The organism is Mucilaginibacter pedocola, assembly GCF_002013915.1.
GTDB classification, from domain to species: Bacteria; Bacteroidota; Bacteroidia; order Sphingobacteriales; family Sphingobacteriaceae; genus Mucilaginibacter; species Mucilaginibacter pedocola.
Map to the genome: position 1 here is coordinate 171,603 of NZ_MBTF01000003.1, position 57,671 is coordinate 229,273.

The 57,671-nt window shown below is 46.6% G+C and carries 55 protein-coding genes (2 of these 55 cut by a window edge); 36 read left to right on the forward strand and 19 right to left on the reverse strand.

The window, feature by feature from the left end:
- The 3 genes in view from BC343_RS06475 to BC343_RS06485 are tightly spaced (at most 54 nt apart) and all read right to left on the reverse strand, a layout consistent with a single transcriptional unit that may run on beyond the window.
- Nucleotides 1-289, reverse strand: the 5' portion of a protein-coding gene (locus BC343_RS06475; protein ID WP_078346936.1) for a toxin-antitoxin system YwqK family antitoxin. The gene continues 416 nt to the left of window position 1, outside the view; only the first 289 of its 705 coding nucleotides appear in the window; its start codon is at nucleotides 287-289; its stop codon lies beyond the left edge, outside the window.
- A gap of 54 nt (nucleotides 290-343) precedes the next feature.
- Nucleotides 344-745 carry a PH domain-containing protein gene (locus BC343_RS06480; protein ID WP_078346937.1) on the reverse strand — a complete coding sequence of 134 codons (402 nt, stop codon included), beginning with the start codon at nucleotides 743-745 and terminating at the stop codon, nucleotides 344-346.
- A gap of 41 nt (nucleotides 746-786) precedes the next feature.
- On the reverse strand, nucleotides 787-3,588 hold the full coding sequence (locus tag BC343_RS06485) for a TonB-dependent receptor (RefSeq protein WP_078346938.1): 2,802 nt from the start codon (nucleotides 3,586-3,588) through the stop codon (nucleotides 787-789).
- 223 nt (nucleotides 3,589-3,811) lie between these two features.
- Between BC343_RS06485 and BC343_RS06490 the strand changes: the two genes are divergently transcribed.
- From BC343_RS06490 to BC343_RS06570, 17 genes are all read left to right on the forward strand, one after another.
- Nucleotides 3,812-4,891, forward strand: a complete 1,080-nt coding sequence (locus BC343_RS06490) for a fatty acid desaturase (protein ID WP_078346939.1) — start codon at nucleotides 3,812-3,814, stop codon at nucleotides 4,889-4,891.
- Between the two features lie 410 nt (nucleotides 4,892-5,301).
- Nucleotides 5,302-6,843 (forward strand): TolB family protein, encoded by a 1,542-nt coding sequence (locus BC343_RS06495; protein WP_078346940.1) that lies wholly within the window; start codon nucleotides 5,302-5,304, stop codon nucleotides 6,841-6,843.
- 13 nt (nucleotides 6,844-6,856) lie between these two features.
- On the forward strand, nucleotides 6,857-7,771 hold the full coding sequence (locus tag BC343_RS06500; protein ID WP_078346941.1) for a TIM barrel protein: 915 nt from the start codon (nucleotides 6,857-6,859) through the stop codon (nucleotides 7,769-7,771).
- Between the two features lie 110 nt (nucleotides 7,772-7,881).
- On the forward strand, nucleotides 7,882-8,442 hold the full coding sequence (locus BC343_RS06505; protein WP_078346942.1) for a gluconate 2-dehydrogenase subunit 3 family protein: 561 nt from the start codon (nucleotides 7,882-7,884) through the stop codon (nucleotides 8,440-8,442).
- 4 nt (nucleotides 8,443-8,446) lie between these two features.
- Nucleotides 8,447-10,156, forward strand: coding sequence for a GMC oxidoreductase (locus BC343_RS06510; RefSeq protein WP_078346943.1), 1,710 nt, complete (start codon nucleotides 8,447-8,449; stop codon nucleotides 10,154-10,156).
- Nucleotides 10,157-10,381: 225 nt separating this feature from the next.
- Entirely contained in the window at nucleotides 10,382-12,061 is a 1,680-nt protein-coding gene (locus BC343_RS06515) for a GMC oxidoreductase (RefSeq protein WP_078346944.1), read from the forward strand.
- 20 nt (nucleotides 12,062-12,081) lie between these two features.
- Nucleotides 12,082-13,515 (forward strand): Gfo/Idh/MocA family protein, encoded by a 1,434-nt coding sequence (locus BC343_RS06520; RefSeq protein ID WP_078346945.1) that lies wholly within the window; start codon nucleotides 12,082-12,084, stop codon nucleotides 13,513-13,515.
- 43 nt (nucleotides 13,516-13,558) lie between these two features.
- A complete protein-coding gene (locus BC343_RS06525) occupies nucleotides 13,559-14,191 on the forward strand; it encodes a gluconate 2-dehydrogenase subunit 3 family protein (RefSeq protein ID WP_078346946.1) in 633 nt (210 codons plus the stop codon).
- Between the two features lie 177 nt (nucleotides 14,192-14,368).
- Nucleotides 14,369-15,538 carry a Gfo/Idh/MocA family protein gene (locus tag BC343_RS06530; RefSeq protein WP_202909739.1) on the forward strand — a complete coding sequence of 390 codons (1,170 nt, stop codon included), beginning with the start codon at nucleotides 14,369-14,371 and terminating at the stop codon, nucleotides 15,536-15,538.
- 9 nt (nucleotides 15,539-15,547) lie between these two features.
- The gene (locus BC343_RS06535; RefSeq protein WP_078346947.1) at nucleotides 15,548-16,603 is read left to right on the forward strand and encodes a sugar phosphate isomerase/epimerase family protein; all 1,056 of its coding nucleotides are present in this window, start codon (nucleotides 15,548-15,550) and stop codon (nucleotides 16,601-16,603) included.
- Between the two features lie 38 nt (nucleotides 16,604-16,641).
- Complete coding sequence (locus BC343_RS06540; protein ID WP_078346948.1) at nucleotides 16,642-17,862, forward strand: MFS transporter; 1,221 nt, start codon at nucleotides 16,642-16,644, stop codon at nucleotides 17,860-17,862.
- A gap of 53 nt (nucleotides 17,863-17,915) precedes the next feature.
- The gene (locus tag BC343_RS06545) at nucleotides 17,916-18,350 is read left to right on the forward strand and encodes a c-type cytochrome (protein WP_078346949.1); all 435 of its coding nucleotides are present in this window, start codon (nucleotides 17,916-17,918) and stop codon (nucleotides 18,348-18,350) included.
- A gap of 43 nt (nucleotides 18,351-18,393) precedes the next feature.
- A complete protein-coding gene (locus BC343_RS06550) occupies nucleotides 18,394-19,647 on the forward strand; it encodes a nucleoside permease (RefSeq protein ID WP_078346950.1) in 1,254 nt (417 codons plus the stop codon).
- 3 nt (nucleotides 19,648-19,650) lie between these two features.
- Nucleotides 19,651-20,538, forward strand: coding sequence for a hydroxypyruvate isomerase family protein (locus BC343_RS06555; RefSeq protein WP_078346951.1), 888 nt, complete (start codon nucleotides 19,651-19,653; stop codon nucleotides 20,536-20,538).
- A 47-nt stretch (nucleotides 20,539-20,585) separates the two neighbouring features.
- Nucleotides 20,586-21,464 (forward strand): sugar phosphate isomerase/epimerase family protein, encoded by an 879-nt coding sequence (locus BC343_RS06560; RefSeq protein ID WP_078346952.1) that lies wholly within the window; start codon nucleotides 20,586-20,588, stop codon nucleotides 21,462-21,464.
- Between the two features lie 32 nt (nucleotides 21,465-21,496).
- Nucleotides 21,497-22,264: a 3-keto-disaccharide hydrolase gene (locus BC343_RS06565; RefSeq protein ID WP_078346953.1), complete on the forward strand. Its 768-nt coding sequence runs from the start codon at nucleotides 21,497-21,499 to the stop codon at nucleotides 22,262-22,264.
- Between the two features lie 172 nt (nucleotides 22,265-22,436).
- The gene (locus BC343_RS06570; protein WP_143822082.1) at nucleotides 22,437-23,192 is read left to right on the forward strand and encodes a RipA family octameric membrane protein; all 756 of its coding nucleotides are present in this window, start codon (nucleotides 22,437-22,439) and stop codon (nucleotides 23,190-23,192) included.
- A gap of 2 nt (nucleotides 23,193-23,194) precedes the next feature.
- On the opposite strand, the gene BC343_RS06575 is transcribed toward BC343_RS06570, so the two are convergent.
- Nucleotides 23,195-24,355: an SIR2 family protein gene (locus tag BC343_RS06575; RefSeq protein WP_078346955.1), complete on the reverse strand. Its 1,161-nt coding sequence runs from the start codon at nucleotides 24,353-24,355 to the stop codon at nucleotides 23,195-23,197.
- A 157-nt stretch (nucleotides 24,356-24,512) separates the two neighbouring features.
- On the opposite strand from BC343_RS06575, the gene BC343_RS06580 reads away from it, so the two are divergent.
- Entirely contained in the window at nucleotides 24,513-24,857 is a 345-nt protein-coding gene (locus BC343_RS06580) for a superinfection immunity protein (RefSeq protein WP_078346956.1), read from the forward strand.
- 4 nt (nucleotides 24,858-24,861) lie between these two features.
- Here BC343_RS06580 and BC343_RS06585 read toward each other — a convergent pair whose 3' ends face one another.
- Nucleotides 24,862-25,095, reverse strand: a complete 234-nt coding sequence (locus BC343_RS06585; protein WP_078346957.1) for a hypothetical protein — start codon at nucleotides 25,093-25,095, stop codon at nucleotides 24,862-24,864.
- Nucleotides 25,096-26,015: 920 nt separating this feature from the next.
- On the opposite strand from BC343_RS06585, the gene BC343_RS06590 reads away from it, so the two are divergent.
- From BC343_RS06590 to BC343_RS06600, 3 genes are all read left to right on the forward strand, one after another.
- Complete coding sequence (locus BC343_RS06590; protein ID WP_078346958.1) at nucleotides 26,016-30,179, forward strand: hybrid sensor histidine kinase/response regulator; 4,164 nt, start codon at nucleotides 26,016-26,018, stop codon at nucleotides 30,177-30,179.
- A gap of 248 nt (nucleotides 30,180-30,427) precedes the next feature.
- Nucleotides 30,428-31,216, forward strand: a complete 789-nt coding sequence (locus BC343_RS06595) for an NIPSNAP family protein (RefSeq protein ID WP_078346959.1) — start codon at nucleotides 30,428-30,430, stop codon at nucleotides 31,214-31,216.
- A 24-nt stretch (nucleotides 31,217-31,240) separates the two neighbouring features.
- Nucleotides 31,241-32,452 carry a glycoside hydrolase family 88 protein gene (locus BC343_RS06600; RefSeq protein WP_078346960.1) on the forward strand — a complete coding sequence of 404 codons (1,212 nt, stop codon included), beginning with the start codon at nucleotides 31,241-31,243 and terminating at the stop codon, nucleotides 32,450-32,452.
- A 196-nt stretch (nucleotides 32,453-32,648) separates the two neighbouring features.
- Here the strand turns inward: BC343_RS06600 and BC343_RS06605 are convergent, their stop codons facing one another.
- The gene (locus BC343_RS06605; protein WP_078346961.1) at nucleotides 32,649-33,332 is read right to left on the reverse strand and encodes a hypothetical protein; all 684 of its coding nucleotides are present in this window, start codon (nucleotides 33,330-33,332) and stop codon (nucleotides 32,649-32,651) included.
- Between the two features lie 98 nt (nucleotides 33,333-33,430).
- Nucleotides 33,431-34,042 (reverse strand): YhcH/YjgK/YiaL family protein, encoded by a 612-nt coding sequence (locus BC343_RS06610; RefSeq protein WP_078346962.1) that lies wholly within the window; start codon nucleotides 34,040-34,042, stop codon nucleotides 33,431-33,433.
- An 87-nt stretch (nucleotides 34,043-34,129) separates the two neighbouring features.
- Between BC343_RS06610 and kduI the strand changes: the two genes are divergently transcribed.
- From kduI to BC343_RS06625, 3 genes are read left to right on the forward strand one after another with little or no spacing between them, the layout of a single operon-like run.
- Entirely contained in the window at nucleotides 34,130-34,960 is an 831-nt protein-coding gene (kduI, locus tag BC343_RS06615) for a 5-dehydro-4-deoxy-D-glucuronate isomerase (protein WP_078346963.1), read from the forward strand.
- Nucleotides 34,961-34,983: 23 nt separating this feature from the next.
- Nucleotides 34,984-35,799: an SDR family oxidoreductase gene (locus BC343_RS06620; protein WP_078346964.1), complete on the forward strand. Its 816-nt coding sequence runs from the start codon at nucleotides 34,984-34,986 to the stop codon at nucleotides 35,797-35,799.
- A 39-nt stretch (nucleotides 35,800-35,838) separates the two neighbouring features.
- Nucleotides 35,839-36,393 (forward strand): pyridoxamine 5'-phosphate oxidase family protein, encoded by a 555-nt coding sequence (locus tag BC343_RS06625; RefSeq protein WP_078346965.1) that lies wholly within the window; start codon nucleotides 35,839-35,841, stop codon nucleotides 36,391-36,393.
- Between the two features lie 165 nt (nucleotides 36,394-36,558).
- On the opposite strand, the gene BC343_RS06630 is transcribed toward BC343_RS06625, so the two are convergent.
- Nucleotides 36,559-37,206: a YceH family protein gene (locus BC343_RS06630; RefSeq protein ID WP_078346966.1), complete on the reverse strand. Its 648-nt coding sequence runs from the start codon at nucleotides 37,204-37,206 to the stop codon at nucleotides 36,559-36,561.
- Between the two features lie 131 nt (nucleotides 37,207-37,337).
- Between BC343_RS06630 and BC343_RS06635 the strand changes: the two genes are divergently transcribed.
- Together BC343_RS06635 and BC343_RS06640 are read left to right on the forward strand one after the other, a co-directional pair.
- The gene (locus tag BC343_RS06635) at nucleotides 37,338-38,138 is read left to right on the forward strand and encodes an SDR family oxidoreductase (protein ID WP_078346967.1); all 801 of its coding nucleotides are present in this window, start codon (nucleotides 37,338-37,340) and stop codon (nucleotides 38,136-38,138) included.
- 46 nt (nucleotides 38,139-38,184) lie between these two features.
- Complete coding sequence (locus BC343_RS06640) at nucleotides 38,185-38,574, forward strand: hypothetical protein (protein WP_202909740.1); 390 nt, start codon at nucleotides 38,185-38,187, stop codon at nucleotides 38,572-38,574.
- 82 nt (nucleotides 38,575-38,656) lie between these two features.
- On the opposite strand, the gene BC343_RS06645 is transcribed toward BC343_RS06640, so the two are convergent.
- The 8 genes from BC343_RS06645 to BC343_RS06680 all read right to left on the reverse strand — a co-directional run bounded on the left by BC343_RS06645 (nucleotide 38,657) and on the right by BC343_RS06680 (nucleotide 48,392).
- Nucleotides 38,657-39,049, reverse strand: a complete 393-nt coding sequence (locus BC343_RS06645; protein WP_078346968.1) for a group III truncated hemoglobin — start codon at nucleotides 39,047-39,049, stop codon at nucleotides 38,657-38,659.
- A gap of 3 nt (nucleotides 39,050-39,052) precedes the next feature.
- A complete protein-coding gene (locus tag BC343_RS06650) occupies nucleotides 39,053-41,707 on the reverse strand; it encodes an alpha-L-rhamnosidase (protein ID WP_078346969.1) in 2,655 nt (884 codons plus the stop codon).
- 338 nt (nucleotides 41,708-42,045) lie between these two features.
- Entirely contained in the window at nucleotides 42,046-42,780 is a 735-nt protein-coding gene (locus BC343_RS06655) for a 3-keto-disaccharide hydrolase (RefSeq protein ID WP_078346970.1), read from the reverse strand.
- A 30-nt stretch (nucleotides 42,781-42,810) separates the two neighbouring features.
- Nucleotides 42,811-44,526 (reverse strand): GMC oxidoreductase, encoded by a 1,716-nt coding sequence (locus BC343_RS06660; protein WP_078346971.1) that lies wholly within the window; start codon nucleotides 44,524-44,526, stop codon nucleotides 42,811-42,813.
- A 19-nt stretch (nucleotides 44,527-44,545) separates the two neighbouring features.
- Nucleotides 44,546-45,658, reverse strand: a complete 1,113-nt coding sequence (locus BC343_RS06665) for a carbohydrate kinase family protein (RefSeq protein WP_078346972.1) — start codon at nucleotides 45,656-45,658, stop codon at nucleotides 44,546-44,548.
- A 3-nt stretch (nucleotides 45,659-45,661) separates the two neighbouring features.
- The gene (locus BC343_RS06670) at nucleotides 45,662-46,396 is read right to left on the reverse strand and encodes a glucosamine-6-phosphate deaminase (protein WP_078346973.1); all 735 of its coding nucleotides are present in this window, start codon (nucleotides 46,394-46,396) and stop codon (nucleotides 45,662-45,664) included.
- 211 nt (nucleotides 46,397-46,607) lie between these two features.
- Nucleotides 46,608-47,699 carry a Gfo/Idh/MocA family protein gene (locus BC343_RS06675; RefSeq protein WP_078346974.1) on the reverse strand — a complete coding sequence of 364 codons (1,092 nt, stop codon included), beginning with the start codon at nucleotides 47,697-47,699 and terminating at the stop codon, nucleotides 46,608-46,610.
- A gap of 9 nt (nucleotides 47,700-47,708) precedes the next feature.
- Nucleotides 47,709-48,392, reverse strand: coding sequence for a GDSL-type esterase/lipase family protein (locus tag BC343_RS06680; protein ID WP_078346975.1), 684 nt, complete (start codon nucleotides 48,390-48,392; stop codon nucleotides 47,709-47,711).
- A 171-nt stretch (nucleotides 48,393-48,563) separates the two neighbouring features.
- On the opposite strand from BC343_RS06680, the gene BC343_RS06685 reads away from it, so the two are divergent.
- Both BC343_RS06685 and BC343_RS06690 read left to right on the forward strand, forming a co-directional pair.
- Nucleotides 48,564-49,127 (forward strand): Crp/Fnr family transcriptional regulator, encoded by a 564-nt coding sequence (locus BC343_RS06685; RefSeq protein WP_078346976.1) that lies wholly within the window; start codon nucleotides 48,564-48,566, stop codon nucleotides 49,125-49,127.
- 108 nt (nucleotides 49,128-49,235) lie between these two features.
- On the forward strand, nucleotides 49,236-49,625 hold the full coding sequence (locus BC343_RS06690; protein ID WP_078347048.1) for a RidA family protein: 390 nt from the start codon (nucleotides 49,236-49,238) through the stop codon (nucleotides 49,623-49,625).
- Between the two features lie 216 nt (nucleotides 49,626-49,841).
- Here the strand turns inward: BC343_RS06690 and BC343_RS06695 are convergent, their stop codons facing one another.
- Nucleotides 49,842-50,195, reverse strand: a complete 354-nt coding sequence (locus BC343_RS06695; protein WP_078346977.1) for a YtxH domain-containing protein — start codon at nucleotides 50,193-50,195, stop codon at nucleotides 49,842-49,844.
- Nucleotides 50,196-50,379: 184 nt separating this feature from the next.
- On the opposite strand from BC343_RS06695, the gene BC343_RS06700 reads away from it, so the two are divergent.
- Entirely contained in the window at nucleotides 50,380-50,607 is a 228-nt protein-coding gene (locus tag BC343_RS06700; RefSeq protein WP_143822083.1) for a hypothetical protein, read from the forward strand.
- Between the two features lie 51 nt (nucleotides 50,608-50,658).
- On the opposite strand, the gene BC343_RS06705 is transcribed toward BC343_RS06700, so the two are convergent.
- Both BC343_RS06705 and BC343_RS06710 read right to left on the reverse strand, forming a co-directional pair.
- The gene (locus BC343_RS06705) at nucleotides 50,659-51,399 is read right to left on the reverse strand and encodes a 3-keto-disaccharide hydrolase (RefSeq protein ID WP_078346979.1); all 741 of its coding nucleotides are present in this window, start codon (nucleotides 51,397-51,399) and stop codon (nucleotides 50,659-50,661) included.
- A gap of 12 nt (nucleotides 51,400-51,411) precedes the next feature.
- Nucleotides 51,412-52,782 (reverse strand): Gfo/Idh/MocA family protein, encoded by a 1,371-nt coding sequence (locus BC343_RS06710; protein WP_078346980.1) that lies wholly within the window; start codon nucleotides 52,780-52,782, stop codon nucleotides 51,412-51,414.
- 262 nt (nucleotides 52,783-53,044) lie between these two features.
- On the opposite strand from BC343_RS06710, the gene BC343_RS30950 reads away from it, so the two are divergent.
- The 7 genes from BC343_RS30950 to BC343_RS06740 all read left to right on the forward strand — a co-directional run.
- The gene (locus BC343_RS30950; protein WP_156088738.1) at nucleotides 53,045-53,185 is read left to right on the forward strand and encodes a hypothetical protein; all 141 of its coding nucleotides are present in this window, start codon (nucleotides 53,045-53,047) and stop codon (nucleotides 53,183-53,185) included.
- Between the two features lie 4 nt (nucleotides 53,186-53,189).
- Nucleotides 53,190-53,711, forward strand: a complete 522-nt coding sequence (locus BC343_RS06715) for a DUF6169 family protein (protein ID WP_078346981.1) — start codon at nucleotides 53,190-53,192, stop codon at nucleotides 53,709-53,711.
- Between the two features lie 123 nt (nucleotides 53,712-53,834).
- Nucleotides 53,835-54,566 carry a bifunctional demethylmenaquinone methyltransferase/2-methoxy-6-polyprenyl-1,4-benzoquinol methylase UbiE gene (gene ubiE / locus BC343_RS06720; protein WP_078346982.1) on the forward strand — a complete coding sequence of 244 codons (732 nt, stop codon included), beginning with the start codon at nucleotides 53,835-53,837 and terminating at the stop codon, nucleotides 54,564-54,566.
- Nucleotides 54,563-55,300 carry a type IX secretion/gliding motility protein PorT/SprT gene (porT, locus tag BC343_RS06725; protein ID WP_078346983.1) on the forward strand — a complete coding sequence of 246 codons (738 nt, stop codon included), beginning with the start codon at nucleotides 54,563-54,565 and terminating at the stop codon, nucleotides 55,298-55,300. The genes ubiE and porT overlap by 4 nt, the downstream gene beginning before the upstream one ends.
- A gap of 304 nt (nucleotides 55,301-55,604) precedes the next feature.
- Entirely contained in the window at nucleotides 55,605-56,363 is a 759-nt protein-coding gene (locus BC343_RS06730; protein ID WP_078346984.1) for an SDR family oxidoreductase, read from the forward strand.
- Nucleotides 56,364-56,490: 127 nt separating this feature from the next.
- The gene (locus BC343_RS06735; RefSeq protein ID WP_078346985.1) at nucleotides 56,491-56,940 is read left to right on the forward strand and encodes a GatB/YqeY domain-containing protein; all 450 of its coding nucleotides are present in this window, start codon (nucleotides 56,491-56,493) and stop codon (nucleotides 56,938-56,940) included.
- A gap of 124 nt (nucleotides 56,941-57,064) precedes the next feature.
- On the forward strand, nucleotides 57,065-57,671 hold the 5' portion of the coding sequence (locus BC343_RS06740; protein ID WP_078346986.1) for an alpha/beta fold hydrolase. The gene runs 155 nt beyond the window's last position; 607 of the gene's 762 nt are visible here — the first part of the coding sequence; its start codon is at nucleotides 57,065-57,067; its stop codon lies off the right edge, out of view.

A 57,671-nucleotide genomic window follows, 5' to 3' on the forward strand; every position in this document is an offset into this window, starting at 1 on the left:
TATTGCTGAAGTCGTAGGTTTGCATTAAAACGCCTCTTGAATCATAAAAACGCCATGGGCCTACTCGTTTGTCGTGATCGTAGGTGCCGGTTGCTATTGGTGTTTTTTTTCTAAACATGGCCGTATAGCTACCCTGCTTAACGTGTTTATTGGTTTTTAATACGGTGTACGTTTCTTTTATAGAGTCGGTAAGCCAATTGGTTTTGGTTGTGGTTTCTTCCTGGGCTTGGGCGCTTGTGATAATTATAAATAAAAACGATGCGAGAAGCTGTAATTTAGTTTTGAGCATGAGCGCTGTAGATATTAACGTAACACTTTTACAATGGCACAGCAGGTATTGTTTTTAATACTTAATGCCGGGGTTTATTTTTTGCAGTTCGGTTACAAATATGGCTTTATCCGCGGGCGATATTACTACCGAATCGAATTTGTTATAAAATATTTCCATCCTATCCATTGATAGCGCGGGGGCACTTAATATCGAATTGGTGTTTTCTACCCGGGTAATGCTACCAATTGGTATTTTCAAGTTAAACAGTAACCCGCATTTCACTTTTAAAATACCAGTCTCACTAATTTCATAGTAGGTATTAAAAAACATAGGCAAAACTAAAGCCGACATTATTATCAGTATCACAACAGCGCCTTCGTAAAGCCCGCCTGCTAAAAAACCAAGCTCAACGGTGATCAAAATGATCAGCGGGATGTATATAACAAAACCCTTTTTCGACGGGAATCTTTGCATACGGTTTAATGTTGGCTAAAAATAAGCAAAAAGAGCTTTATTTAATCCGGCCTGCCACCACCACCGCCGCCAAATCCACCGCCGCCTTCGCCGCCCCTGCGGCCACCGCCGCCTTGCCTGCCGCCACGTGCACCGGCAAATTTTTGCAACCTTATGGCAAAGGTGAGCATAAAGTAACGCCCCAAACGGTTGGTGCGGGTATCGATGATCTGGTTGCCGCTTACGCTTCGTGTTACGCCCGTGTTTTGGTTAAACAAATCGAACGCCTGGAAGCGTAGTGCGCCTACATTGCCTTTCAAAAATTGGTATTCTACATACGTGCTCAGCAGGGTGGGGTTGGCCTTTACCGTTGCGCTAAAGCCATGGTTTATGGTTTGAGTAAGGTTGTAACCCAATACCCAGTTCTTAAAAAAGTAGCTGCGCCCATCTAAACCGAAGGTCCAGGTTTTGGCATCGGTGTTTATGCTTTCCTCGCTGCTGTACCGGGTGGTATTGATACTGTAGTTGCCGCTCACTTCGGTATCCATTAAGCTATCTATATCGATCCGAACTTTCAATCCCTGGTTAAATACCCAGTTTTTGCCCACGTTGCGTTCGTCGCGCGCGTAAAACACGTTGTTATTAAAAGTTGCGCCCCCATTTAACGTTACGGTGTACTTGCGGTTGGCAAATGGTTTTGAGTAGGCGTAATTACCATTTGCGGAGTAAAAGCCGTTAGTATTTATATAGCGGGTTTCCTGCACGGTATTGTTGGTATCGCGCCCGGCGGTAATTACGGTAATGGGTTTCGAATTGGTTACTATCTTATCCTGCGTAGTAGTGAACGAAAGATTGGTGAATAAAGAGTTGCCGCTGGTGAGGTCGAACTGGTTATAACGCAGGCTGATGTTGTTGCTAAACTCGGGTTTCAGGTCGGGGTTACCGTAAATACGGTTTTGCGGGTTGCTAAAATCGGGCTGTAATTGCAACTGTGTAAAGCTTGGCTGGTTGTTGCTGCCGGTATAATTGATAGACAGCGAATGGTTGCGTTGGAAATTATAAATGAACCTTGCAGTTGGGATGTAGTTGAACGTATGCGTACTGGTGCTGAAGTTATGCGACTGCCCGTTGAGTGATGTAGGCTGCACTGCCAAACCCAATGTATAATTATACTTAGCCTTTACGCCGCGCAGGTTAAGGCCAAACCTATCGGTAATAAACTGATAGTTGTAAAGCGTACTTAACGAATCTACATAGGTTTCCGTTTTGGTATCAGGGTCTACGCGGTAATTGAGGCGGTTATTATCGGTATTGGTATAGTTGTGGCTATAGTTGGCCTCCAAAAAGTTGCCGTTGCCCAGTGGCTCGGTGTATGATAGGGCTATATTGTATTTGTTGCTGCTATTATCGGTGTTTATTTGCTGGAACAGGGGCGTGGTGATGTTGTTTCTTTCGGTTGTGTATTCGTCATAAAGCCCCTGTGTGGTTTTAGAGTAACTAAGCCCTGTGTTGATGCTGAAGTTACGCCCTTTTTTGCGGAATTTATGGTTATACAAAACCGATACACCGCCGCTTGGTGCCGAGCCGGTTGTAAGCGCCAGTTCGTTACCGTTTATGAGGGTGTTCTGCCTGGTGTTGCTGAATACATCAGTAGTATTATCGAACGACGAATTGTAGCTGAAGTTGGGGTTCACCTTCAGGTAGTTCAGCGTATCTATCCGGTATTCGACATTAAAATCGAAACGGTGGTTGATGTTATGGGTTTTACTGATGCTGTTATCGTTGCTTAAAAGCGTATCACCGTTAAAGTTGTTTTGTGTTTGCGAGGTACTGTTGCCCACTTTATCGCGGTCGGCAAAGCTGTAGCTGCCATAGGCAGTAATTTTCTTGCCCCATTCGTTGCGGTAGTTAAAGCCTACCGAGCGGTTAGTAGTAATGCCGTTGGCCGTACTCACTCCGCCACTTGCGCCACCGCCGCCGCCACCACGGCCACCGCGCCCGCCACCACCACCGCCTGCACCCAGGTTAAAAGAGTTGGTATTGGTGTTATTGATGGTACCGATGAGCGATATCTGCTCATCCTCTTTAAAAGCATTTGCCGATACACGGGCCAAATACCGGTCGTCATTCCCGGCACCCACCGTAGCCTGCCCGAATTTGCCCGTGCGCTTGCCTTTTTGTATAGTGATGTTCAGGATTTTCTCCGGGTCGCCGGTTTTTATGCCGGTTAGGTTGGCCTGGTCGCCGTAGTCGTCTATCACCTGTACGTTCTCTACAATCTCGGCGGGGAGGTTTTGGGTTGCGGTTTGCACATCGCCGCTGAAGTAGTTTTTGCCGTTTACACGCACTTTGGTAACCTGCTTGCCATGAGCAGTAACATTGCCATCCTTATCAACGGATACGCCCGGCAGTTTCTTCAACAAGTCCTCCACCGGCGAACCGGCACGAACGGGGTAGGCCGATGCTTTGTATTCAACCGTATCTTCCTTAATAACTATAGGCACGACTGCCGCTGTTATGGTCACCTGCGATAATGCGTTGGTTGCAACGGTGAGTTTTATAGGGTCGAGTTTGATGGCGGTTTTGCCATCGTCCATCGTATATTTCCGGCTTATGCCCTGGTAGCCTAAACCGGTAACGGTTATTTTAAAGTTTTTAGCGAACACAGCGCCGAAGCTGAACACACCCTTGGCATCGCTGGCCACAACCATGCTATCCTTATCAGATGTTAGCTTCACCGTCATGCCCGGCACGGTGCCAAGGCTGTCTATCAATGTACCGCTAACCGAGCGGGGAGGTTGTTGTGCAAATGCTTTTGTAGCAAGCATAAACAGCACTAAAAACAAGGGGGCAAATTTTGTCATAGCAATACGGTAAACTGTGCTAATGACGGGTAAAGTATCAAGAAGTTTAATTGTAATGCCAATGTCATACAAATGTTGCAATGAAAGTGTTAATTCACTGTTAATTTAATTATATATTAAATTTTTTAACTGTTTTTATAGGATATACGAATCATGATCCATATCTTTAAGGCAGCCCCAATTACTAAACATAAATTGATAAACTAATCTCCCCAAAACACTGATGGCATTCATCCATGATGTGCTCGAACAACCTTCCTATGGCTGGAAGGATGCTGATGGCAACCTTTCCAAACCCTCAAACAGCCAGGTATTAAAAGAATTTCTTTCGAGGTTAAACATTGTTAAAAGCAAAAAGAACTGGCTCTCGTTTATGAGCTGGGCCATGGTGGCAACACTGGGTGTCTTTTTTTACCTGTTTTTGTTCGAGTATTTTTCGCTGCAAGGCCTCATTATTGCATTTGTATACAGCATGATTGTGATGGGGACGCACGGAACCATTTGGTACCACAGGTATTGCACCCATGGTGCTTATAAATTCAGCAATAACTTCTGGCGATTTTTTACGCAGAACCTGACGCTGAAAATTATCCCCGAAGAAATTTACGCTATATCGCACCACGTGCACCACGCCCTATCCGACCAGCCCGGCGACCCGTATAATGCGCAAGGCGGCTTCTTGTACTGCTTCCTGGCCGATGCCAACCATCAGCCCGTTAACCGTAATATGAGCGAAAAGGATTATTGCCGCTGCCTTACACTGATGAAACATACCGGCGTAACTACAAACACTTATGCGCAATACCAAAAATGGGGTTCCATTGCAAACCCCTTTCATACCATTTTAGGCGTAATAGCTAACTGGGCTTTTTGGTTCGCGGTATTTTACTTGCTTGGCGGCATGGCACTGGCTTGCGCTATATTTGGCGCAGCAGGCTTTTGGGCAGTAGGCGTGCGTACCTTCAACTACGAAGGGCATGGCAAAGGCGAAGACAAACGCCGCGAAGGGATAGACCATAATTACAAGGATATGTCGGTAAACCAATTGTGGCCGGGCTATGTGGCAGGCGAGTGGCACAACAACCACCACCTGTTCCCAAAAAGCGCACGCTCGGGTTTTAAACCGCACCAGGTAGATATGGCTTTTGTTTATATCAAGTTTATGCACATGATTGGTGCCGTAAGCAGTTATAAAGATTCGAAGGCACAATTTATTAAAGAATATGTTACGCCTTTTGTAGCGGTAGAACCTGTACCCGTTTTTTGCCCGGTAACCGGAAAACAAATATTTGCAACGAAGTAAACCTAACCGTATAATAATGTGAGTAGAAGGAGGGCCATGGCTCTCCTTTTTTATTTGGTGCGAACGTATGTTTCTTTTGAGTGAACACGAATTGCACGAATTATGCAAATTTTCACAGATCGAATTGGTAGAATTTTAGCACGCAAAGGCGCAAAGCCGCAAAGAAAAAATAGAAGAGAATGCCGCTCAATCCCGATGGATGTAAAGTTTAATCTGAATTAAAACTCTCTAACCCGTTTGCCAAGCTCTCTGCGAATCTCTGTGTAACCTCCGCGAACTCTGTGGTTAAATAGCCACTTATCCCCCTCCAAAACAACATTTTTTATATTAAAAGCAACTTTTATAGTGTAGTTTTTACAAAATGAAATACATAACTTAGTAAACCAATTTTGCCAACCTAATAAACTGTGATGCATAAAATATTTACCACTCGCTTTTTCGCCGTGGCGTTTGCCCTATGCCTGTTCGCAACTAAAAGTTTTGCGCAACAAACGCCCATCGGAATTTTCGACCAACATAGTGATGTAGGCTCCGTAAAGAAGAAAGGCGATGTAAAATACGATGCCAAACTGCAGCAATACACCATAAGCGGAGCAGGTACCAATATATGGGCTAATACCGATGAATTTCAGTTTGTGTGGAAGAAGGTGAAAGGCGATTTTATCCTGCGCACTAATGCTGCTTTTATTGGCAAGGGTATCGAACTGCACCGTAAATTCGGCTGGATGGTGCGCCAATCATTAGATGGCAATTCGGCACATGTAAATGCCGTAGTACATGGCGACGGGCTTACCTCGCTGCAATACCGCAAAACCAGCGGCGCGGTTACCGAGGAACAAAAATCTGCCCAAACCTTTGCCGATGTTGTTCAACTGGAACGCAGGGGCAAAACCTTCACTATGTCGGTAGCTAAAAACGGCGAAATGTTTGGCCCGGAAGAAAAGCTGGAGCTTGATTTAGGCGACGAAGTTTATGTAGGCCTTTTTGTTTGTTCGCACAATGCCGATGTAATGGAGCAGGCAGTATTTAACAATGTGCGCATTGTTAGCCCCGCCCCGGCAGACCTTGTTCCGTATAAAAGATACCTGGGCAGCGCTATCGAATTGTTGGATATGACGAGCCATAACAGCCGTGTGGTTTATCAATCCCCAAAATCGTTGCAAGCTCCAAATTGGACGGTAGACGGCAAATCGCTTATCTATAACAGCGATGGCACGCTTTACAAATTCAATATCGCAACATCAACACCAAAAGCGTTAAATACAGGTGCTGCCAAGAATAATAATAATGACCACGTGATATCCTTCGATGGTAAAATGTTAGTGATCAGCAGTGGCGATGGTGGCCCGTCAATCGGCTATACTGTGCCTCTTGATGGTGGCGAGGCTAAAGCCGTTACCAAAAAAGGGGTGGGGGCAAGCTATATGCATGGCTGGTCGCCGGATGGTAAGTATTTGGTGTTTTGCGGCGAACGCGGCGGCGAGTACGATGTTTACCGTATCCCGGCAGAAGGCGGCCCCGAAGAACGCTTTACCGATACCAAAGGTTTAGATGACGGCCCCGAGTACACGCCCGATGGCAAGTACATTTACTTCAACTCGGTGCGCAGCGGGCTGATGCAGGTTTGGCGCATGGATGCCGACGGCAAAAACCAAACGCAGATAACTAACGACGATGCCAACAACTGGTTTCCGCATATATCGCCCGATGGCAAATGGATAGTATATATCACCTTCCTGAAGAGCGAGGTTGCCCCCGGCGATCATCCTTTTTATAAACATGTTTACATCCGGGTAATGCCCGTTGGCGGTGGTCCCTCAAAAGTGGTTGCTTATCTGTACGGCGGGCAGGGTACTATCAATACGCCATCGTGGTCGCCTGATAGTAAGCATATTGCCTTTGTCAGCAATTCCGACTGGTTGTTCCCCGTTTTCCCAATCGCAAAAAACTAAATCTAAATACACCATGAATTCATCCCGCAGAAGTTTCCTCAAAACCGGCGCCGTAGCTGTAACCGCAGCAACGTTAATGCCTAAAAGCATTTTCGCTGCCGGCAAAATACAACACGTAGGCCTGCAGCTTTATTCCGTTCGCGACCAAATGCGCACCGATCCATCGGGCACGTTGAAAAAGCTGGCCGATATGGGCTATGTTACTGTAGAGCACGCCAACTACGTAAACCGCAAGTTTTACGGCTACACCGCTAAAGAATTCAGGAAACTGCTGGACGACCTGGGTTTGGTAATGCCAAGCGGGCACACCGTAATGCTGCCATCGCACTGGGATACCGCTACTAATGATTTCACCGATGCCTGGAAATGGACCGTAGAAGACGCTGCCGTTTTAGGCCAGAAATATGTTTTCAGCCCGTGGATGGATGAGAAAGTGCGTACCGATAAGGCGGCGCTCGACCGTACAATGGAGCAGTTTAACAAAAGCGGCGAGCTGTGCCAAAAATCGGGGATGAAGTTTGGTTACCACAACCACGATTTTGAATTTACCACCATGGTAGGCGATATGCGCCTGTTCGATTACATTATGCAGCACACCGATCCTAAATTGGTATCGCAGCAGCTGGATATTGGTAACATGTATGGCCGCGAGAACGACGCGATAGGCATCCTTAAAAAATACCCGGGCCGTTTCGAATCGATGCACGTGAAGGATGAGATAAAAAGCGCCGAGCACCCTAACGAAGGTACCGGTTATGAAAGTTGCATATTGGGCAAAGGCGTATTGCCGGTGAAAGAAGTGCTTAAAGTTGCCAAGAAAATTGGTGGAACAGGCTATTTGATCATCGAACAGGAGTCGTACCAGGGCATGGACCCGATGGATTCTGTAAAAATTGATTTACAAACCATGAAAAAATGGGGTTATTAGGCTTTAAAACCTACCTTAACCCGCGCATTTATACTTGGCGGGATATTGTTTGAGCGCAATATCCCGTTATAAAAGCATAAACTTAATTATCTAAAACTTTGGACTATCAAATGAACAGGCGGATAGCTATCCGCAACATGGCTTTGATCCTGGGCAGCGTGGCCGTACTGCCATCTTGCCTTAACGATAACAAAGGCAAACCCGTAGTAAAGCTTAACCACTTAAACGTGGATGCTGAGCAGGAAAGCCTGGTTAACGAACTTACCGAAACCATCCTCCCCAAAACAAAAACACCCGGCGCTAAAGACTTAGGCATAAACCTGTTTGTTTTTAAAATGATTGACGACTGCTACGATAAAAAAGGGCAGGACGAATTTATGGCCGGGTTGAAAGAATTTGCCGATGCCGTTGATAAAAAGCATGGCAAACCATTCCACGAACTTACCGCAGCAGAGCGCACCGCTTTTGTAAACGATATAGAAAAACAAAGCAAAGACCCTAATAACAAGGATAAAGACAGCAAGGCCAATGGCTTTTACTGGACCGTGAAAGGGCAAACCGTATTTGGCTACACCACCTCCAAATACTTCATGACAGAGAAAATAGTATACGAATTGGTACCGGGCAGGTATAATGCCATGTTCCCGGTTAAAAAGAAAGCTTCGGCATAATAAAATGGCTAATTTAAATATAGATAGTGTTAAAGACCGCACCTACCAGGCCATTGTAATTGGCTCGGGCATGAGCGGCGGCTGGGCAGCCAAAGAACTTGGCGACAAAGGCGTAAAAACCCTGATACTGGAGCGCGGCCGCGATGTAAAGCATAATAAGGATTACCCTACCACCAATATGTTCCCTTGGGAGTTCCCTCACCATGGGCAAATAACCGATGAACTGCGCGAGGCCAACCCCATAGTAAGCAAGTGCTATGCTTTTGGCGAAGATGCCCAGCATTTTTTTGTGAAGGATGCCGAACACCCTTACGTACAGGAAAAACCATTCGACTGGATACGCGGCTACCAAACCGGTGGTAAATCGTTACTATGGGCACGCCAAACCCAGCGCTGGAGTGATTTCGATTTCCAGGGCCCGGCGCGTGACGGCTTTGCTGTAGATTGGCCTATCCGCTATGCGGATATAGCGCCATGGTACAGCCATGTAGAGAAATTTGCGGGTATTTCCGGTAACCTCGATGGGCTTGCCGAACTTCCGGATGGCGAGTTCTTACCAGCTTTCCCTTTGAACGCCGTAGAGCGCCGTTTCAGCGCACACGTAAAGCAGCATTATAAAAACAGGCACGTAATAAGCGCGCGTTGCGCACACTTATCAATCCCTAAACAAATACATTTTGACCAGGGCAGGGCACAATGCCAGCGCCGTACGCTTTGCCAGCGCGGTTGCCCTTTTGGTGGCTACTTTAGTGCCAACGCAAGTACTATACCTTGGGCATTAAGGTCGGGCCATGTTACTTTGCGTCCGTTCTCGGTGGTAGAATCTATTATTTACGATGAGAAATTGGGTAAAGCAACGGGCGTTCGTGTTATTAATGCTAACACCAAAGAGGCTATAGAATACTATGCCGATGTAATATTCCTGAACGCAGCTGCATTAAACAGTAACCTGGTGTTGCTAAATTCTACATCAAGCCGTTTCCCTAACGGTTTGGGTAACGATAGCGGTACACTGGGTAAATACGTAGCATTCCACAACTACTCAGCACATATTAATGCCGAGTGGGAGGGCGATAAAGAATGGACAACCGATGGCCGTAACCCGGCAGGTGGTGGTTATATTCCGCGTTTCCGTAACGTGTACAAACAAGAAACGGATTTCTTGCGTGGTTATGCAGCCGGCTTCTACGCATCGCGCTACCGCCAAACCAATAGCGATGGCATTGGGGATGACCTGAAGGCCAACCTGGTGAAAGATGACCTGGGCCTGTGGCAGGTAGGCTCGCACATGATGGGCGAAACTATACCGAAAGAAAGCAATTACGTAACACTGGATAAAACGCTGAAGGATCCATTCGGTATACCGCAACTGAAAATATCGGTAGAGTACGACGATAACGATGCCAAAATGAAGAAGGACTATGTTGAGCAAATGACAGAGATGTTCACTTCCGCAGGGTTCACCAACATTAAAGCATCAGTAGATAGCCGTGCACCGGGTTTGGATATCCACGAAATGGGCGGCGTACGTATGGGTAACGATCCAAAAACATCGATGCTTGATAAATGGCACCGCCTGCACGCCTGCCAAAACGTGTACGTAACCGATGGCGCCAGCATGACCTCAACCTCATGCCAAAACCCATCCCTTACATACATGGCATTTGCAGCAAGAGCGGTAGACCATGCGGTGAGCACGAAGGGGAAAAGTTAGCAGTTCCCAGTTAGCAGTTATCAGTTGCCAGATAGCAGTTTGCAGTTTGCAAACCAGTTTTCAAAACTGCAAACCGCCAACCGAAAACTGCAAACTGAAAAGGAACTGCAAACCGGCAATTGTGTATAAAAAACACATTGAAAAAAGATTTGAAAAATAATTATTATGCCTACATTAGGCGAGACAACCAATACTAAACAAATTTTATTTTAATTCAATACTACTATGTCTGCAAACACTTATGACGCCATCGTCATTGGTTCAGGGATATCGGGCGGCTGGGCTGCGAAAGAACTGACCGAGAAGGGCTTAAAAACCATAATGTTAGAGCGCGGTAAAAACATCGAGCACATTAAGGATTACGTGAACGCGAATAAAGGCCCATGGGAATTTGAACACCGTGGTGGCCGTACTCAAAAAATGATCGAAGATTACCCCGTTTTAAAGCGCGACTACCCGCTTAACGAGACAAACTTAGACTATTGGGTTGATGAAAAAGAAAGCCCTTACACCGAAATTAAGCGCTTCGACTGGTTCCGTGGGTACCATGTGGGTGGCCGCTCGCTGATGTGGGGCCGTCAATCGTACCGCTGGCACGATACCGATTTCGAGGCCAACTTAAAAGATGGTATAGCCGTTGACTGGCCTATCCGTTATAAAGACCTGGAAAAATGGTATAGCTATGCAGAAAAATTTGCCGGTATATCGGGCAACCGCGATGGCGTTCCAATTCTGCCGGATGGCGATTTTATGCCGCCAATGGAAATGAACGTAGTAGAAAAAGATGTTCAAAAACGTTTTAAAGAATTTTATAAAGATACCCGCCACTTTGTTATTGGCCGTACCGCCAATATCACTGTGCCGCATAATAACCGTACCAACTGCCAGTACCGCAACAAATGCTGGTTAGGCTGTCCGTTCGGTGCATACTTCAGCACACAGTCGGCTACTTTGCCTGCTGCTATGGCAACCGGTAATTTAACCGTTCGCCCATGGTCAATTGTTAAAGAGATCATTTACGACAAAGACACCAAGAAAGCAAAAGGCGTACGCATAGTAGATGCCGAAACCAACAAAACTTACGAGTTCTTCGCTAAGATCGTTTTCGTTAACGCATCTGCACTAAACAGCGCCTGGGTGTTAATGAACTCGGCTACCGACGTTTGGGAAGGCGGCTTAGGCAGCAGCAGCGGCGAGCTTGGCCACAACGTAATGGACCACCACTTAGGTGTTGGCGCAGGCGGCCGTATAGAAGGCTTTGAAGATAAGTATACATTCGGCCGCAGGGCTAACGGTATTTACATACCGCGTTACCGCAACCTTAATGGCGAAAAACGCGATTACATCCGCGGTTTTGGTTACCAGGGTGGGGGCAGCCGCGCCAACTGGAGCCGCGATATTGCCGAGTTGAGCATAGGCGGTGCCTTTAAAGATGCCTTATCAGAACCAGGCTCATGGAGCTTTGGTATGGGCGGCTTCGGCGAAACATTGCCATACCACGAAAACAAGATCACTCTTGATAAAGAGAAAAAAGATAAATGGGGCCTGCCTACATTAGCTATCGATGTTGAGGTAAAAGACAACGAGCGTAAAATGCGTGTAGACATGATGAACGACGCAGTAGAAATGCTGACTAACGCCGGCGTTAAAGATGTAAAAGGCTACACCAGCGAAGGTATCTTAGGCCGTGGTATACACGAGATGGGTACTGCACGTATGGGCCGCGACCCCAAAACATCGGTACTGAACGAGTGGAACCAGGTTTGGGATGCCAAAAACGTATTTGTTACGGATGGTGCCGCCATGACTTCGGCCGCTTGCCAAAACCCATCGCTTACTTACATGGCGCTTACTGCCCGCGCAGCCAACCACGCGGTAGAAGAACTGAAAAAAGGTAATATTTAATCGATTAGCATCTATAAAAAATGACTGAGAAGAAAGAAGAAACCCCGGTAACGGGTACCTCCAGAAGGGACTTTTTAAAGAACACCTCGCTGGCCGCTGCCGGTTTCATGATCGTTCCGCGTTTTGTGCTGGGCGGTAAAGGTTACACTGCGCCAAGCGATATGCTGAATGTAGCAGGTATTGGTGCCGGTGGTAAAGGCGAAAGCGATATTGCTGCCTTTGCAAAAAGCGGCAAAGCCAACATTGCATTCCTTTGCGATGTGGATGACCGCCGCGCTGCTAAATCACGCGCATCGTTCCCTAAAGCAAAATATTATAAAGACTGGCGCGAACTGTTGGATAAAGAAGGGAAGAATTTTGATGCCGTATCGGTTTCAACCCCGGATCATAACCACGCTATTATTGCTTACGGTGCTATGCAACTGGGCAAGCACGTGTACGTACAAAAGCCATTAACGCACGACTTGTGGGAAGCTCGTTTGCTAACCGAGGCAGCCAAGAAATATAAAGTGGTTACCCAAATGGGTAACCAGGGTGCATCTAACGATGGTACCCGCTTAATGTCGGAGTGGTACGATGAAGGCCTGATAGGCGATGTACATACCGTTTACTGCTGGACAAACCGCCCTGTGTGGCCGCAAGGCATTAAATGGCCCGATCCAAGCCAGAATATCCCTAAAGAATTAGATTGGGACCTGTGGTTGGGTACTGCCCCTAAAAAAGACTACGTAGAGAAACTGGTACCTTTTAACTGGCGCGGCTGGTGGGATTACGGCACCGGCGCCCTGGGCGATATGGGTTGCCACTTAGTTGAGGCTCCTTTCCGCGTATTGGGTATCCGCTATGCAAAAGATGTGCAAGCCAGCGTTGGTAGTGTATATGTAGATGAGTTTAAACAAGGCCGCTTCCCTGAAAGCTGCCCTCCATCGAGCCACATTACTTTAACCTTCCCTAAAACCAACAAAACCAAAGGCGATGTAACCCTGCACTGGATGGACGGCGGCATACAGCCGGAACGCCCTATAGAGCTTGGCGCTGATGAGAAATGGGGCGGCGAAGAAGGCAACGGTACCTTATTCATCGGTACAAAAGGTAAAATGTACGCCAGCACCTACTCAGATGCTGCTACCTTATTACCAAAAAGCCGTATGGAGAACGTTAAAGCAAAGCAAAAATATGCCCGCGTACCGGGTGGCGCAAGTGGCCACTACGCACAATGGGTTGAGGCTTGTATAGCTGGCTACGGTAAACAGGAAGTAAGCTCTCCATTCGAGATTGCTGGTCCGTTGACCGAAGCTTTGCTGATGGCTAACCTTGCAGTACGCGGCCACGACCTGAAAGGCGGCACCATTAAAATGCTGTGGGATAACGACGCTATGAAGGTGACCAACTTTGCCGAGGCTAACCAATTTGTAAAACGCGAATACCGCGAAGGTTTTGTTTTAAAAGCCTAAGGTATAACTAACAAGAAATCATTAATTCAAAATAATTGATAAAATGAACAGAAGAGACGCAATTGGCCGGGTGGGTTTGATCCTTGGGGGAACCATCATCGGCGCAGAGTTCTTTATGTCGGGCTGTAAACCTTCAGGCAGCTCTGCAAGCAACATCGAGGATTTGGCTAAACCCGAGATAACTGCTTTTTTAGATGAAGTGGCCGAAACCATTTTGCCTGAAACCAGCACTCCGGGCGCTAAAGCAGCCAAAGTTGGTGCCTTTATGAACGTAATGGTGCGCGATTGCTACACCGAGGCCGACCAGAAAGTTTTCCTGGAAGGTATTGGCAAGCTTGACGAGGCCAGCAACAAAAAGTTCAGCAAAAAATTCATGGAAGTTACGCCTGCACAGCGTACCGAACTGTTAACCGAGCTGGATAAAGAAGCTAAAGACTACGCCAAAAAGAAAGGCGAAGATGCTGAAGCTGATAAAGCTAAACATAAAGACGAAAAAGATTACAAAGCACCGGATGTGCCAAACCACTACTTCACCATGATGAAGCAATTGACCCTGTTGGGTTACTTCACATCAGAAGTAGGTGCTACCAAAGCATTGCGCTACTTACCGGTACCCGGTAAATACGATGGTAACTACCCTTACAAAAAAGGCGACCGCGCCTGGGCATTATCGTAGGCCAAAAATCAAAACCCTCTCCGTTTTATAGCGGAGGGGGCTTTTTTATTTAGTAAGCAATCGATTGAAATTGCTTAAGAATACTTAAAATTACATCACACTTTAATATCAAAACTAAACCCGATGCTCTCTGCTAACCGGCAGAAAGAATTAAACGGGAGTTTACTGTTATCACTTATGAGCAAAAGAAAATTACGCATGGGCATGATAGGCGGCGGTAAGGATGCCTTCATTGGCGCTATACACCGCATTGCCGCTAACATGGATGGCCAGATAGAACTGGTTGCCGGCGCGCTTAGCGTTAACCCCGAAGTAGCACAGGAAAGCGGCCGCATCCTTTTCCTGGATGAAGACCGTACCTACAACAGCTTTGCCGAGCTTTTTGAAGCAGAAGCAAAAATGCCCGAAGATAAACGCATGGATTTCGTGACCATCGTTACGCCAAACTTCGCACACTTTGCACCGGCAATGGCAGCTTTAGAGAACGGCTTTAACGTGGTGATAGAAAAACCCGTAACCTTTACCTTAGAAGAAGCTTTACAACTGAAAGCCAAAGTAGAAGAAACCGGCCTGATGCTGTTGCTTACCCATACCTATGCCGGTTACCCGATGGTAAAACAGGCAAGGCAAATGGTTAAAGATGGTGCTTTGGGTAAAGTGCGTAAAATATATGTTGAGTACATACAAGGCTGGTTGAGCCGCCTATCGGAGCGTGAAGGTAATGCACAGGCCTCATGGCGTACCGACCCGTCAAAATCGGGCAAGAGCGGTTGCATGGGCGATATTGGTACCCACGCTGCACACTTGGCCGAATATATTTCGGGCAAAAAAATTACCCAGCTGAATGCTTCATTAAACATTGTGGTAGATGGCCGTATGCTGGATGATGACGGCGCGGTGTTGCTGCGTTTTGAAGACGGCGTTACCGGTACCTTAACCGCATCGCAAATTGCTGCGGGCGAAGAGAATGCCCTGAAAATACGCGTATATGGCGAGAACGGCAGCCTGGAATGGCGCCAGGAAGAGCCAAACACCCTGAACGTAAAATGGCTGGATAAACCTGCCGAAGTATTACGCGCAGGTGCCGGTTATACCGACAGGCTTTCGAGCTATGCTACCAGCAACTGCCGCACACCGGGAGGCCACCCCGAAGGTTACCTGGAAGCATTTGGTAACCTGTACCGCAACTTCGCTTTGGCACTGAGTGCTAAAATAGAAGGCGCAGAGCCACAGTCCGAATGGCTGGATTTTCCGTCTATCGATGATGGTATCCGCGGTATGGCATTCATCAACAACGTGGTGGCATCAAACACCAGCGAGCAAAAATGGACCGATTACGTTATCTAAACTAAAAACATGAATACTATAAAAGGGCCGGCAATATTTTTAGCGCAGTTTATAGGCAACGAAGCGCCTTTTAACGATTTAAGCTCCATCTGTAAATGGGCGGCGGGGCTTGGTTATAAAGGTGTGCAGTTACCAACTAACGATGCGCGCTTCATCGACCTGCAAAAAGCAGCCGAAAGCAAAACTTACGCCGACGAAATAAAAGGCATTGTAAACGCAGCCGGTTTAGAAATTACCGAACTATCAACCCACTTACAGGGCCAGTTAGTAGCCGTTAACCCGGCTTATGATTCGCTATTCGACGCTTTTGCGCCGGATGCCGTGAAGAATAACCCTGCCGAGCGCCAAAAGTGGGCCGTACAGCAACTGAAGTATGCTGCTAAAGCATCACAAAATTTAGGCCTGAACGCGCACGTTACTTTCAGCGGCGCGCTCATCTGGCAAACCGTTTACCCATGGCCACAGCGCCCTGCAGGTTTGGTAGATACTGCCTTTACCGAACTGGCGAAACGCTGGGAGCCTATCCTGAACGTTTTCGACGAGAACGGTATCGACCTTTGCTACGAGATACACCCCGGCGAGGACCTGCACGATGGTATCACTTACGAGATGTTCTTGGAAAAAGTGAACAATCACAAACGTGCTAACCTGCTGTACGATCCATCGCACTTTGTGTTGCAAGCGCTTGATTACCTCGAGTACATCGACATTTACCACGAGCGCATCAAGATGTTCCACGTTAAGGATGCCGAGTTTAACCCTACCGGCAGGCAGGGCGTTTACGGCGGCTACCAGGACTGGATAAACCGTGCGGGCCGTTTCCGCTCATTGGGCGACGGGCAGGTGGACTTTAAATCGATCTTCAGTAAATTAACGCAATACGATTACACCGGGTGGGCTGTGCTGGAATGGGAATGTGCGTTAAAACATCCTGAAGACGGTGCGAGAGAAGGCGCACAGTTTATTAAGGACCATATCATCCGCGTTACCGACCGTACTTTCGACGATTTTGCGGCCTCGGGTTCCGACGAAGCCTTTAACCGTAAGCTTATCGGCCTCGATTAACAATACTAAAAACCAAACCAACTAAACCAAACCTAATTATGACAACGAAGACTACTATTAACCGTACGCAATTGTTCAGGGCGAGTTGCCTGGCATTGCTTGTAACCTCCTTATCGTTCGGTATCCGCGCGGGTATCCTGAACAAACTGGGGGTAGATTTTAACCTTGATAAAGCGCAACTGGGCACTATCACCGCAACAGCCTTTTGGGGTTTCCCGCTGGCCGTGGTAATAGGCGGGGTTATAGTAGATATTATTGGCATGAAAAGGCTGCTGGTGCTGGCATTTATATTCCACCTGGCGGGCATATTGTTAACCATATTCGCAACCGGCTTTTGGCCGCTGTTTTTATCGACGTTATTGGTGGGCCTTGCAAACGGTACTGTAGAGGCCGCCTGCAACCCACTGGTAACATCGCTTTATACCGAAGAAAAAACTACCAAACTTAACCACTTTCACCTGTGGTTTCCAGGCGGTATCGTTATCGGTACGGTGATTGTAATGCTGCTCACTAAGCTTAATTTAGGCTGGCAGATACAGGTTGCCACCATGCTTATCCCGACGCTTATCTACGGTTACCTGTTCTCTAAACTGGATTTCCCGGTTACCGAGCGTGTAGCATCAGGCGTAAGCACTGCCGATATGTACAAAGCGGTGGCAAGCCCGCTATTCATCTTTATGTTCATTTGCATGCTGGGCACCGGTATCACCGAGTTGTTTACCGGCCAGTGGATAGATGTATTGCTGAAGAACGTAAGCGATAACGCCCTGCTGCTGTTAACCCTCGAGACCGGTATCATGGTAGTGGGCCGTGCCTTCGCTAAACCTATCCTGAAAATGGTAGAGCCACAGGTAGTATTGCTGATATCAACCATATTGGCCGCTACCGGTTTATACCTGCTGAGCACAGCATCGGGCAATACCATCTTCTTTGCCGCAGTTATCTTTGGTATGGGCGTTTGCTTCTTCTGGCCAATGATGCTGGGTTTTGTAAATACCAACATCCCACGGTCGGGTGCATTGGGCTTGAACCTGATGGGCGGCGCGGGTATGTTCGCGGTATCTATCTACACCATGTTTATGGGGTCGTATTACGATCAGATAGTAAAAGAGGCCAATGGCGATAACACCCTTGCCGGCGTAAAAGTGTTGCAGGCGACGCTCATCATTCCTATTGTGTTAGTGGTAGCTTTTGCCGGGCTGGTGCTGTATATGCGCGGCCGAAAAAAAGCAGTAATTATACCCGAAGTAGCTGTTTAAATTAGCAAAAAATCGTACTTTTCGGGATTGAAAAAATCAAACAATTAAACTCCATGAAAAAATTATTTCTCGTTTTAGGCATCAGTGTAGTAATTGCAGCGTGCGGTGGCCCAAAACCAGGCGAAGCCGAAGGCGGCGAAGACACTACAGCTGCAGCTAACCAAACTGCAACGGCAGCAACAACCAATGCTGATACGTCTGCCACCAAAACCGGTACCGAACCAACTGCTGCTGCTCCTGCAGGTAAAGGTGCAACTTTAATTGCCGGTAGCGATTGCGGTACCTGCCACAAAGACCACCAAAAAATTGTAGGCCCTGCCTTTGAAGATATTGCTAAGAAATACACCGATGCTGACGTTGATAAACTGGCCAAGAAAGTTATTGCCGGTGGTAGCGGTAGCTGGGGCGATATTGCCATGAGCCCGCACCCCGCACTAAGCGAGGATGATGCAAAAGAAATGGTGAAATATATTTTAACCGTAAAATAAGCATCGCGCAACCCCGAACAACCAATTATAAACTATAAATTATATGAACTTAACTACACGCGTTAAGTTATCAACCATGATGTTCCTCCAGTTTTTTATCTGGGGCGCATGGTTTGTAACAATGGGAACCTACCTTGGTAAAACTTTAGGCGCAAGCGGCACGCAAAATGCCACCGCTTATTCAAGCCAGTCATGGGGGGCCATTATAGCGCCATTCATCATCGGCCTCATTGCCGACCGTTATTTTTCTGCCCAAAAAGTATTAGGCGTGCTGCACTTAACCGGTGCTGCTTTGCTTTACTACATCACTACCATCCCAAATTTCGATGGCTTTTTGCCGGTGATATTTGCTTACATGATCGTTTACATGCCAACACTGGCTTTGGTGAACTCGGTATCGTTCAAGCAGATGGCCAACCCGAGCAAGGAGTTTCCGCCGATCCGTATTCTTGGTACGTTCGGTTGGATAGTGGCCGGTACCGTGATAGGCTGGCTGGGCTGGGAAGCAAATAATACCCTGGTATTAACCTTCCAAATGGCGGCCGTAGCGTCGTTGATATTAGGCTTGTTAAGTTTCACTTTGCCATCTACACCTCCGGCAAAAAAAGGCCAGAAGAGCAGCATGAGCGATATTTTAGGCCTCGATTCTATCGGTTTGCTTAAAAACTCGTCGTACCTGGTGTTCTTCCTTGCTTCCATCGCTATCTGCGTTCCGTTGGCGTTTTACTACAACTTTACCAACCCTTTCCTTAACGAGGTGGGTATGCAAAAAGCGGCTTTCATACAGTCGTTCGGCCAATGGTCGGAGTTGGCGTTTATGGCGCTGATGCCTTTGTTCTTCGTTCGTTTAGGTGTTAAAAAGATGTTGGCCGTAGGTATGCTGGCATGGGTATTACGTTATGTATTCTTTGCTTACGGTAACGTAGGTTCTAACTATTGGATGCTGATAGCGGGTATCGTACTGCATGGCGTTTGCTACGACTTCTTCTTCGTAACCGGGCAAATTTATACCGATAACCTGGCAGGCGAACGCTTCAAAAGCGCTGCACAGGGCTTTATTACCCTGGCTACTTATGGCGTGGGTATGCTTATCGGCTCGTACATTTCGGGCCCGATAGTAGATAAATGGAAAGTGTCTGACACTGTACACAACTGGCAAACCATTTGGTTGATACCGGGAGGTATTGCCGCAGTAGTTTTAATAGTGTTCCTGCTGTTCTTTAAAGATAAAAACCAGATACAAACCAAATCGGGGTTGGAAATTGAGGATGAACCTAAAGGCCGTTTAGAAGTATAACACATGGCAACAAACCAAAACCGCAGATCGGCCATTAAAGGCCTTATTGCCGGCAGCGCCGCCATTGGCGCGTCGGGCGTGCTTTCATCATTTACCACAGCCGAACAACAGCCTATGGACGATAAACTGAAAGGCAATATTAACCACGCCGTGTGCCAGTGGTGCTACAGCGACATCAGTGTAGAGGACCTGTGCAAGGCCGCCAAAGAGATCGGCATAAAAGGTATCGACCTGGTGGGCCCTAAAGATTGGCCAACGCTTAAAAAGTATGGCCTGTACAGCAGCATGTGCAACGGTGCCGAAATAAACCTTACGGATGGTTTCGGCGATAAAGTTTACCATGCCGAACTGCACAAACGCTATACCGACATGATACCTAAAGTAGCCGAAGCCGGTTACAAAAACCTCATCTGCTTCAGTGGCAGCCGCCGCGGTAAAACCGACGAGGAGGGATGGAACAACTGCGTGGAAGGCCTTAAATCAATGGTTGCCCTTGCCGAAAAGCATGGTGTTACCCTGGTGATGGAACTGCTGAACAGCAAAATAGACCACAAAGATTACCAGTGCGATAGGGTAGAGTGGGGCGCCGAACTTTGCAAACGCCTTGGCTCGGAGAACTTTAAACTGCTTTACGATATCTACCACATGCAGATAGACGAGGGCGACGTTATCCGTAACATTGGCGCTTACCACCAGTACATTAACCATTACCATACGGGCGGTGTACCGGGGCGTAACGAGATCGACGACACCCAAGAGCTGTATTACCCGGCCATTATGAAAGCCATTTTGGCAACCGGCCATAAAGGCTTTGTAGCACAGGAATTTATACCGAAATATAAAGATAAACTGGCCTCGCTGAAAAAGGCCGTCCACATTTGCGACGTTTAAACCTTAGGCGGATATAACTGTCTGACGTTCTACTTACAAACAAACACATGACTACAACCAGGAGACAATTTTTGGCCCAGGCGGGCATCGCTTCGGCAGCAGCAATGCTGGCACCGCAATTATTATCGGCAAAAGGCAAAACAGGCGTGGGCATACAGCTCTACAGCCTGCGCGATTACCTGCCGAAGGACGTTAAAGGCGTTATTGCCAACATTGCCAAAGCAGGCTACAGCGAGGTAGAAACTTTCGGCTACTCTAAAGAGGGCGGCTTTTGGGGCCTTAGCGCAAAAGAGTTCAGCGCCTTGCTGAAAGCTAATGGATTGACCACCCCGAGCGGCCACTATGGTTTAGATGAGTTCTTCGGTACCGGTAAAATGGACCAGCTGAACAGCTATATCGACTGTGCACTGGCTACCGGACAGACTTATATCATTATCCCGGGTATTAACCACGAGTTCATTAAAACCAAGGCCGATTTCCAGACCGTTGCCGGTAAAATGAACAAGATAGCCGAGATACTGAAACCAAAAGGTTTGAAACTGGGCTACCACAACCACAACTTTGAGTGGCACGAAACCGAAGGCACTACTTTTTACGATACCATTTTGAACGAAACCGACCCTAAATTGGTGAACATGGAGATGGACCTGTATTGGGTGGTACGCGCCGGCTACAAACCGCTGGAGATATTTGCCAAACATCCCGGCCGTTTCACCTTTGTGCACGTAAAGGATATGGATAAAACCAACCCCGAACTGAACACCGAGATAGGCAGCGGCTCTATCGATTTTAGATCGATACTGGCCCAGGCGAAAAAAGGTGGCATTAAGCACTTTATTGTGGAGCAGGAAAACTTCACCAATATCGACCCTTATGTGAGCATTGCCCAAAGCGCTAAATACGTTAAAAGCATTATCCCCGCATAACAAACAAGCGAACCAATAATTCTCCAATAAATATGAAACACCAGTTAATATTTACCGCGCTTTTCTCGGGCTTCGCATTAGCGGCCAGCGCACAGCAGGGCGCAAAGCCCGAAGACACCGAAAAATGGGAACCGGTACCAAAAGTAGTAGCCAGCGCCAAAACCATTGGCGATGCCCCTTCTGATGCCATTGTACTGTTCGACGGGAAGAACCTCGACGAATGGGTTGACGTTGCCAGCGGTAACCCCGCCAAATGGAACGTGAACGATGGCGTACTTACCGTAAACAAAGCTACCGGCAACATCGAAACCAAACGCAAATTTGGCAGCTACCAGTTACACATTGAGTGGAAAGTACCCGCCAACATTACCGGCGAAGGCCAGGCACGCGGCAACAGCGGCGTTTTCTTAGCCTCGATAGGTAAAGGCGATATGGGTTACGAACTGCAGGTGCTTGATTCGTACAACAACAAAACCTACGTGAACGGTATGGCAGGCAGTATTTACAAGCAGTTTATCCCGCTGGCCAACCCAACCCGCCCTCCCGGCGTATGGAACGTTTACGACGTTATCTGGACCGCCCCAACCTTCGATGGCGACAAAGTAAAAACCCCTGCCCGCGTAACCGTACTATTTAACGGCGTACTGGTAGAGAACAACATCGAACTGCTGGGCCCAACCCAATACATTGGTGCCCCCGGCTACCGCGCCCCTCACGGCCCGTCGCCTATAAAGCTACAGGCCCACGGCGATAAGAGCGAACCGCTAAGCTTCAGGAATATTTGGGTGAGAGAGTTGTAATAAACTCGATCCTACTGATATTAAAAAGCCGGCTTCCCGAAGGGGAGCCGGCTTTTTTTGTGGGGATAGTTTGGTTATTTCGACTGTATATTATTGAGCGACTATTTAATAATTGATAAATCATAAAACGCGTGGATATATGTCTTATTTTTGAATAAATATCAATATTCCAATGTTATTTATCTATTCTTATTTCGTCTCTATTATTGCATTTTGTGGTATGCTCTTTATTAGAAAGTTTAGAGCGTTTTTCTATAAGGAGTACCCTAACGATGTTGATCAATTAAGTGAAATAGACTTTTACCAACAATTTGAAAAGAAAATTGCTAAAGGTAAAGGTGATGAAAGGTGGAAAGAATTGTTGGAAAAGGCCTGGAAGGTTAGAGATTTTGAAATTGAGTTGTATTGGAAAAGAGCGAATTATTTTTGGTTATTCCAGTTACCTGCTTTTACGGCTTATTTTACTCTTGCGAGTAAAGTAAGTGAATCTCAACGTTTGCCAGATGAAGTTTTAGTAATCACGTGTTTGGGTATCGTTTTTTCGACGGCTTGGTTTCTTATAAATATTGGAAGCAAGTCTTGGCAAAGGCACTGGGAGGTATATATAGACTTATTCGAAGATAAATATTACGGGCCTCTTTATCAAACCATAAACTCTCCCAAAACGTTCTCTGTTTCAAAAATAAACGAGGTGGTAAGTCTGTCGTTTATTTTTGTCTGGATTTTATTCGCATTTAAAACCATTTCTTTTAACAAATATTTTATTGATTCAGATTGCGGAATAGAATGTTTTAATCCAGTTGTAGCTTATAGTATAACTTTTACTATACTTATTTTAATAGCGATGTTTTTTGGCTACGGGCGGGGGTATTTTAAAGATAGGGAAGTAAAAATGTTCAAAAGAAAATACCATTACGAGGATAATTAAGGTTAGACGGCTTTAAGATGTTTTTTTATGTACTTCGATACACCATCGTAATGGATTTTTAATTTTCGACCACTAAAAAAAACTTCATATCTGTATCCGGCTGTCAAATAGTTGCGTTTCGATTTGTCAAGTACGTTATCTGGATTGTCAGCCTCAATAAGTACAGCTTCAATTTCTGCATCTTTTCGTATCATTCTTGACAGCAACTGTTTAAATTCAAAATCTGCTTGGGGTAGAGAGTATCCTAAGAACACAACTTTAGAAGCTTCAGATAATTCAATTCCTGCGTTCTGCCAAATAAGCTTATTTTGAATATTGTTGAGGTTTTTGAGAAATGTCGGTGTTATTAAATTAACATCTAATTTATTGGACTTGTCTTCATTTTGATGAAAATTTAGTTCACAGTGGCGACAAAACTTTTCATCAAATACATAACCTCCATTAAAAGTAGTATAATACTTAACATATAATCTCTGGCATTTTGGACACTGCATCCAATTTAAAGAACCATGAAGCTTTAGGATTTTTAAATTATATCCTCCCTTTCCAATGGCATATAAACCAGGTTTGATACTATGGTCATCTTCATCCAAAGAACTCATGTAGCAGCAATAGTCCACAACCCCACAAAAGGTTGCAGTTTTAATTGGAGTTTCTTTTTTCATGAGTGAATTAACCCGATTGTCCAACATTATGTCCCAGTTTGTTGTAATTACGGAAACCAAATCAGACTTTTCACTATCTAATTTCATTCTGGCTTTAGAAATTAAATACTCAGCAAAAATATTTATTGTTTCTTTTGATTTTCGACTGTTTTGTATTTCCTCTCTAACTGCAAGTATTATTAGCCTATTTAAAGTATACTTTAACTCCAGCAGATCAGAAACCGTGTAATTTTTAAAAGGGATTCCGTCGCCAATCGAGCGGTCTATAGGGGTGTAAATATCCTCCAACGAATACCAATATTTGTTGGTATCATCAACTATTAAAGCCTCTTTTAAGAATAGATCAAATTTGTCTATCCAATTTTTTACTATATCAGATGATTTTTTAGCGTACGATGTTTTTAAATCATAAATAGCTTTTACAAGTGCAGCTTGTGATGGAGCACCTGCGTCCATAGAAAAGCCAGCGCCAAGTACATAAACAGTTTTCTCACTCATGATTTTGATTGTGATAAGTCGGTTAATGAGAATAAATTTAGTGTTTCAATTTGATAATAGAGAATATTTATAGCTTATCCAACTAAACTTCAATAATTTAAAATATATATTTAGCTATTCAACCAAATTAAATCATTTAAACCTAAATTTTGCACACATGGGACTTGGCGCACCTGAACTTATTCTGATACTTGTTGTCTTACTTCTTACGTTCCCGCTTTACTTTTTGCCTTCAATTTTAGGTCGGAAAAAACACAATTCTACTTCGATATTCCTCTTAAATCTTTTCTTAGGGTGGACAGCAGTCGGTTGGATAGTTGCTTTGATTTGGGCGCTCTCTAATGATGCACCGCCAGTTATTTTCAATAACATTCCGCCTCCACAAGCACCAAGGGAGAAAAGCAAAGCAGACGAATTAACAAAACTGGCGCGATTGCATAGTGATGGAGTGCTTACACAAGAGGAGTTTGACACAGAGAAAAGAAAACTGTTGTCGCAATAATATTTTATTTCACCTCATACCAACCAATATCCACCCCACCATAATTGCGTAATACATCCACGGCTTCCTGGGCGAGGCGTTCGGTGGCGGTTTTGATGTTCATGATAACCTGCGGTCCGCTGGCGGCGGGGATGAGGGTGATATCTTCTTCTAAAAATTCGTTTCCTAAAAGGTATTCGCGGGCGTCGTCGGCGTGGGCCTGGTCGGAGAATGTTGCGGTGGCGATGTGTGGTGTCATGGAGATTTAACAGTTTGTTGGTTCATTTGTTCACTGGTTCAATAGTTCATTGGTGGGGAGAGGTTAGGTGTTGGTGGCTATTGCATCGTGGCTAATAGATGCTTCGCTGCGCTCAAGCATGACAAAGCCGGTGTCGCTGGCGCGCGCCTGTGGCGCGTGTTGTGCTTTGCTAAGCATTCGGTTGTAGCATTGTGGCTAAACCCCACCCTGCCTTTGCGCACGGGCAGCCGCACCCCTCCCCGAGGAAGGAATTAGAATACTCCAAGCATTTTCTTCCCCGTCAGCAGAGGAGCTTCGGGCGAAAGCGGGCAGAACGTGGTGGGCGTGTGCGGAGGGAAGGACATTGGGAATGTTTGCTGAAGTGCGGGGAAAGGGCGGCGCAGCAAGGGGCTCCCGATAGCTATCGGGATTCCCGGTCCGTGAGTTCTGCGCGGTTTGTCCGTAGGACTCCTTCGGAGCAGGGCAAAGGCCTGTGCGGCAAAGAAGCCTTTCTGCTGACTTGATTTTTTGGTTACTTTTTTAGCAAGAAAAAAGTAACAGCCCAGCGGCAAATGAGCGGCGGATGATTTTATTGTAGTACAAGAAATTGTAGAACCCACATAAACGAGAGTCTTCGGCAATTGATAGCGTCCGTGTCGCTGGTGATAACACCAGCAACGGCATCAAATACCAACGACGGCATGGCGGCTAACACACCCCCGCCTTTGCGCACATTCCTCCCGCGCCCCCTCTCAAGAGGGGAATTTGTTGTGGCTACGGCAATTCGCTTTCCGCTTTATTCTTTCTGCTTTTCATCTTATCTTCCTAAGAAAAACCCTTAATTATCAATTTCTTTTTGTAATTTATGAACCAATTAGCCGCGTACTTCGTATACCTGCTATTGTTATAAACCAATTATACTTACCCTTTCTTAACCCCTGATGTATAAGTACTTTATACTTGCCCTATTCGTGTTTTTTGTGCGCGATGGTTTTGCGCAAAACCAAAGCATGAAGTTTGAGCATTTGGGCAAAAAAGAAGGGCTCTCGCAAATCAACGTGGGCTGCATTATACAAGACAGCCGCGGTTTCATTTGGGTAGGCACGCGCGACGGACTGAGCAAGTACGATGGCTACGGTTTCACCAACTATAGGCACGACCCGCAGGATCCCGGCTCTATCAGCAGCAGCATGGTATCGGATATTATTGAAGACCACGAGGGGAACATCTGGATGGCCACCATTATTGGCCTCAACAAACTGGATCGCCGCACCGGCACTTTCACCAAATACCTCCATAACGATAAAGACCCTAACTCGCTTTCGGATAACATACTGAACAAACTGGCGGTTGATGATAGAGGCAACCTGTGGGTGGCCAGCCAGGGTGGTTTAGATTATTTTGATACCAAGGCAGGTAAGTTCACAAAACATTTTAAGCATAACCCTAAGGATGATAGCAGCCTGGCGAACGATAAGGTGAGCTTTATTTACATCGGTGCCAACAAACAATTATGGGTAGGCACCACCGGCGGCGGGCTGGACTTGTTCGACGCTAAAAAACAAGAGTTTCGCCACTATCGGCACAACGCCACCGACCCGCGCTCTATCTCGGGTAACGATATCAGTTGCATTTACGAAGACGGCAAGGGGCGCCTGTGGATAGGTACCCTGAACGATGCGCTGAACCAGCTGGAGCGTAATAGTCAAACCTTTGTGCGCTACCCATACCGCAATGGCGCGCCAAACACCATCAGCAGCAATACCCTATACGCCCTCAATAGCGACGAGAACGGTAACCTGTGGATAGGCAGCGAGAACGGCGGCCTCTGCATCCTCAACCCCGAGACGGGCAATTTTTACACCTACAAGCACGACGATATCGACAAGAATAGCCTAACGGGTAACTCCATCTACGGCATTGCTAAGGATAGGCTGGGCAATATGTGGCTGGGAGCTTTTGCAGGCGGAATTAACCTGTTCAAGCGCAGTACCGAAAGCTTTACCCATTACAGGCACAGCTCGTTGGAGAATAGCCTCTCTAATGATTTTGTGCTGGCCCTTTACGAAGACCCCGAGCGCAACGTATGGGTAGGCACCGATGGCGGCGGCGTAAACAAGTTCGATTACAAGAACGGTAAGGTAACACATTATATGCAGCAGCCCGGTAAAAACAGCATCACGGGCAACTTTGTGCTTACCGTGAACCAGGACCACGAGAATAATTTTTGGTTCGGTACCTGGGCAGATGGTATCAGTGTGTTCAATGCCAAAACGGGTGTTTTTACCAATATTAAAAACCAGCCGGGCAACCCCAATAGCCTGCCGGGCAATAATATTTATGCGCTCACTCATACTAAAGACAACACCACCTGGATAGGCACCTATAACGATGGGCTGAGCCATTACGACCCTAAAACCAAAAAGTTCAGCAATTATAAATACGATGCTGCCGACCCGCACAGCCTCAGCAGCGATAGGGTGTACAGCCTGCTGGAAGACAGCCACGGCAACCTGTGGGTAGGCACCTTTGATGGCGGCCTGAATTTATATAACCGCAATACCAATTCGTTCATTCGCTACCGACACAAAGCGGGCACCAACAGCATCAGCGATGATAACGTGCCCGACCTGTACGAAGGCCGCAACGGCAGCATCTGGATAAGTACCTTCACGGGCCTCAACCTGTTCGACCCGATAACCCGCCACTTCACCGTTTTTACCAAAAAGGATGGCTTACCCAGCGATATAGTTTACGCTGCCCGTGAGGACGACGACGGTAAAATTTGGGTGAGCACTAACAATGGCCTATCTATGTTCGACCCGGTGAAGCGCACTTTTAAGAACTATTCGGTGGAAGATGGCTTGCAGGAGGATGAATTTAAATCGCACTCGGCCTACAAAGGGGCATCGGGCAAGTTATACTTTGGCGGGGTGAACGGCTTTAACGCCTTTTCGCCGGGACAGATACTGAAGCCCGAAGGTTTTTCGCCGCTGGTGATTACTTCGTTCCAGGTGTTCAACAAAAAGGTGGCCGCCGCCAAAAACAGTAACGACCCTTCGCCGCTGAAACAGGATATATCTGATACCAAGAGCATCACGCTCAATTATAAGCAGTCGGTAATTTCGTTGGAGTTTGCCGCGCTGGATTTTACATCCGCCGATAAAAAGCAATACGCTTACATACTGGAGGGCTTTGATAAGGAATGGAATTTTGTAGGCACGCGCCACACCGCCACTTACACCAACCTGCCTGCCGGTACGTATACTTTTAAGGTGAAGTACCAAAACATGGTGGGCCTATGGTCGCCGGTTACGCCGGGGCTAACCATTATTACGCAGCCCCCGTTTTGGCTCACCTGGTGGTTTAAAACGCTGGTGGTGCTTATTGTGGTAGGCATTGTTTTGGGCATATTCAGGCTGCGCGTGCGCACCATTAAAGCGCAAAAGGCCATTTTGGAGCGGCAGGTAGAAGACCGCACCCAACGCCTCAACGAAATGAGCAAAGGCGAGCGCATATTGCGCGAAGAGGCCGAGAAGGCCCGCGAAGAAGCGGAGAAAGCCAATCGTGCCAAAAGTATTTTCCTGGCCACCATGAGCCACGAGATACGCACACCCATGAACGGCGTAATGGGTATGGCTACGTTACTGGCCAACACCCCGCTTAACCGCGAGCAGCAGGAATATACCGAAACCATAAAAACCTGCGGCGATAGCCTGCTAAATGTGATAAACGATATCCTCGATTTTTCGAAAATAGAATCGGGCAATATGGAGCTGGACGAACACGATTTCGACCTGAGGGATTGCATAGAGGCAGTGCTGGATATTTTTGCCGAAAAAGCCGCCCGCACCAACCTCGACCTGGTTTACCAGGTAGAACACAATGTGCCCGCGCAGATCATTGCCGATTCGTTACGCTTGCGGCAGGTACTTATTAATTTGGTGGGCAATGCCGTTAAGTTTACAGCCAAGGGCGAGGTGTTCATCTGTGTGAAACTGAAGAATACGTTGGATAATGCCTTTGAACTACAATTTGAAGTGCGCGATACGGGTATAGGTATACCGCCAAATAAGTTGAACAAGTTGTTCAAGGCATTCTCGCAGGTAGATAGCAGCACCACCCGCAAATACGGCGGCACGGGGCTTGGTTTGGCCATCAGCGAGAAACTGGTTGCCCTGATGGGCGGCGAAATTGGGGTGAAGAGCCAGGTGGGTAAAGGCACTACTTTCTTCTTCAATATTACCGTGAAGCCCGGCAACAAGGCGCAACGCAATTACGTGCACCTCAACCTTGCCGAGATACAAAACAAGCGCATTTTAGTGGTTGATGATAACCAAACCAACCGCGATATACTGGAAGAGCAGTTGAAACAATGGGAGTTCATCCCGGTGATGGCCGAATCGGGCACCGAGGCTTTGAAACTTTTGGAAGATAAAGAGCAGGTGCACCTCATTATATCCGACATGAACATGCCCGAGATGGATGGCATTACCCTGGCGCGAAAGATACGAGAGTTAGATGGCGGCATCCCTATTATCTTGCTTACCTCCATGGGGAACGAGCAGAGTAAAAAGAACAAGAGCCTGTTCAACGTGGCGCTTACCAAGCCTACCAAGCACCAGGTGCTGTACAAACATATAATTGAGCAACTGAAGCTGACCCACGAGGTGAAGCACGAGGTGCAGCCGGTGAAAACGCCGTTCTCGGAAGATTTTGCAAATCATCACCCTATTAATATTTTGATAGCCGAGGATAACGCTATTAACCAAAAGCTGGCCAAATACATCCTCAACAAAATGGGCTACAAACCCGATTTGGTGGAGAACGGCCACGAATGCCTCAACGCGCTCATCAACAAAAAGTACGATATGGTGCTGATGGATGTACAAATGCCCGAGATGGACGGACTGGAGGCCACGCGCTTTATCCGCCAGAATATGGAGCACCAGCCCGCTATTATAGCCATGACGGCCAACGCCATGGCCGAAGACCGCGAGCAATGCCTGCAAGCCGGTATGAATGATTACCTGAGCAAGCCCCTGAAACTGCAGGAAATTATGGCCGCGCTGGAAAAATGGGAACCAAAGAAAGCTGCACTTTAGCCTGCGCTATGTAAGGTTATTTGAATAACTTTACCACATGCGTGTTTGGAAGCTTGAAAGCGGAGGCACGTGCGATTCCCCTCTTGAGAGGGGTGGAGGGGTGTGTTCGCTAACTTTGCTTTGTGCCAATTGCATAATGGCTAACACACCCCTGCAGCCGCACATCCCGCCGCACCCCCTCTCGAGAGGGGAACTTAGAAAAGCATTCGGACAGGTGTATTTTAAACAAACCAAATCATCATTTTATCATGTCGTTTTTAAAAAAGCTCCCCCGCTTAGTTGGCTTTGCCTTGTTTTTAATGGCCGTTTTGCCGGTTAACCAGTTGCGCGCTGCGGATAATAGCGTTTACCAAATAAAAGTATACCATTACAAAACTGTCGCGCAAAAGCAGGTGATAGAAGATTACCTGAAAGATGTTTTTGTGCCCTATATCCACAAAAGCGGTATCAGTAAAGTGGGCGTATTCCGCACGCTGGAAGCTGATACCGCCGACAGGCGCATTTATGTGCTGGTGCCTTTCAAATCACTCAAACAAATGGACCAAGTGAGCGATGGCGTACTGAAAGAGATAGCAGCATCGCAAGGCAACGCCTATGCGAATGCCGACTACAAGAACCCGCCATACACCCGTTTGGAAACTATCGTGCTGAACGCATTCTACAAAATGCCAGCCCCGGCAGCACCTGAACTAAGCGCGCCAAAAAGCGAACGCATTTACGAACTCCGTAGTTACGAAAGCTCTACCGAGAGCTATTTCATCAACAAAGTAAAAATGTTCAACGTGGGCGATGAGGTGGCGCTGTTCAAACGCCTAAACTTCAACGCGGTTTTCTATGGCAGCGTAATAGCCGGCAGCCGTATGCCCAACCTGATGTATATGACCACCTTTAACAATAAAGCCGACCGCGACAAACATTGGGAAGCTTTTAATACCGATGCTTACTGGAAAGAACTTTCATCAAAAGCGGAGTACCAGCACAACGTTTCAAAAGGCGATATCATCTTTTTGCAGCCTGCCGATTACTCAGACTTTTAATTTCACCTATACCATCTGCCTGTTATGAGAACAAAATCGATACTGTCGCTCGGTATTGCCGTGCTGCTGTTCAGTGCTACCTTCGCGCAGCAAAAAAACAGTTTTAAGCCGCAAAAGGCGCTATTGAATACTATTGCACGCAATTTGAAGGATGCCGATGCGCAGTACAAATACATGGCTACGCTGCTAAAGCCCGAAGAATTCCCCAAGGCATTCCACCCCGAAACAGGCAAACTGGAAACCAGTAATTCGGGCTGGTGGTGCAGTGGCTTTTACCCGGGCACGCTGTTGGAACTGTATCGCCAAAACCATGATGGAGCCTTAAAAACCGAAGCTGACCGCATAATGCAGGTATTGGCAAAAGAGCAATACAACACCCACACGCATGATCTTGGCTTTATGATGTATTGCAGTTTCGGAACGGCCAACCAATTAGAACCAACGCCGGAGTACAAACAAATCCTGCTGAACAGCGCAAAGTCGTTGTCGACGCGTTTTAATCCTAAAGTAGGCTGCATCAAATCATGGGATTCAAAACCATCGGATTTTTTGGTGATAATTGATAATATGATGAACCTGGAACTACTGTTTTGGGCCACCCGAGAAACCGGCGACTCCAGCTTTTACAAACTGGCGGTAACGCACGCCAATACCACTATCAAAAACCATTACCGTCCGGATTATAGCTCGTACCACGTCATCAACTACAACCCTGAAACCGGCGATGTGCAGGATAAACGTACTGCCCAGGGTTATGCCAAAGAATCGGCATGGGCAAGGGGGCAGGCATGGGGGCTATATGGCTTCACGGTGGTGTACAGGGAAACCAAAGACAAAAAATACCTCGATCAAGCCAATGGCATCGCCAGATTCCTGCTGAATAACCCTAACCTCCCGGCAGATAAAATACCGTACTGGGATTTCAACGCGCCAAATATCCCGAATGCGCTGCGCGATGCATCTGCCGCCGCCATCACGGCTTCGGCTCTGTTGGAGCTTTGCCGATATGCTGACAAGGCCGATGGGCAAAAATATTTCAAAACAGCAGAAACGATCATCAAAAACTTGTCCTCGCCAACTTATCGTTCTAAACCAAACACCAACGGCGGGTTTATTTTACAACACAGCGTAGGCCACTTCCCGGCAGGTACCGAGATAGATGTACCACTAACTTATGCCGACTATTATTTTGTGGAGGCGATGGAGAGGTATAAAGAATTTGCGAAGTTGAAATAGCGTTGTTGTTTAACCGCAAAGGGCGCAAAGTTTTGGCAAAGAGCGCAAAGGCGGGTTTGCTTTTAAGCTTTGAAAACTGTTGATGATTATGCAAGGCTTCGTGTCCTTTGCGCTCACCGATAAGCAAGCCTCTGCGTATTTTGCGGTAAAATTCGCCTATAACTCTAATTCACAATCTTAATTTTTAACGGAAGTTTTATTTCAAGATATGCTCATCGATAGCTGATTCATACCCTCTGCCTTTACTTGCTTTAGCCATCAGCACCAAATAAGTGGAGTTATTCCTCCGGGCAAAAATTATTCGGACGGGTTGATATGGGGCTTTTTCCCTACGGATATAAATATCCTGTGTGCTATCCTTGAAGTACTTTAGCCCGAATTTTTTTAGTTTACCTTGGTAAATTAGGGTAGAATCATTTTTGCTTATCTGTGATAATCCATCGCCAAAAATGGTCACGTAAACGTGAGCGCTGCTTTCCTGGTTTCGATGCGCAAAAAGGGATTCAACGGGAAGGCGCGAAGATGTACCTGTATAAATAACATTTTGCGACATTCTGGTGTCTTTAAAACTTACGGATATCAGAGAGTCTAAAGGGCCATCGGCACTACAATTTAGCCTCGAGATCTCAATGAAGTGATCATTGCCATATGTAAAGTCAGATACTGGGTTGCGCCCTTTCACTATGGTTGTTTCTGCATCAGATATATTCTCTTTCGCATTAAAAAGTCCGGAAAAACTGGTGTCTACGCCAGCAGGATAAGTGATTGGATGTTCTTTGGCGGTTTCGTCTACGGCATTAGATATTCGGTTGCAGGTTACCACCATGGCTACTATGTAAGCAAACGCTGCTACAGATATTATAATGGCGAACTTTTTCATTTAGTAGAATTGTGAATGAAGGATTAGGTTATATTTCTTTGTGTTCTTATTGTCTCCGCAAGTTCTACCACTAAGAGAACCTGCGGAGATGAATGCTATTAATTCACTGCCTTTATCTTTATCACCAATTTCTTCTCCTTCCCATCTGCCCTTATCCCCGGTGCATGCAACTCTCCCGGGAAGAATAAGAAGAAGGCATCGGGTTTGGCGGTATAGCTTTTGCCTTTGGTGAAGTAGTTCTCTACATCTTTAGTAGCATCATAAGGTTTAGTTACGGCTGCAGGGTCGCCTTTGCCTTGTGCATATATTTTCTCTTCGCCTTTTATAACATAATGCAGGTCGATGTAGTTTTTGTGTATCTCGTAGCCGGCACTGTCCAGTTTCTTGGTGTCGGGTTCGGTTACTATGGCAAATACGTTGTCGCCATCAATGGGGTACTTGCCGGGCGCTATCATTTCCAGGTTACGGTCGCGCAGATAGGCAATAGCTTTATCCCAGGCAGCTTTGTTGGCTTCGTATTGCTTGGCAAATTCTATCACGTTCAGCGGTTCATTCACTTTCAGTTTTAACCCGTTTGCCCATACACGTTCCTTTAGCCAGGCTTTGGCGCTTTTTTCGGTCCAGGCGGTGTGCTGGGCTTCGCAAACGTTTGCGAGGATTAAAAACATAATTAGGGTGCCGATGCTTTTGAGTGCTGATAAATGTTTCATAGTTTAGTTTTATAATTCAGGTACACCGCCATTGAACGGTGTTATGAATTGCTTTATTGGAAAGCCTAAATATAAAAATATTCTGCCTTGAAAGTATTACACAGCGTACACCCCGAAGATTTTAAAAGCTACCAAACCCAACAAATTCGCGACCGCTTTTTACTGGACAATCTGGTACAAGCCGATGCGCTGAACTGCGTGTACACCCATTACGACCGCATGATCATTGGCGCGGCTAACCCGGTAAGCCAAACGCTCGAATTGGAGAACTACCCGAACCTGCGGGCAGAATACTTTTTGCAACGCCGCGAAATTGGCATTATAAACGTTGCCGGAGACGGCATTGTAACTGCCGACGGCGTAACTTATTCGCTTAAAAAACTCGATTGCCTTTACGTTGGCAGAGGCGTGAAAATAGTAACCTTTGCAAGTGCCGATGCGGCATCACCTGCGGTATTTTACCTACTATCATCCCCGGCGCATAAAGAGTACCCCACTGCGCTGGCCACGCAAGAGGATGCGGCTAAGGTAAATGCCGGCACGCCCGAAATGGCCAATGTGCGCACTATCAATAAATACATACATGCCGATGGCGTACAAAGCTGCCAGCTGGTAATGGGCCTAACCATATTGAACAGCGGCAGCGTTTGGAACACCATGCCGCCCCACGTGCACGACAGGCGCATGGAAGCCTACTTTTACTTTGATGTACCCGAAGGGCAGCGCGTGTTTCATTACATGGGCGAGGGGCACGAAACCCGCCATATTTTGTTGGGTAACTACGATGCCGTAGCCTCGCCGCCATGGAGCATTCACTCTGGCAGCGGTACATCGGCCTATAGCTTTATTTGGGGAATGGCAGGCGAGAACCTCGACTATACCGATATGGACGCTATAGCCATCACCGACATCAGGTAATCACAAAAGAAATCGATAAGAAATTGGAAAATAAATTTTCGCTGGCCGGCAAAGTAATAGTAGTAACCGGCGGCACGGGCATTTTGGGTAATGCATTTGTAAATGGTATTGTAGAAGCAGGCGGCATTGTAGGCATACTGGGCCGTAATGCAGAAGTAGCCGAGGCGCGTGCCGATGCCATCAATAAAAACGGCGGACAGGCTATTGCGCTGATAGCGGATGCTATGGACGAGGCGCAACTCATTGCCGCAAAAGATAAAATCATCGCAAAATTTGGCAAGATAGATGGCCTGGTGAACGGTGCGGGCGGTAATATGCCCGATGGCGTTCTGCAGCCCGACGAAGACCTGTTTGCCATGAAGATAGATGGCATGAAAAAAGTTGCCGACCTGAACCTTTGGGGCACGCTGATACCCACACAAGTTTTCGGCCGCGAAATTGCCAAAACCGGCAGGGGCAGCATCGTTAACATCTCCTCCATGAACTCTAAAAGCGCTGTAACCAAAGTGCTGGGCTATAACATGGGTAAGGCCGCGGTTGATTGCTATACGCAGTGGTTCGCGGTGGAGTTGGCCAACCGTTATGGCGATGCTATCCGCATGAATGCGCTGGCCCCGGGCTTTTTCCTTACCGAACAAAATCGTAACTTGCTCACCACTCCCGATGGTGGCTACACCGCAAGGGGCGAGGCGGTTATCCGCAAAACTCCCTTCAAACGTTTTGGCCACCCCGATGAGCTTATCGGCGCATTGGTATGGCTGCTTAGCGATGCCTCGGCATTTGTAACCGGCTCCATGATATGCGTTGATGGCGGCTTCTCGGTTTTCAGCGGGGTTTAGATTACCATTGATGAATGGCCATACAGGAGGGGTCAACACATGGCTAAATTTTTTGAAGAGATAGGCCCGCGGCACCGCGAGTTTATTGAAGCGCAGAAGATATTCTTTACCGCATCGGCACCCTTAAGCGGCGATGGGCATGTAAACCTTTCACCAAAAGGTATGGATGCCTTTCGCGTTTTATCGCCCAATAAGGTGGCTTATATGGATATCAACGGCAGCGGAAACGAAACGTCGGCACACCTATTGGAGAACGGGCGTATTACCATTATGTTCTGTGCTTTCGACGGGCCGCCTAACATATTGCGCCTTTACGGAAAAGGATATACAGTATTGCCTGGTACTTCGGAATGGGATGAGTTATCGCCTTTGTTCCACTTGCCTCTTTCTTCCCGGCAGATCATCGTAACTAATGTAGATATTGTACAAACGTCCTGCGGGTATGGCGTACCTTTTTACGATTACAAAGGTGAGCGCGACCAGGCCATTAAATGGGCCGAAAACAAAGGCGAAGAAGGCATTGAAAAATACCAGGCCGAGAAAAATCGCATAAGTTTGGATGGTTTGCCTACGGCGATGTTCGATAGGTTTTAACAAGTTGATAAGATGTGCAAAGGAGCTAAAGAAGCAGTGGCAACGTGCGATTCCTTCCTTGGGGAAGGGAGGGTAGGGGTTAGGCGCTATGCAAATTGGTAAACCCCTCCCCGCCATTACGCTACAAGCCATCGCACCCCTCCCGTAGGGAGGGAGTTGTAATTTCTACATCAACTCTTTCATCAACTTATCAAAAGCTTCCCTCAACTCAGCCAATTCTGTTTCAAGTTTAGTTACACGTGCCTCTAACTCACCCGATGAACGGCGAACAGGTTCGTCTATAGCATCGTCTTCGGGTATAGTACCGCCCAACAAGTGGCGGTAACGCACTTCTTTTTGGCCCGGGCGTTTAGGCATTTGCTCTACGTAGGCAATTTCGTCGCCGGTGGCCAGTTTCTCTAAAATGGTTTGCACTTCGTCCAGGTCGTCGAACTCGTACATACGGCCCGAGTTGGAGTTTATCTCGCCGGGTGTAAGTGGCCCGCGCAGTATCAGTAGGCATATCACCGTAACTTCTGAAGGCACCACCGGGAATACGATGCCAAAGTTGTGTTTGTATTTAATGGCACGGCTGCTGCCGCCGGTTGCCGTTGATATCAGTCCTTTACGTTTTAGGGTATCCAAAGCCAGCGTTACCTCGTTCTCGCTATAATCTACAACCGGCTTGCGCGACGATTTTTGGTTGCAGGCAGCGGTAAGGCCGTTCAGCGTCATGGGGTAATAATCGGGCGTGGTTTTGCTTTTTTCCATCAGCGAACCCAGCACGCGCAGTTCGGTATCGTTTAAAACAGGTAAGGCTTGTGGTGTATCCATGTAGCAAATATAGTATTTGTGGTGAATGGTTGATTATGTGAGTGGTGAGTAGTTGCTACCATTCTCCGCTGCCGCGAGTTACGCTTCGCAGAACTCACGGCAGCGAATAGATTTATTATCTTCGCTTCGATATGACGGTTAGTATTTTAGGTTGCGGATGGTATGGTTTAGCGCTGGCAAAAGCGCTTGTGGCAGATGGTTTTACGGTAAAAGGTTCTACTACCTCGCCCGATAAACTTCCTTTACTTCAGGAAGCCGGTCTTATTCCCTTCATTGTAGACCTATCGGCTGATACCGTTGCAAACTCAGGCTTTTTTACTTGCGATGTGTTGGTTATAGCCATCCCGCCAAAAGCACGTAGCGGGGCAGGAGCGGAGTATGTGCCGAAGTTAGAAAGAGCTATCGAAGCCATCCATCACGCAGGGGTACAAAAAGTTATCCTTATCAGTTCCACGGGTGTATATGCCGACCTAAATCAAGAGGTTACCGAACTCGATACCCCAAACCCTAATACACCAGCCGGCGAGGTACTTTTCGAGGCGGAAGAACTATTCCGTAAGCAAACGGCTTTTAAAACCACTATCCTGCGCTTTGCCGGCCTCATCGGTCCCGGCCGTGACCCCGGAAGGTTCTTTGCCGGGAAAAAGAATATCCCTAACGGATTGGCACCTGTAAACCTTATCCAACGTACCGATTGCATCGGTATTACGAAGGCTATTGTCGCGCAAAATTTCTTCGGCCACACTGTTAATGCCTGCGTAACCCACCATCCAACAAAAATGTGGTTTTATACCAAAGCGGCTGCCGAAAGTGGCTTGCCATTACCCGAGTTTATTCCCGAACTGAAAGAGTGGAAAACCATTAGCAGTAAAGTAACAGGCGACACTCTGCAATATAGCTACGTTGTTAAAGAATGGTACCCCGCTGTTTAGCTGCGCTCTTTCCCAAACTGAACTTTTTTGCTATTTTAGGCTCACCATGTCGCAATATATCATCCCCCTCAAGTACCGTAAAATGGAGAATCTCCATATCGTTTTCTGGCTGTTTAAAGATATCGGCTGGTGTTTGGTGTGGAAACCCCTGGGTTTAGTGATGATTGTACCTACGCTGGTTATATCTATCGTGATAGCTTATCGTACAAGAGAGCATATGTCAGAACTGTGCCACAACCTGGCCATTACCTTTTGGATAAGCGCCAACTCATACTGGATGATAAGTGAGTTCATGAAATTTGATGCGCTCAGCTTCTATGGCGAGATTACCTACAAACACCTCGCGCTAATACCATTCTTTTTAGGGGTATTTTGCCTTGCTTTTTACTACGCTATTTGGCACCCGAGGCATCCTGAAGAGATAGAGACTTTGTGAGTTTTAAGCTTGGTGGCTAACACACCCCTGCACCCCTCTCAAGAGGGGAACCGCACTTGCCTTTGCGCGCATTACTCGACGACTACTGGATACTAAACCTGTTGCTTTTAAAATAAGCAATCTTCGCCTGGAACATCTCCGCCATTTTGCCGGCGCGCCATTTGGCTTCTTCGGCTTTTTCGCCCTCAAATAATTCGTCTACGGTTTTGGTGAACAGTGCCAGCCATTTATCAAAATGCTCGGCACCCACGGGCAGGTTAGCATGAGGCGGAAAGGGGCGGCCAAAGTAGGTATGCTCGTTCAGTAAAACGGTTTGCCAAAAGCGGTACATCTTTTCCAGATGCACCGCCCAGTTATCTTGTATCACGCCATTAAACACCGGGCCAAGCAGGGCATCTGCCTTTATGCGCTCGTAAAAGGTATCAACAAGCAGCTTGATATCTTCAATGGTGAATATGCCCGGTTTGGAGTTCATGTTTTAGTTTATGGTAAAACGGTAAGTGCCCGCGCTTATTTCAATTGCTTTGGCTGTACTAATAGCTTTACCGTTTAATGACGCTTTTTTGCCTTGCGGCAGCACAACGCCTGCCGTTGTATTGGCGGGTATGGTAACGGTGTATTCAACCGCATTGCCGTTGCGTTTCCAAATAGAAGTTATTTTGCCGTAAGGGCCGGTATGAGAGCCGTCGAACTCGTTCAACCCTGCAACAAAATTTGGCTTAAGTACCACATGCTTAAAACCGGACTGCTGCTCATCAGGCTGAATGCCACCTATGCCGCGGTACAGCCATGCACCAATACCGCCGAACATGATGTGGTTGAGCGATATATCCGATTTTGCGTCGATGTCCCAGTTCTCGTAAAGTGTAGTAGCGCCATTTTTGATCCACCAACCCCATGATGGGAAGGTTTCCTGCGAAGCTATTTTATAAGCTACATCGGCATAACCATTATCGCTTAGTGCGTTCATAATGGCTTTACCGCCCAATATGCCCACATCCAAATGGAAGTTATCGGCAGCAACGCGGTCGGCCAGTTTGGCGGCTATTTTGGCTTTAAAGTTATCAGGTACGATACCCATGAATAAGGGTACAGCCAGTTCGGTTTGCAGGCCTTTGTTGTAGTTCGCGGTTTGCTCGTTCAGGTATTTATCGTTAAATGCTTTTTTGATTTTGGCTTGCAGGGTAGTGTATTTGGCGTAATCGTCGGTTTTGCCCAGCAGTTTGGCTGCCTTTGCCAGGATGGTTACATCGGCATAGTAATAGCAGGTAGAAGTAAGCTCTACCGGCGAAACTGACTTAACGGGTACCCAGTCGCCTAATCCCCAGCTGCAAAGCCCCGATGGGTACAGGTCGTTAATGTGGTTTACGTAGCGGCGGATATTGTCATAATTATCTGCCAGTATTTTTTGGTCGCCGTAGAACAGGTAAACGTTCCAGGGTATCATGGCAATGGTGCTGGTCCAATCCGGCCCGTTGCCCCATTCGTAGCCCCAGCCAGCGGTTGGGATAATAGAAGGCAGAACGCCATTAGGTTGTTGCTCGTCGCGGTGGTCGGCCATCCATTTTTCGTAAACGGTAATACCGTCAAAGCTGTATAAGCCGGTTTCGGATGCAATAATGGCATCGCCCGTCCAGCCATTCTTTTCGCGCTGCGGGCAATCGGTAGGGTAGCCAAACAGGTTGCTTAGGTACGAGTTATTGGTGGCGTACCATATTTTGTTGATGGTAGGATTAGAGGTAGCAACAGTACCCACAGGCGGTACATCGCTATGCATAAAATACCCGGTAAGGCTTTCTTTATTCAATTCAACAGGTTCGCTGCTGGTAACTTCTACATACTGGAAGCCCTTGTAGTTGAACTTCGGCATAAAGCTTTCCTGCCCTTTGCCGCTCAGCGTAAAAATATCTACCTGGAAGGGGTCTTTATCATCAGTAGGGCGGTAGTGCAGGTCGATATTAGATAGGTCTACATGCCCGTTTTTATAAAGCCTTTCGCCGTGTTTCAGGCGGATAACTGTACCTGCTTTACCACTAACGGTTATTTTGCTCACGCCCGATATATTCCTCCCAAGGTCGAACACCACGGATTCATCATCAAGCTTGGTTATACTTTTTGCAGGTATAGTTTCAACTGCACGGACCGGCACCACTTGCTGCGAAACAATGTTTTGCGATGGAGTAGGGCGGGCAAAGGCCGGTTTCCATTTCTTATCGTCGAAGTCAACAGTGTTCCAGCCGGGCTGATCAAGCTGCGCATCGTAATGCTCGGCGGTATAAATGCTATTTAGGGTGATGGGACTTAGGCTGGTTTTCCATTGCTCGTTAGAGGAAATGGTTTCGAAGGTGCCATCATCATAAGTTATCCTGAAGTCGAGGCAAAAAGTAGGGCGCGCGCGCCATGCGGCCAGATGGAAATCCCAAACGGCGGTGCTTTGGTGGTTATACCAGCCATTGCCCAGCAACACGCCAATAGCATTCTTGCCTGTTGCAACCTGCGCGGTTACATCATAGGTAACATAAAGCGTGCGCCTATCGAACCGAGTGTACATCGGGTCCAGGCGGTGGTTGCCAATTTTTTCGCCGTTCAAATAAAGCTCATATAAACCCGCCACAGCAATATATGCTCTTGCCGATTTTACTTTCTTTTTAGTGCTGAAGGTAGTGCGAAAATATGGGGCAGGCTTTACGTTAACGCCATTATGGTCGCTTATCCATGTGCCTTTCCAGTTGCCCATGCCCATTAAACCGGTTTCGAAACTGCTAATAGCAGATGGAGTTGTTTTTACGCCATCCTTATCCCATGCTTGCACACGCCAGTAATACTTGGTGTAGGGTTGCAGCCCTTTGCCCTGGTAAGTGGCCAGTATGGCGGGTGAGTTAACTTTAGCAGTGCTCCAGGCATTACCAATGCCACGGCTCACTTCTGCCGAATCCAAGCCTACAATTACCTGGTATGCGCTCTGTTTGGCACCCTGCCTTGCATCAGCCAGCATCCAGGTTAAACGCGGATGAGGAGCATCAATGCCTAAGGGGTTTACCAAATATTCGCAACGCAGGCCAACAGGCTGGGCAGCAAATGCACTTACAGATAAAAACAGGGAAGCAACGAGCAGTTTGGTGTATAATTTCATGGGACAGCTAATATCAGCAAACGTTAAAAAGCAGGCAAGGGTTATTTATCGGCAATGGGGTTTTTACCAAAAAGTGTACAAGAAAGGGCAAAAAAGATAAACACGAATTATTTCGAATGAGGGCGAATTTCACAAATGGTTTGGCGCTAATTAACCGCAAAGTGCGCAAAGAATTTGCACGTTTGCCAACGCAAAGAGCGCAAAGGTTTATTTTGTAGGTTAATGTTATCAATAAAGTGATGATAGCATACTTATTTGATGCCTTTGCAAAGCTCTGTGATTCTTTGCGTTTTTTCTTTGCGCACTTTGCGGTTAACTTAACCACCACGCTGATCAAACTATAGTTTCTTAATCTTTATATCCCTAAACCACACATCCGCCCCATGGTCCTGCAAGGCTATATGTCCCTTGGTAAACGTTCCAAACGCCGGCCATTCTTTAAATTTGCTGCCTGCTATTAATTTCTTCCAGCCGTCGGTCCATAGTTTGGTGGTGAGTACCTGCTCGTCGTTCAGGAAGATATTGAGTATGCCCCCTGTTGATAGTACCACTGTTTTGTTCCACTCTCCGGCGGGTTTTACCACATTTTTGCTGATCGACATCAAATCGTACAAATCGCCGGCGCGGTGTTTGGGTATTTGGCCGTTTTCGTTCTCTTTGTTATCGGCCACCTGGGTTTCTATGCCGGTTTGCCAGCAGTAGGGGTATTTTTTGGGGTCTTCGTTTACATAGAAGATGATGCCGCTGTTGCCGGCACGTGATATTTTCCACTCTACGCTTAGTTCAAAATTTTCGTATTCGCCATCGGTTACCAGGTCGCCACCGTTTTTGGTTTGCCAGCCACCTTTTTCAGATGCATCTAAATGCAATACGCCATTCTTTGCTTTCCAGGCACTGCCGACCTCGGTTTTGCCGTAGGTATGCCAGCCTTTGGTGGTTTTACCATCAAACAAGGGCTGCCAATCGGGTACTTTAATAGCTGCTGTATCGGTAGCGGTAGCAGCATTGTTTTGCGAAGGCCCGCAGCCGCTCATCGCGATGGCCGCTAATGCCAGTAATAGTAGGTTTTTCATAATGCTTAGATAGGGGGGCTTATCAATTGGTTACAAATTTCCTTTTTTGATCTCATCTGCCGCATAATTTGCGGCCCGCGCGGTTAACGCCATATACAGTATAGATGGGCTTTGATTACCCGTGCTGGCCATGCAGGCACCATCGGTAACAAACACGTTTTTGCAATGGTGCAACTGGTTCCACTCGTTCAGCAACGATGTATTGGGATCTTTCCCCATGCGCACGCCGCCCATTTCGTGTATATCCAGGCCCGGTGCCTGTTTGTTGTTATACACCTCGATATTCTTACACCCGGCCTTCTCCAGCATCTCGCTCATTTGGGTGTGGAAGTCTTTGATCATCCGCTCGTCGTTATCATCGTAACTTACGGAAGTTACCAAAAGCGGGATGCCCCACTGGTCGGTTTTATCTTCACTCAGGCGCACGTGGTTGCTCTCTTTCGGTACGGTTTCGCCCTGCAGGTAGGCAAACACGTGCCAGCTGCCCGGTTCGCAAAGCTCTTCTTTATATTCTGCACCAATTTGTCCTTCATTATCGTTCTCTGCCGGATGCTGATCGCGGTAGGCGTTCATGAAAGTTGTATAGCCGCCAAAAAAGTCGGTTTCCTGTTTATGCAGGTTGCGGAAGTTTACGAGTATCAGGTCGGTAGGGTTGCGGCCAAAATAATACTTATCTAAAAAGCCATCGATATCTGCCGAAACAGAAGCGCGATAATTATGGAAGGCAATGTATTTACCCAGTAGCCCACTATCGTTACCCAAGCCGTTAGGGAAGCGTTTCGATTTAGAGTTAAGCAGCACCAAATTGCTGTTGAGTGCGGATGCGTTCAGGAAAATAATGCGCGACTTGTAAATAATCTCTTCTTTACTATTGGCATCTATCACCTTTACGCCCGATGCCTTGCCCGTAGCTTCATCATAAATAATAGAATGTACCACCGAATGCGGGCGGATGGTGAGGTTGCCGGTCTTTTTGGCCCAGGGCAGTGTAGAACTTACTGAACTAAAGTATCCGCCAAAGGGGCAGCCGCGCATACACATATTACGCGCCTGGCATTGCCCGCGCCCCTGGTCAAGGTGTATTTGTTTGGGGTCGGTTATGTGGGCCCAGCGGGCATGCACCAAATGGCGGTCGGTATAGTTTTTATTCAGGCTTTCTTTGATGTGTACCAGCGGGGCATTCATATCAAAGGGCTTCATAAACTCGCCGTCGGGCATGGCTTCTAAACCATCCTTATTACCGCAGATGCCAATGAATTTTTCTACGTGGCTGTACCAGGGGGCAACATCTTTATAACCAATGGGCCACTCAATACCATAACCGAAACGTTTGGGCGCGGTGAATTCAAACTCACTCCAACGCTGCGTGGCACGGCCCCAGGTGAGCGATTTGCCACCAACCTGGTAGCCGCGTATCCAGTCGAACGGTTTTTCCTGTACGTAGGGGTGGTCGGCATCTTTTACAAAAAAGTGGTCGCAATCTTCGCCGTAGCCGGCGGCTTTGGTTATCAGTGGGTTTTCGTCGTGCTGTTTTTGGCTGATGCGGCCGCGGTACCTAAACTCCCAGGGTGGGGTGGTGGCGGTGGGGTAGTCTTTAATATGTTCCACATTACGGCCGCGCTCTAATACTAATGTTTTTAATCCCTTTTCGCAAAGCTCTTTAGCTGCCCAGCCGCCGCTGATGCCCGAACCTATCACGATAGCATCGTACGTATGCGATGCATCATCCATCAAATTTGCCGACATGTATTCTTTATAATTGGTACTATAAAGATGCAGAAATTAATTGAGAAATGTAATTATCCAACACAGTTAACGAAGGGCTTTCGCCGCTTGTGATGTAACAATTTGATGTAGCGTTTGCGAGGACGAGCGAGGCCCCTGCATCGAGCCCTAAAAGCTGCCCGATGCAATAGCCCGCATTAAAATTATCACCCGCGCCGGTGGATATGGTTGGATTGGGGATGAATACAGGTATATCCTTGTAAGTACCCTCCGCATCCCATGCTAAGGATGCTTTTGAGGTATGAATAATGAGTGTTGCCACATGAAGCAACGGATAAAGCTTATCACCTACAGCTTGCAAGTTATCGGGCACATTTTCCGCGGCAATTGTTCTGTAAAGAATACTTGCCTCGTTGCGGTTAAGGCTGAGGGTTACCCTGCCATGCTTGCCAAATTGTTTAATGAGGCTAAGCGCAAAAGCTATACTTTGCGCGCTGCGTTTTGAGCAATCCGAAAGGTCAATAAAAAAGTTCCGATTATCCGATGGACTACCCGTCAAAACATCTTCTATTAAACCCTGCCACATATCGTTGGAATGATCGGGTTCGCTCCAGTTTACGAGGCAAACCAGGTCGGTATCGGCAAATATCTCCCGCAGCTTTGACAGCCCCACAGTCGTTTTAATGGTGTCCCAGTCGGCGTGGTTAAGGTCCGTCATCTGCGCCAGCATAATTTTGCCATCTGTAAACTCCATGGCGGTGGTAAACCCGGGATTGGTATAACTGTGCAGTGCACAATTTGCATGCATACCGGCGAATGCAGTATGGGGGGATGGTATACCGAAGGCCCCCACGCAATTAATGGTAACGCCCGCTTGTGCCATTGCATTAGCCATAATGGGCATATTGCCACCGAGTTTCAACAGTAATTCTTCGCTCTCCAAACTAAAGCCCGAACCGCTTTTTGCGGAAATATAATTGCCGAATTGCTTAATGGTTTCGAAGAATTGGGTTGCACCGCCTTCGGTTTTGGTGTTCACCACCTTCACAATAGAATCTACAAAACCATCGAAACCCGCCACTACCTTTTTAGTAGCGAGTACCTCGGTTGCGCTTTGCAGTCTTTGTTGGATGTGAAGCAGCTTTTCCTTCATTGCTTACGAAGCGTGTTCTAATTTAGCCGCAGCACCTGCATCAAGCAAAATACGTGCATGCGACATGTTTTGCAGGATAGACGCCGGTACATCGGTACTAATATGCCCCTGTAAACTTTCGGCAATAATACCCGCTTTGTTTTCGCCGGAAGCGATCAGTACGGCCATTTTTGCTTCTGTTAAATGCTGTAGTCCCAGCGTTATACCCTGCGTTAAAACAGTAGCCTGCTGAAAGTACTTTTGGCCAACTTCTACAGTAATAGGCGCTAATTCGGATACGTGGGCGTACAGATCGAATGGTGTACCCGGCTCATTCAAACCAAGGTGGGCATTCATACCTATGCCAACGATCATTACATCCAGGCCGCCGTGGCTGCTGATGAAGCTGTTCATGCGCGCGCATTCGGCTTCCAGGTCTTCTGCCTTGGCATCGAACATTGCTACGCGTTCGGGGTCAAAATCCAGCAGGTTGAAGAAATTGGTATGCAGGTAATGTTTGCAGCTGCCGTAATCGCGCTCGTCCATACCTACCCATTCGTCAAGCCCTATAATGGTGCATTGGCTGAAGTCAGCTTTGCCTTCTTTGGCGTATTGTACCAGATATTGCAGCATCCCGGTTGGTGATGAACCCGAAGGGAAAACAATAAGCGATGTTGGTTTTTCGGCTAACTGCGCAGCAACCAGATCGGCCGCAGCTTTCGACATATCGTCGGGGGTGGGGTATATGGATATTTTCATTTTGACGTATTTGTTTTTTAACCGCAGAGAACACAGAGGTTACGCGGAGGCTCACAGAGTTGGTTTGATGGCAATATTTAGCATACGATCTGAGCGAACACTAATTTTTCTAATTGAATCGAATTTCACGAATCTTTATTGGCTGCTTTTTATAAGATTCTATCGAACCTGATTTGAGAAATTCGACATAATTCGTTGAATTAGTGTTTGTTCAATTCTCTTTATTATCTAACCACAAATCCACAGGTTTACTTACTTGCGCTGTAAATGGCAGGTTTATTTTTTTGCCTTGCCCGGCAGATGCATAGGCGGCATAAATGAGTTCCATTACGGCGCGGCCGTCGTCGCCGGTTACTAATGGGGTTTTGTTTTCGCGGACGCACTCTATAAAGTGTTTTAACTCGTGCGGGTAGCCCTGGTTAAATACTTCTTCGAACACCGTGAAGCTCCAGCCGGCAGTGGTATCGGCTTTTTCCATAGCGTAGCCGTAGCCCAGGCGGCTGTAGGTAATGGCGGCATTGCCCATGAACAGGTCGGCGTAGATTACGCCACCGGTGCCGTAAATTTCGCATTTATCGTCCATACCGCCGTGTTTGGCCCAGCTGCTTTCGGCAATGCAGGTTACGCCGTTCTCAAATTCTACTATCACCACGGCATTGTCTTCGCCTTTGGTGCGTCCTTTATGGAAAACGGTATCCATAGTAGCAAAAACGCTCTTCACTTTGGCGTGGTTGGTCATCCAGCGGAACCAGCCTAAGGCATGGCAACCCATATCCATCAATACGCCACCGCCCGCTAAATTAATATCGTAAAACCAGTCGGTATGCGGGCCACTGTGTTTTTCCGATTGCTTTAGCATATACACCTCACCCACGGCGCCCTCGTTTACCAAATGCCTTGCCCGCTCGTACTTTGGTGCAAAACAAAGTTCTTCGGCATACATCAGTTTTACATTGTTCGCCTTGCAGGCGGCTATCATTTCGTCGGCTTCCTCCAGGGTAACGGCCAGCGGTTTTTCTATAATGATGTGTTTACCGGCATTGGCAGCTTTTATGCAGCACTCGGCGTGCAGATAGTTGGGCACGCAAATATCAATAACCTCGGCGTCGGTATTGGCCAGCAATTCGTCTACATCGCTAAACCATTGCGGTATTTTAAATTTTTCGGCAAAGACTTTGGCCTTATCGGGGTTGCGGGCATACACGGCCACAACTTCGGCCTCGGGAATAAAACGATGGTACGATTCGAGGTGGATATCCGATATAAAACCGGCACCCAAAATGGCTACTTTGGTGCTGTTCATTACGTATAATTATAGGTATTTCAATTTTTTAAGATAGTCAACCCAAATTACATAGGCTTCGGGTTTCAGGTGCAGTCCCTCGTAGGTATACTCATCTTTCAGGCGGCCGTTGGCATCGGTAAAAAGATGGGTGAGGCTTACGTAGGTGTAATTCATTGCTGTGGCATTGGCCTGCAGCATGGCGTTCACAATGGGGATATGCTCCGCTTTGTTATAATGCTGCGGAAAGTTTTTGTGCAGCGGGTTTAGCGGCAAAATGCTTTGCACATATATTTTGGTGCCCGGGCTTTTGGCGTGTATGTAACGGATGGCTTTAAAGTAATTGTAGGCGATAACCGAATCGGGGATATCCTTCCCGATATCGTTAATGCCAATGAGCATAAAAAGCTTTTTGGGCTCGCGGTTGGTAATGTCATCCAGCCGTTTCAACAAGCCGAAGGTAATATCCCCGCCTATGCCGCGGTTGAGTACGGTAGTATCGTTTAGCAATTTGCCCCAGTTGCCCATTTCGGTAATACTGTTGCCTAAAAATATGGTTACGCCTTTTATTACGGGCTGTTTGGCGAAGATAGCAAGCCGCTCGGGCGTATGCTCGGGGATGAAGGGGATAGTATCGAATAACGATTGGTTGGTCGGTTTTTTTTGTGCGCAAGCCATTATTGGGAGCAGCAGCAGGGCAAAAAGGTATTTCATGGTTTTTATAGTTGGCAGCTAAATGTACAATAAAATGTCTGAATCAGGATTTTTCGCGGTTGTTTATTAGTTGGCGCTCAAGAGGGCTTCGCCGTTTACAGAATTTTAGAATTTGCAGAATGAGCAGCTATTTGCGATAGGCGGAATACACTACCTTTACGGTTGTCATTTATGTACCAAATACTTAGAGAACATATCGAAAAAATAGTGCCGCTTAGCGATGAGGAGTTTGCTTTTGTTGCCCGGCATTTTACGGCGCGGAAGTATAAAAAACACCAGTTTTTGGTACAGCCCGGTGATGCCGTAAAGCATTATTACTTTGTAGTTTCAGGTTTGCTGAAGTTAGTTTATACCGATGAGGATGCCCGGCAGCACATCGTTTCTTTTGCGATGAAAGATTGGTGGGAAGGGGATTTTTATGCCTTTTACACACAAACCGAAGCCACGCTATCGGTAGAATGCCTGGAAGATACCGAGGTGCTGTGTTTCTCTCTGCAAGATTACCGCGACCTGTGTAACGGCTTGCAAAAAATGGAACGCTTCTTTTTGGAAAAAGTGAACTTTGGTTTTCTGGCCGCCCAGCGCCGTATTATTTCTATGCTAACATCGAGTGCTAAAGAGCGTTACGAGCAATTGATAAAACAATATCCTTCTTTGGTGCAGCGCGTACCTAAAAGCCAGTTGGCGGCTTATTTGGGTGTATCACGCGAAACCTTGAGCCGTTTATACCAGTAGGGGTGTGATGTACCTCACTTCATATTCGTGAGGTAGGTCAACAGTGGGTTTACCGGCTTATGCCCAGTTTTGCTTTTGAAATTTTACAACATCAAAAAGCAAAAAGTAATGGAAATAAGAAGCATAAGCCCATGGAAATGGCAGGACGAACGCAGCTACGCACAAGCCGTAGAAGCAAAAAATGTAACAAGCACCTTATATGTATCGGGCCAAACAGCCATCAGTGCTGATGGTGTATCAAGCGATGCCGATATGCAAACGCAACTAACTCTTGCCCTACAAAACCTTGAACAGGTAATTACTGAAGCCGGTTACGAATGCAAGAACATCGTACGCCTGAATGTTTACACCACCAACACAGCCGAGCTTTGGCCAAACTTCCCCATCCTGCAGGCATGGGTAGCCAAACACGGCACTAAACAGGCAACAACTTTATTGGAGGTGAAAAGCTTGTTTGAAACTTTGAGCGTTGAATTGGAGGCTACGGTGGTGAAGTAAAAGGGGGCATTAGCCGCCATTATACTTTTGTCATTCTGAGGGAAGCGAAGCGACGAAGAACCTTGTTGGATATGCATAGCCACCATGCACGGCGGTAATGCTTAAATGAACAAGTTCTCTCCCTCGTCCCTCGGTTCGAGATGACAAAGAAGTTTGTATAAACGTAAAACGCCCGGGCATGCCGGGCGTTTTACGTTTATGATGCTAATTTAAAGCTCATGCATTTTGTACCGAATTGTTCCAATCATCGGCAGTAGCTTTTGCTTTAGATTTTGCAGTGCTTGCTACATCTTCAACAGTGCCACGCGCGCTGTCGACCACTTTGTTGGCTTCGCCAACCAGGTCGCTATATTTCGATTTTACCGAATTAACGGCATTGCTACCATATTCTTTCAGGTTATCAGCAGTAGATTGTGCTTTGTTTTTTGCCGATTCTACCAGGTCGTTCACATAATCAGCTATATCGCCTCTCAGATCTTCACCTTTTTCCGGAGCTAACAATAAGCCTAATGCGGCACCTGCGGCGGCACCAATTAAAAGCGCCGCGATAATTTTTCCTTGGTCTTTCATGTCGTTTCTTTCTTTTAGTAGATGATTTTCTCAATAGTTAACAAAGCCCGTGCCGTTGTGTTTAAATAAAAGTAAAATAGTTTCACAACGAGGTTTTGTATGAAAAACACATCGTTTTTACAATTAATAGCCAACAATGCGTACCAAATTGCTGTTAAACCCGCAAGCGAATAACAAAATTTACATGCAAGAACTCCTGCGATCTATACACTTTCGGAAAGTATTTTACCTGATATGCCTCATTGTACTGGTTATATTATTCATCGTAAAATTCACCGTACTACCCGTTATCACCCGCCGCGAAGCCGAACCAAAGAGGATACTTAGGCATATATTAGATACTCTAATAGGGGCTATAATTGCCGGTATGGTAGTTGGCGGCATTTTGTTTTGGGTGAGCGGGAACGAATAGCCTTAGCAAATAAAAAACGCCCGCTGATCACTCAGCAGGCGTTCCCGATTTTTACAATTCCTTTATCCGGATATTTTTAAAATAAGCTTTATGCCCGTGGTCTTGCAGGGCTATGTGGCCGGTTTTGGCAATACCGTATTCGGGGTGGTCTTTCCATTTGCCTTCGGCTTTTTTCTTTTGCCAATCGGGGCTCCAGGCGGTAAACTCCAGTATCTTTTTGCCATTAAGCCAATGTTCAACATGCCCCTTGTTAAAAACAATTCGGCTGGTGTTCCACTCGCCAACGGGCATTAGTTTTTTGTTGCCGTTGGGTATGGTCATGGCGTAATCGGCACCGGTTTTCTGCCAGTCTTCTAAAATATCGGGTACCCAGTTTATGTCGTCAATAATCTGGTACTCGGGGCCGGTTAGGTAGGCTGCAGTAAAATTAGGCCCTTCCTGCACGTGGTATAGCACGCCGCTGTTGCTGCCCTTATCTATCTTCCACTCCCAGGCCAGCTCAAAATTGGCGTATTGCTTATCGCTCACAATATCGCCGCCGGTATCGGTACCTTTTACAGCGCCAAGGCAAACCAGCGCGCCATCCTCCACTTCCCAGTTTTGCACCGGCGTAGTTTTATTGAAGCCGTGCCAACCCTTTAAATCTTTACCATTGAAGAGCGGCACCCAGCCTGCTTTTCTAACGGCAGTTTTCTTTGGTTTTGGCCTCTCCATGCGCGAGGCATAGGTTTGCGCTCCCACAAAGCAGGTAAGCGCGGCGGCAATGCCGAGTATAGTTATCGGGTTTTTCATCAAAGCTATTAATTAAGCCTTTACTATTTTCATTTTCTCAGGATCCCAAAACATTGGGGCGTTTTTAAAGTAGCTATCGTTACACAGCAGTGCAGGGGCGGCGGCGCGGTAGCCAAAAATGGCATCCTCGGCAACCTTACCATTGTTGCGTATGGCGGTAATCCAGTTATTCATGTGATCGTACGGGCCGCCCAGGTAGCCTTTTTCTGCTTCGAAAACAATTTCTTCCGGCGGCATCATTTTTTTGCGGGCGCTTACGGTTTGCCCCATCGATTTCATTTTTTCGATGTAGAAAGGGTCGTTATTATCAACAGTTTTATTGCGTTTAAGCGTAACGCCATCCCAGGTAACATCCATCGAGCCTTCGCTACCTACCAGTTTTAGGTAAGTGGTGCCGCTGGTGCCATCAACAAAGTTGCAACGTAGCGACAGGTTGAAGGCCGGGTGAGCCGCTGCTTTGGCATAATCAAAAGTGCCTAACAATACATCCGGTACTTCACGGCCATCGTTCCAGTAACGTAAACCGCCCGATGCGTAAATTTTGTTTGGGCCCATAGAGCCGGTAATAAAGTGCAGGCTGCTGAACAGGTGTACAAATAAGTCGCCCGCCATGCCGGTACCGTAATCTGTATAATTTCTCCAGCGGAAGAACCTCTTGCTATCAAAGGGGCGTTTTTGGGTGTTGCTTACATAAGTTTCCCAATCAACCGTTTGGGTAGAAGCATCATCGGGGATGGGGTATTGCCAAACTTCTACAGCGCCGCGGCGGGCCCAAAAACCTTCGGCATAATTAAGGTCGCCAATGGCACCGCTTTTCAGCAGTTCTTTAGCTTTTTCGTTACCTAATGATGATACGCCCTGGCTGCCTACCATAAATACCTTGCCGGTTTCTTGCTGCGCTTTTATTACGGCCGGGCCTTCCATTACCGAGTGCACCATTGGCTTTTCGCAATAAACATGCTTGCCGGCATGCATCGCATCAACAGATATTTGCTGGTGCCAGTGGTCGGGCGTAGCTATAATTACCGCATCAACATCTTTGCGGTTTAGTATCTCTTTGTAAATTTTGGTGGTATAAATATCGGCACCCCAGCGCTTTTTGGCATCGGCAAGGCGGCCATCGTAAAGGTCGCACACAGCAACCAGTTTCACGCCGGGTACTTGTAGGGCTGTCTGCGTGTCTGATGTTCCCATGCCACCCGCGCCTATCAGGGCAATATTCACCTGGTCGTTAGCGGCAACGCGGTTATATTCTTGTTTAAGGTAGTGGAAACTGCCGGGTTTATCAGCAGCCAAAAGGCTGTTGCCAACGGTAGCGGCTGCAGCTGTAGTAGCCAGTTTTTTAATAAAGCCTCTGCGCGATGCTTCGGTATTTTCTTTCATGGTGTGAAATTATAGGTGGTTCGTTTGGAATTGATATGGATGGGTAAGATAGAAAATAACAATAAATATTTAGCCTGTAGGTGATAGAAAGTTTATGTGGAATTTAACCTTGGCAGAAAAACTAGGAGACTTACTTCCACGAAAGCGTATTTATCAGCCCGGTTACATTACTATTTGATGTCAAAAGATAAAATCAATATTACTGTGTAACTAATTAATCTCAATTGCGTTATATTTGTATTGTATTTTAAGGTAACAAACCATGGCAGTTAAAAAAATAGTTATTTCTCCTGATAACAATAAAGCCATTGCATTCTTTGAGGAATTGGATCGCAAGAAGAGCGATACGTTCAAAAAGATAGATAGCCTTGTAAAGTCTAAATTCCCACCAGCCAAAAAATAATTTTTTGGATCAATTCTATTCTTTTATAAAAGAGGAAGATGAGGATGGAAGTATATTCTATCTTTTTGTTACCCGCTATAATTTTGTTTATGCGGTATATTTCAAGGTAGATGAATATTCTGATTATGTAGAAAACTTCCCTCTGCTTTTACAGAAAGGTTTTGCTTTTGGCTTTCGAAAAAACTCTTTGAACGATAGTCAATACAAACGCTCAGAGGATGCGCAGGTATTTACCACTATGTATCATATCATCAAAGACTTTTTTAAAGCGAACGGAAACGAAACCGTGCTACTATACCATTGCGATTCGGCGGACGGCAGGCAATTTTTCAGGAGTAAACTTTTTGACAAATGGCAAAGACAAGTTGAGGAAACCAATTTTGAAAGGCATGCCATTAATGTATCAATAGCTGATAAAGATTTTTATCTCGGCTTTATAACGTTAACAGATAATCCATCAATTAACCAGCTTCGGGAAGAATTTGAAGCCTTCTCTTATTTTATCATTCAACCAAAAAACGAATAGCAGGTATGGTTGCTGTTCGTTTTTGAATGTACTTACTTATCTCATGCATCGAATGGCCATTTGACCAGTTGGGAAAACCATCATCTATGAACTAAAAACCACTATCTTTGCCCTCCTACAAACATGAGCAAAACTGTAACACCCTACCAGCACAACCAGGGCACCAAGAAAGAACAGGTGGCCGATATGTTCAATAATATCTCTAAAACCTACGATTTCCTTAACCATTTTATGTCGCTGGGGATAGATATCATCTGGCGTAAAAAAGCTATTAACGAGCTTAAGGCCGATAAGCCGCAACTGATACTGGATGTGGCTACAGGTACAGGCGATTTTGCTTTTGAGGCTTTGGGTATCCTGAAACCAGAGAAAATTATCGGTGTAGACATTTCGCAGGGGATGCTTGATATCGCAAAGCAAAAAATAGCCAAACGAGGGCTGGGCGATAAATTCGAAGTAAAACTGGGCGATTCGGAAAAACTGCCTTTCGAGGCTGAGCAATTCGACGCAGTTACAGTAGCCTACGGTGTACGCAATTTTGAGAACCTGGCTGACGGGCTTGCTGATATTAACCGTGTGCTGAAACCGGGCGGTAAAGCCGTAGTACTGGAGTTTTCTAAACCTAAGGCATTCCCTATAAAACAGCTTTACGCTTTTTACTTTAACTACGTTACGCCAACTATAGGTAAAGTGTTCAGCAAAGACGCGCGCGCGTACACTTACCTGCCCGAATCTGTTGCGGCTTTTCCCGATGGTAAGGCGTTTACCGATATTATGACGAAAGCCGGTTTTAAAAATACCAAAAGCCGCCCTTTGGCGTTTGGTATCTGTTCGATATATACCGGTATCAAATGATAAAACCTTACCTCGCTACCTTACTGGCCCTGTTTTGTTGCAGCACTTTGCTGCATGCGCAGCAGTTTTCGCCGGCATGGGGTGGGGGAGCCGACCAAACCGACCTGAGTTTTGGTTTCAGTTTCAGCTACGTAAACAGCGACTTCAAGATAGTAAAGCAGCCTAACTGGCGTGCACCTTTTTTCGATAGGGAGAACAACCAATACGTTACCGATTCGCTCAATAGTATAGGCAGCCTTAATACGCCCGGCTTTGCAGTGGGTTTTGTTACCCGCTACCGCCTCACCGAACATTTGGAGGTACGCACTACGCCTTCGTTGGTATTCTCCGATAAAAAGCTGCGTTATATTTACGCCAATACTACCGAACCTGTTGATAAGCAGGTGCAAACCACTACGGTAGATTTCCCGCTGTCGTTAAAGCTAAAATCCGACCGTGTAGGTAACCTGCGTGCATACCTGCTTGGCGGGGTAAAGTTTTCGGCGGCAATTGGCGGTAAAAAGGATGGCGAGAATACCGCGCCTATGGAGCGTTTGTTGAAGAATACCAGGAGCTATTCGTCATACGAGGCGGGTTTAGGTTTCGATATTTACTTTGAGTACTTTAAACTCTCGCCCGAAATTAAGGTGACCAATACCTTCGGTAACCTGTTGGTGCCTGAGAATCATCCTTTTTCATCGCCCATCAGCAAGCTATCGTTGCATACTATAATGTTTAGTTTGTATTTCGAGTAGATTTTTTTGGATTCCACCGATGGGGATTTGATTTCACCGATTGATTGTGGCGAATTTTACTGCGAAGAACACAAAGAATTTTCACCGTGGCTAACGCAAAGAGCGCAAAGGCCGGGTTTCGTCTTTAAATTAAGTGTTTAACTTTTATCGGACCTCCTTACTGCTTCTGTTTTCTTTGTGGTTAAATAAGTCTTTGCGTGCTTTGTGTTTTTTTCTTTGCGCACTTTGCGGTTAAATAGAGAATTATCCTATCTCTCTTATCCAAAAATAAAAACATAATTTCGCTGCCGATAGTTAATTACCTATGGCTAAGATAGCATTGATAACAGGGGCCACCGCCGGTATTGGCGAGGCCTGTGCACATACTTTTGCCCGCGAGGGTTATAACCTCATACTTACCGGCCGCCGCATGCAACGTTTGGAGCGGCTTGCTGAGGTACTGAACGATAAATACAACATCGACGTTGCCATCTCCTGCTTCGATATTCGCAGCAAGGCGCAGGTGATAGAAAACCTGGAGGGGTTACCCGCAGAATGGAAACAGGTAGATGTTTTGGTAAACAACGCCGGCCTAAGCCAGGGGCTCGACCCCATTGACAAAGGCGACTACGACGATTGGGAAACCATGATAGATACCAACGTGAAGGGCTTGCTATATGTAAGCCGCGTGGTAAGCAACTGGATGATAGATAATGGTTTTGGCCATATTATTAATCTGGGATCGATTGCCGGTAAAGAGGTTTATCCAAATGGGAATGTATATTGCGCTACCAAGCACGCGGTTGATGCCCTGAGTAAAGGCATGCGTTTAGATTTGCTTAGCCATGGCATAAAGGTTACGGCCATACATCCCGGCGCAGTAGAAACCGAATTTAGTGAGGTGCGTTTTAAAGGCGATAAAGACCGCGCTAAAAAGGTTTACGATGGTTTTGAGCCGCTGGTAGCGCAGGATATTGCCGATACCATTTGGTTTGTGGCATCGCGCCCGGCGCATGTAAACATTAACGATATTTTGATAATGCCAACCGCGCAGGCTTCGGCAACAAATATATTTCGCCAATAAGTCTGATGTCCGGAAGTCGGTAAGTCCGAAAGACGTAGGCTGGGTATACAGCACAATTGAATAAAGAATAAACATAAATCTTCCGGACTTTCGGTCTTGCCGGACTTTCGGACTTAAAAATAAAACCATGTCACTCATTACTCAAATAGACCAGGATATCAAACAAGCCATGTTATCCAAACAAGCCGACCGCCTGAGGGGGCTTCGCGCTATTAAATCGGCTTTACTGCTGGCTAAAACCGAAAAAGGCGCTGCCGACGAATTAACTAAAGAAGCCGAAATAAAGGTGCTGCAAAAACTTATTAAGCAGCGTAAAGAATCGGCGGATATTTATAAAACCCAGGGCCGCGAAGACCTTTACGAAATAGAAATGGCCGAAATGTATGTGATAGAGCCTTACTTGCCGCAGCAAATGAGCCGCTTTGAGATAGAAGGCTACATACAGGAAGTTATTGAACGCCTTGGTGTAACATCGGTAAAAGATATGGGCCGCGTAATGGGCGTTGCCAATAAAGAGCTTGCCGGCCAGGCCGATGGCAAAACCGTATCAGAAGTGGTTAAGCAGCTGTTGGGATAATTTAATTGCCAAAATTGTTGCAGGTAAAACCTAATAAACTAATTTTACAGTAGTATTTACTGCTTTTTATACCCGAAAATTAAACGGTATAAAGTATGTAAATGCCACATTTTAAGCAGGAACTATGAATTTTGTACTGAAAGAAGAGAAGGGTTTTACGTATATAGAAGAAGGACAAGGCGAACCATTACTGCTTTTACACGGGCTAATGGGCGCATTGAGCAATTGGGAGGAAGTGATCAAAGAATTTAGCCCTCACTACCGTGTACTTATACCTATTTTGCCTATTTACGATCTGCCAATACTCACGACCGGCGTTCGCGCGTTATCAAAATTCGTACATAAGTTCATCAAGTTTAAAAAACTGAACAAAATAACATTGCTGGGTAATTCGCTTGGCGGGCATGTAGGTTTGATATATGTTTTGGCGCATCCGGGGTATGTAAAAGCACTGGTATTAACCGGTAGCTCGGGCTTGTACGAGAATGCTTTTGGTGGCTCGTTTCCGCGCCGCGAGAACTACGAATTTGTGAAAGAAAAAGTGGCCTACACTTTTTATGACCCTGCCGTAGCTACAAAAGAATTGGTCGACGAAGTTTTTGAAACTATTAACGACCGCGCTAAGGTGATACGCATATTGGCCATGGCAAAATCGGCCATCAGGCATAATATGAAAGACGACTTGCGCAAGATAACTATGCCTGTTGCGTTAATATGGGGTAGGGATGATA

What these genes read in the sequence shown, in the direction of transcription:
- BC343_RS06690 (WP_078347048.1), top strand. Translation starts at nt 49,236, where the DNA reads ATGGAAATAAGAAGCATAAGCCCATGGAAATGGCAGGACGAACGCAGC.
- BC343_RS06695 (WP_078346977.1), bottom strand. Translation starts at nt 50,195, where the DNA reads ATGAAAGACCAAGGAAAAATTATCGCGGCGCTTTTAATTGGTGCCGCC.
- BC343_RS06535 (WP_078346947.1), top strand. Translation starts at nt 15,548, where the DNA reads ATGAATACTATAAAAGGGCCGGCAATATTTTTAGCGCAGTTTATAGGC.
- BC343_RS06635 (WP_078346967.1), top strand. Translation starts at nt 37,338, where the DNA reads ATGACGGTTAGTATTTTAGGTTGCGGATGGTATGGTTTAGCGCTGGCA.
- BC343_RS06485 (WP_078346938.1), bottom strand. Translation starts at nt 3,588, where the DNA reads ATGACAAAATTTGCCCCCTTGTTTTTAGTGCTGTTTATGCTTGCTACA.
- BC343_RS06660 (WP_078346971.1), bottom strand. Translation starts at nt 44,526, where the DNA reads ATGTCGGCAAATTTGATGGATGATGCATCGCATACGTACGATGCTATC.
- ubiE (WP_078346982.1), top strand. Translation starts at nt 53,835, where the DNA reads ATGAGCAAAACTGTAACACCCTACCAGCACAACCAGGGCACCAAGAAA.
- BC343_RS06555 (WP_078346951.1), top strand. Translation starts at nt 19,651, where the DNA reads ATGGCAACAAACCAAAACCGCAGATCGGCCATTAAAGGCCTTATTGCC.
- BC343_RS06590 (WP_078346958.1), top strand. Translation starts at nt 26,016, where the DNA reads ATGTATAAGTACTTTATACTTGCCCTATTCGTGTTTTTTGTGCGCGAT.
- BC343_RS06570 (WP_143822082.1), top strand. Translation starts at nt 22,437, where the DNA reads ATGTTATTTATCTATTCTTATTTCGTCTCTATTATTGCATTTTGTGGT.
- BC343_RS06625 (WP_078346965.1), top strand. Translation starts at nt 35,839, where the DNA reads ATGGCTAAATTTTTTGAAGAGATAGGCCCGCGGCACCGCGAGTTTATT.
- BC343_RS06610 (WP_078346962.1), bottom strand. Translation starts at nt 34,042, where the DNA reads ATGAAACATTTATCAGCACTCAAAAGCATCGGCACCCTAATTATGTTT.
- BC343_RS06585 (WP_078346957.1), bottom strand. Translation starts at nt 25,095, where the DNA reads ATGACACCACACATCGCCACCGCAACATTCTCCGACCAGGCCCACGCC.
- BC343_RS06550 (WP_078346950.1), top strand. Translation starts at nt 18,394, where the DNA reads ATGAACTTAACTACACGCGTTAAGTTATCAACCATGATGTTCCTCCAG.
- BC343_RS06505 (WP_078346942.1), top strand. Translation starts at nt 7,882, where the DNA reads ATGAACAGGCGGATAGCTATCCGCAACATGGCTTTGATCCTGGGCAGC.
- BC343_RS06630 (WP_078346966.1), bottom strand. Translation starts at nt 37,206, where the DNA reads ATGGATACACCACAAGCCTTACCTGTTTTAAACGATACCGAACTGCGC.
- BC343_RS06705 (WP_078346979.1), bottom strand. Translation starts at nt 51,399, where the DNA reads ATGAAAAACCCGATAACTATACTCGGCATTGCCGCCGCGCTTACCTGC.
- BC343_RS06595 (WP_078346959.1), top strand. Translation starts at nt 30,428, where the DNA reads ATGTCGTTTTTAAAAAAGCTCCCCCGCTTAGTTGGCTTTGCCTTGTTT.
- BC343_RS06560 (WP_078346952.1), top strand. Translation starts at nt 20,586, where the DNA reads ATGACTACAACCAGGAGACAATTTTTGGCCCAGGCGGGCATCGCTTCG.
- BC343_RS06700 (WP_143822083.1), top strand. Translation starts at nt 50,380, where the DNA reads ATGCAAGAACTCCTGCGATCTATACACTTTCGGAAAGTATTTTACCTG.
- BC343_RS06655 (WP_078346970.1), bottom strand. Translation starts at nt 42,780, where the DNA reads ATGAAAAACCTACTATTACTGGCATTAGCGGCCATCGCGATGAGCGGC.
- BC343_RS06500 (WP_078346941.1), top strand. Translation starts at nt 6,857, where the DNA reads ATGAATTCATCCCGCAGAAGTTTCCTCAAAACCGGCGCCGTAGCTGTA.
- BC343_RS06640 (WP_202909740.1), top strand. Translation starts at nt 38,185, where the DNA reads ATGTCGCAATATATCATCCCCCTCAAGTACCGTAAAATGGAGAATCTC.
- BC343_RS06680 (WP_078346975.1), bottom strand. Translation starts at nt 48,392, where the DNA reads ATGAAATACCTTTTTGCCCTGCTGCTGCTCCCAATAATGGCTTGCGCA.
- BC343_RS06665 (WP_078346972.1), bottom strand. Translation starts at nt 45,658, where the DNA reads ATGAAGGAAAAGCTGCTTCACATCCAACAAAGACTGCAAAGCGCAACC.
- BC343_RS06575 (WP_078346955.1), bottom strand. Translation starts at nt 24,355, where the DNA reads ATGAGTGAGAAAACTGTTTATGTACTTGGCGCTGGCTTTTCTATGGAC.
- BC343_RS06605 (WP_078346961.1), bottom strand. Translation starts at nt 33,332, where the DNA reads ATGAAAAAGTTCGCCATTATAATATCTGTAGCAGCGTTTGCTTACATA.
- BC343_RS06650 (WP_078346969.1), bottom strand. Translation starts at nt 41,707, where the DNA reads ATGAAATTATACACCAAACTGCTCGTTGCTTCCCTGTTTTTATCTGTA.
- BC343_RS06540 (WP_078346948.1), top strand. Translation starts at nt 16,642, where the DNA reads ATGACAACGAAGACTACTATTAACCGTACGCAATTGTTCAGGGCGAGT.
- BC343_RS06520 (WP_078346945.1), top strand. Translation starts at nt 12,082, where the DNA reads ATGACTGAGAAGAAAGAAGAAACCCCGGTAACGGGTACCTCCAGAAGG.
- BC343_RS06580 (WP_078346956.1), top strand. Translation starts at nt 24,513, where the DNA reads ATGGGACTTGGCGCACCTGAACTTATTCTGATACTTGTTGTCTTACTT.
- porT (WP_078346983.1), top strand. Translation starts at nt 54,563, where the DNA reads ATGATAAAACCTTACCTCGCTACCTTACTGGCCCTGTTTTGTTGCAGC.
- BC343_RS06710 (WP_078346980.1), bottom strand. Translation starts at nt 52,782, where the DNA reads ATGAAAGAAAATACCGAAGCATCGCGCAGAGGCTTTATTAAAAAACTG.
- BC343_RS06645 (WP_078346968.1), bottom strand. Translation starts at nt 39,049, where the DNA reads ATGAACTCCAAACCGGGCATATTCACCATTGAAGATATCAAGCTGCTT.
- BC343_RS06530 (WP_202909739.1), top strand. Translation starts at nt 14,369, where the DNA reads ATGAGCAAAAGAAAATTACGCATGGGCATGATAGGCGGCGGTAAGGAT.
- BC343_RS06565 (WP_078346953.1), top strand. Translation starts at nt 21,497, where the DNA reads ATGAAACACCAGTTAATATTTACCGCGCTTTTCTCGGGCTTCGCATTA.
- BC343_RS06490 (WP_078346939.1), top strand. Translation starts at nt 3,812, where the DNA reads ATGGCATTCATCCATGATGTGCTCGAACAACCTTCCTATGGCTGGAAG.
- BC343_RS06515 (WP_078346944.1), top strand. Translation starts at nt 10,382, where the DNA reads ATGTCTGCAAACACTTATGACGCCATCGTCATTGGTTCAGGGATATCG.
- BC343_RS06670 (WP_078346973.1), bottom strand. Translation starts at nt 46,396, where the DNA reads ATGAAAATATCCATATACCCCACCCCCGACGATATGTCGAAAGCTGCG.
- BC343_RS06480 (WP_078346937.1), bottom strand. Translation starts at nt 745, where the DNA reads ATGCAAAGATTCCCGTCGAAAAAGGGTTTTGTTATATACATCCCGCTG.
- BC343_RS06730 (WP_078346984.1), top strand. Translation starts at nt 55,605, where the DNA reads ATGGCTAAGATAGCATTGATAACAGGGGCCACCGCCGGTATTGGCGAG.
- BC343_RS06600 (WP_078346960.1), top strand. Translation starts at nt 31,241, where the DNA reads ATGAGAACAAAATCGATACTGTCGCTCGGTATTGCCGTGCTGCTGTTC.
- BC343_RS06675 (WP_078346974.1), bottom strand. Translation starts at nt 47,699, where the DNA reads ATGAACAGCACCAAAGTAGCCATTTTGGGTGCCGGTTTTATATCGGAT.
- BC343_RS06525 (WP_078346946.1), top strand. Translation starts at nt 13,559, where the DNA reads ATGAACAGAAGAGACGCAATTGGCCGGGTGGGTTTGATCCTTGGGGGA.
- BC343_RS06735 (WP_078346985.1), top strand. Translation starts at nt 56,491, where the DNA reads ATGTCACTCATTACTCAAATAGACCAGGATATCAAACAAGCCATGTTA.
- BC343_RS06495 (WP_078346940.1), top strand. Translation starts at nt 5,302, where the DNA reads ATGCATAAAATATTTACCACTCGCTTTTTCGCCGTGGCGTTTGCCCTA.
- BC343_RS06545 (WP_078346949.1), top strand. Translation starts at nt 17,916, where the DNA reads ATGAAAAAATTATTTCTCGTTTTAGGCATCAGTGTAGTAATTGCAGCG.
- BC343_RS30950 (WP_156088738.1), top strand. Translation starts at nt 53,045, where the DNA reads ATGGCAGTTAAAAAAATAGTTATTTCTCCTGATAACAATAAAGCCATT.
- BC343_RS06510 (WP_078346943.1), top strand. Translation starts at nt 8,447, where the DNA reads ATGGCTAATTTAAATATAGATAGTGTTAAAGACCGCACCTACCAGGCC.
- BC343_RS06685 (WP_078346976.1), top strand. Translation starts at nt 48,564, where the DNA reads ATGTACCAAATACTTAGAGAACATATCGAAAAAATAGTGCCGCTTAGC.